This is a genomic window from Micromonospora sp. TSRI0369 (genome assembly GCF_001905625.1).
GTDB lineage: Bacteria > Actinomycetota > Actinomycetes > Mycobacteriales > Micromonosporaceae > Micromonospora > Micromonospora echinospora_A.
In genome coordinates this window covers 168,518-224,404 of record NZ_LIVU01000007.1, presented here as the reverse complement: position 1 = coordinate 224,404, position 55,887 = coordinate 168,518, and the positions used below count along the sequence as shown (strand labels likewise).

Sequence of the window (55,887 nt, the reverse complement as noted above, 5' to 3'; positions counted from 1 at the left end):
TATCGCGGCCTCCCACGTCCTTCATCGGCTCCTGGTGCCAAGGCATCCACCGTTCGCCCTTGACAACTTGACCACAAAGATGCTCGCGTCCACTGTGCAATTCTCAACAAACAACCAACCCACAACCCACAAGCCCCACACCAGAAACCCAGCTAACCGCCGGCGGTATGCGAGACCAGGCCGCGCCTGGCGCCTTACGCCCCCCGGAACACAGTCCACACGGGGCATCTCAAGGCTCTGAAAGACAACCACCCGGGTTGTTCTTTCAGGACCCAACAGGGTGCTTACATCCGTCACCAGCCGCACCACGGTCTCGTTCCCACCACCCCGAAGAGCAGCTGTACTAGAAAAACCGCGGCCGTTGCCGACGACCGACTTGCCAGTGTCTCCGCCATCTGAGCACCCCACCACCACATTCGGGCGGTGCGGGCTCCATGCCACCTTTCGGTGGATGGTGCTCCTTAGAAAGGAGGTGATCCAGCCGCACCTTCCGGTACGGCTACCTTGTTACGACTTCGTCCCAATCGCCAGCCCCACCTTCGACGGCTCCCTCCACAAGGGTTGGGCCACCGGCTTCGGGTGTTGCCGACTTTCGTGACGTGACGGGCGGTGTGTACAAGGCCCGGGAACGTATTCACCGCAGCGTTGCTGATCTGCGATTACTAGCGACTCCGACTTCACGGGGTCGAGTTGCAGACCCCGATCCGAACTGAGACCGGCTTTTTGGGATTCGCTCCACCTCACGGTATCGCAGCCCATTGTACCGGCCATTGTAGCATGCGTGAAGCCCTGGACATAAGGGGCATGATGACTTGACGTCATCCCCACCTTCCTCCGAGTTGACCCCGGCAGTCTTCGATGAGTCCCCGCCATAACGCGCTGGCAACATCGAACGAGGGTTGCGCTCGTTGCGGGACTTAACCCAACATCTCACGACACGAGCTGACGACAGCCATGCACCACCTGTGACCGCCCCCGAAGGACCTGCCATCTCTGACAGTTTTGCGGCCATGTCAAACCCAGGTAAGGTTCTTCGCGTTGCATCGAATTAATCCGCATGCTCCGCCGCTTGTGCGGGCCCCCGTCAATTCCTTTGAGTTTTAGCCTTGCGGCCGTACTCCCCAGGCGGGGCGCTTAATGCGTTAGCTGCGGCACAGGGAACCGGAGAGGCCCCCCACACCTAGCGCCCAACGTTTACAGCGTGGACTACCAGGGTATCTAATCCTGTTCGCTCCCCACGCTTTCGCTCCTCAGCGTCAGTATCGGCCCAGAGACCCGCCTTCGCCACCGGTGTTCCTCCTGATATCTGCGCATTTCACCGCTACACCAGGAATTCCAGTCTCCCCTACCGAACTCTAGCCTGCCCGTATCGACCGCAGGCCTGGGGTTGAGCCCCAGGTTTTCACGGTCGACGCGACAAGCCGCCTACGAGCTCTTTACGCCCAATAAATCCGGACAACGCTCGCGCCCTACGTCTTACCGCGGCTGCTGGCACGTAGTTGGCCGGCGCTTCTTCTGCAGGTACCGTCACTTACGCTTCGTCCCTGCTGAAAGAGGTTTACAACCCGAAGGCCGTCATCCCTCACGCGGCGTCGCTGCATCAGGCTTCCGCCCATTGTGCAATATTCCCCACTGCTGCCTCCCGTAGGAGTCTGGGCCGTGTCTCAGTCCCAGTGTGGCCGGTCGCCCTCTCAGGCCGGCTACCCGTCGTCGCCTTGGTAGGCCATCACCCCACCAACAAGCTGATAGGCCGCGAGCCCATCCCAAGCCGAAAAACTTTCCACCAAACACCATGCGGTGCAAGGTCATATCCGGTATTAGCCCCGGTTTCCCGGGGTTATCCCAAAGCCTGGGGCAGGTTGCTCACGTGTTACTCACCCGTTCGCCGCTCGAGTACCCCGAAGGGCCTTTCCGCTCGACTTGCATGTGTTAAGCACGCCGCCAGCGTTCGTCCTGAGCCAGGATCAAACTCTCCAACAAAAACTTGTCGAACAGCAATCAACCTGGCAACAAAAGTGTTGCCAAAGGAATCCCAACCAGNGCTGATAGGCCGCGAGCCCATCCCAAGCCGAAAAACTTTCCACCAAACACCATGCGGTGCAAGGTCATATCCGGTATTAGCCCCGGTTTCCCGGGGTTATCCCAAAGCCTGGGGCAGGTTGCTCACGTGTTACTCACCCGTTCGCCGCTCGAGTACCCCGAAGGGCCTTTCCGCTCGACTTGCATGTGTTAAGCACGCCGCCAGCGTTCGTCCTGAGCCAGGATCAAACTCTCCAACAAAAACTTGTCGAACAGCAATCAACCTGGCAACAAAAGTGTTGCCAAAGGAATCCCAACCAGCCAGACAACAGCCTGACCAGTCCGGGGTATAAAACAATTGGCACTGGCTTTACAAGCACCCTGTTGAGTTCTCAAAGAACAACCACACACCAACCAGAAACCCCGCGCTGCGGAGCCCCCGTTTGGGGCAACCTCTCCAACCTACTCGGTCTCACTGTCGTCGTCAACCTCATGTTTGAGGTGATCAACTTGGTTCGACCAGACCCACGCTGACGCTCGCCGTTTCCGGCGTTCGTGGCTCTCGTGGGTTTCGGCGGACCGGCCGGCGTCGCTCTCGCGACCACCCGCCCGGCTCCCTGCCGGCTTTCGCACTCTACCCGGTGGGCTTCGCCTTCGCAACTCCGTGTCCCGGAGTGTCGAGCACCGCCCGAATCTCAGTCTGGCTCGGCGTTGCCGCCACCAGCCTGGCGCCCGTTCTCGGCCGGTTTGCCCGGCCTCCCGCGTGCAGAGAGAAAGTTACGCGGACCGGCCGTGGAAGGCAAATCAATGATCGTCATTTGGCCGACCGGAGCGGGCGGAGCCGGTAGCGGCCGGAAAGCACCCGGGGAAGGGATCCCCCGCCGGCGGTCCCGTGTCAGAGTGGTCCGCATGGATCATCCGTCCCGGTTCCCGGCACTCGCCGAGGAGGCTGTGCTCGGCCTCCTGCTGCCGTTCTGGCAGTTGGTGATCGGGGCCTGTGTGCTCGCCGTACTCCTGCTGTCGGTGAAGCGCCTGGCCCGGCGCGGTCCCTCCCGGATGACCACCGCCCTGCTGGTCACGGCGGCGGCGATCGCCGGAATCGCTGCGCTGGGCCTGCTCTTCGGGAGCTGACCGCGGTCAGAGCCGGCGGTTGGCCAGGCTGGGCAGCTCGGCGCGGATGGTCCGCAGCCGCTCCAGGTCGATGTCGCTGACCGCCAGTCCCGGGCCGTCGGCGACCTGGCTCAGCACCGTCCCCCACGGATCCACCACCATGCTCCGGCCGAAGCACGTCCGGCCCGGATCGTGGTCGCCGGTCTGACCCGCCGCCGCCACGAAGCACTGGTTCTCGATCGCCCGCGCCCGCAGCAGCACCTCCCAGTGGTCCCGCCCGGTGTGCATCATGAAGGCCGCCGGCACGACAAGCAGTTCGGCGCCGCCGTCGGTCGCGAGCTGCCGGTACAACTCGGGGAACCGCAGGTCGTAACAGATGGACAGGCCCACCCGGAGTCCTTCGACGTCGACCACCACCGGCTTCTCCCCGGGCGCGACGGTTGCCGACTCCCGGTAGGAGACGCGACCGGGGATCTCCACGTCGTACAGATGGATCTTCCGGTAAGCGGCGGCGAGCGCGCCCTCGCGGTCGAAGACCAGCGAGGTGTTCCAGGTGTGCGCGGCGTCCGGCCCGGCCTCGTGGAACGAGCCGGCGATCACCCACATGCCCAGCCGCCGGGCGGCCTCGGCGAAGAACCGCCCCACCTCGCCGTCGACCGGCTCCGCCGGCGGCATCCGGTCGGCGGGGCCGAGGTAGTCGACGTACTCCGGGAGGAGGGCGAGGTCGGCGCCGGCCGCCGCGGCCCTGACCAGCAGGGCCTCGGCGGCGGCGAGGTTCACCGCCCGGTCGTCGCGGGCGTTGAGCTGGCAGACGGCGACGCGCATGACCCGAGGGTACGGGCGGAAGCGGGCGGACGACAGGGCTCAGACGCTGGACAGCACGAGCGCGGCGGCGGCGAAGCCGAGTCCGGCCAGTTGCACCGGCCGGAGCCGTTCCCGGTCGACGGCGAGCGCGAGCAGGACGGTGCTCGCCGGGTAGAGCGAGGCGATGGCGGCGACCACGCTCAGGTGACCGCGTCCGGCGGCGGCGAGGAAGAGCGCGTTCGCTGCCGAGTCGAGCAGGCCGGCGGCCGCGGCCCAGCCGAGCACCCGCCGCCCGAGGCGCAGGCGTGTGCCGGTGCGCGCGGCGAGCGCGAGGCCGAACGCGACGGAGCTGACGCGTACCGCCAGCACGGGCCACATGCCGGCGCTCTCGTCGGCCTGGCCGAGCAGGGCGAAGAAGACGCCGAAGAGCAGTCCCGCGGCGAGTGCCATGGCCAGGACGCGGCCGGAGACGCGGCGCGCGGCGCCGCGCTCCCCCAGGCTGACCAGCGCGATGGCGACCACGGCGAGCCCGGCGCCGCCCAGCGCCACGGCGCCGGGGGAATGGGCGAGGACCAGGCCGGCGACGATCGGCACGATCGCCGCGGTGATCGCGGTGACCGGCGCGACGACGGCCATGACGCCGGTGGACAGCGCGCGGTAGAGCAGCATGACCCCGCCCGCGCCCGCCACCCCGGCCAGCAGTCCCCAGCCCAGGTCGAGCGCGCTCGGGGTGCCGGGCACGACGAGGACGAGCACGACCAACAGCGGAAGGCTGAGCATCTGCGACACGACGGTGACCGCGATCGGGTCGGCCCACCGGGACGCCTTGCCGCCGGAGAAGTCGGCCGTGCCGAAGGCGAGCGCCGAGACGGCGGCGAGGACAATGGGGAGCACCCCGCAGTCGTACCACAATAGTGACCGTGAAGGACAGTGTGATGACCGACGCAAGCGGACGGGTCGGCGCGGTGACCTCGGCGGTCGCCCGCCAGGTACGTGAGTTGCGAGCCGCCCGCGGCTGGTCCTTCGAGGAACTGGCCGGCCGGTCCGGAGTCAGCAAGGGCATGCTCGTGCAGATCGAGGGCGCCCGCACCAACCCGAGCATCGGGACGCTCTGCCGGGTCGCCGACGCGTTCGGCGTCAGCATCGCCCGGCTGCTGGAGCCGGCCGAGGAGAGCACGGTACGGATCAGCGCGGCCGATGACGCGCCGGTGCTGTGGCGCGGCCCGCACGGCGGCCTGGCGCGGCTGCTCAGTGGTCTCGGCGAACCCGACCTGGTCGAGCTGTGGGACTGGCGGATGGAACCCGGCGAGGTGCTGCGCTCCCCCGACCACGCCCACGGCACCCGGGAGATCCTGCACGTGCTCGACGGCGCCGCCACAGTCACCGTCGACGGCGTCGACCACGAGGTGCGCGCTGGCGAGACTGTCGAGTTCCACGCCGACCGGGAGCACGGCTACCGCACTGCAGGCGACGAGCCGGTACGCCTGATGATGGTGGTGGTCACCCCGTCGGGCGAGTGGGACCGGCGGACCCGCTCACGCGGACCGCGCCCGAGCTGACCCGGGCGCGGTCGCGACGGCGGTCAGGCCGACTTCTCCTCGCGGTCCCGCCGGCGCCGGCCGGTGAACTCGCGGGGCACGATCGTCGGGTTGACGTTCTCCAGCACGACCTCGCGGGTGATCAGCACCCGTGCGGCGTCGGGGTTGCTCGGCACCTCGTACATCACGGAGAGGAGAACCTCTTCCATGATCGCCCGCAAGCCACGGGCGCCGGTGCCGCGGAGCATGGCCTGATCGGCGATGGCCTCCAGCGCGGGCTGCTCGAACTCCAGCTCCACGCCGTCCAGCTCGAACAGGCGCTGGTACTGCCGGACCAGCGCGTTGCGCGGCTCGGTGAGGATCCGCACCAGGGCCGACCGGTCCAGGCTGCGCACGTTGGTGATCACCGGAAGCCGGCCGATGAACTCGGGGATCAGCCCGAACTTCAGCATGTCCTCCGGCATGACCTGGCTGAAGATGTCGTCGGTCGACCGCTCGGAGACCGACCGGAGCCGGGCGCCGAAGCCGGTGCCGCCGGAGCCGGTGCGGGCCTCGATGATCTGATCCAGCCCGGCGAACGCGCCACCGCAGATGAACAGCACGTTCGTGGTGTCGATCTGGATGAACTCCTGGTGCGGGTGCTTGCGCCCGCCCTGCGGCGGCACGTTGGCGACAGTGCCTTCGAGCATCTTCAGCAGCGCCTGCTGCACGCCCTCCCCGGAGACGTCACGGGTGATCGAGGGGTTCTCCGACTTACGGGCGATCTTGTCGACCTCGTCGATGTAGATGATGCCCGTCTCGGCGCGCTTGATGTCGTAGTCGGCGGCCTGGATCAGCTTCAGCAGGATGTTCTCGACGTCCTCGCCGACGTAGCCCGCCTCGGTGAGCGCGGTGGCGTCCGCGATCGCGAACGGGACGTTGAGCATCCGGGCGAGCGTCTGCGCCAGGTGGGTCTTGCCGCAGCCGGTCGGGCCGAGCAGCAGGATGTTGGACTTGGCCAGCTCCACCCCGTCGGTGCCGGAGCCCGGGGCGCCGGCGGCCTCGGCCTGGATCCGCTTGTAGTGGTTGTAGACCGCGACGGCGAGCGCCTTCTTGGCCTGCTCCTGACCGACCACGTAGTTGTCGAGGAACTGGCAGATCTCCATCGGCTTGGGAAGCTCTTCCCACTTCACCTCGCCGGACTCGGCCAGCTCCTCTTCGATGATCTCGTTGCAGAGATCGATGCACTCGTCGCAGATGTAGACGCCAGGGCCCGCGATGAGCTTCTTGACCTGCTTCTGCGACTTGCCGCAGAACGAGCATTTCAGTAGGTCGCCGCCGTCACCGATCCGTGCCACCTACGTTCTCCCTGCACTCATCGGCCGGAAGCCGGCCCTGACCTGCGAACGCCGGAGCGCCCGTCCGTCCTGTCGTTCCACCATGCTGTCGGATCCACCCGATCCGACCGGCGGAGCGGTACAGACCCGACGTTACCCGGTGGCCGGGTTTTCTCCGACCCCCAAAACCGGTGTGTCAGAGGTCGACCGGGAACGATACCCCGACCGACCTCCGACCACACGCGGCTCAGCCCGCGGCGTGCGACGCCAGCAGACCCTTCTTGCGGCTGGTCAGGATGGTGTCTACCAGCCCGTACTCCTTGGACTCCTCGGCCGTCATGATCTTGTCACGGTCGATGTCCTTGCGGACCTGCTCGATCGGGCGGTTGCAGTGCCGGGACAGCATGTCCTCCAGCTGCGTCCGCATCCGCAGGATCTCCCGCGCCTGGATCTCGATGTCCGAGCCCTGGCCGTAGCCGCCCTCGGTGGCCGGCTGGTGGATGATGATCCGGGAGTTGGGCAGCGCCATCCGCTTACCCGGCGTGCCCGCGGAGAGCAGCACCGCCGCCGCGCTCGCCGCCTGCCCGAGGCAGACGGTCTGGATATCCGGGCGGACGTACTGCATGGTGTCGTAGATCGCCGTCATGGCGGTGAAGGAGCCACCGGGCGAGTTGATGTACATGATGATGTCGCGGTCCGGGTCGGTGCCCTCCAGCGTCAGCAGCTGGGCCATCACGTCGTTGGCCGACGCGTCGTCCACCTGGACGCCGAGGAAGATGATCCGGTCCTCGAAGAGCTTGTTGTACGGGTTGGACTCCTTCATCCCGTACGACGTGCGCTCGACGAACGACGGCAGGACGTAGCGGTTGTGCACGGCCGCGAACTGGGGCGGCAGGCTCAGGTCGGTCATCGTCAGCTCCTCGGTCAGCTCAGGGTCCCGGCGCCATCCGGAACCTGGGCGGCCCCGATGATCACCTTGTCGATGAAGCCGTAGTCCATGGCCTCCTGGGCGGTGAACCAGCGGTCACGGTCCGAGTCCGCCTCGATCTGTGCCTGGGCCTGGCCGGTGTGGAACGCGACCCGCTCCTGGAACATCCGCTTGGTGTAGAGCATCTGCTCGGCCTGGATCGCGATGTCCGACGCGGTGCCGCCGAGGCCACCCGACGGCTGGTGCATCATGATCCGCGCGTGCGGCAGGGCGTACCGCTTGCCCTTGGTGCCGGCACAGAGCAGCAGCTGGCCCATGGAGGCCGCCATGCCCATCGCCACGGTCGAGACGTCGTTGTCGATGTACTGCATCGTGTCGTAGATCGCCATGCCGGAGTAGACCGAGCCACCCGGCGAGTTGATCCAGAGGAAGATGTCGCGGTCCGGGTCCTCCGCCGCGAGCAGCAGCAGCTGCGCGCAGATGCGGTTGGCCACCTGGTCGTTCACCTCACTGCCCAGGAAGATGATCCGCTCCTTGAGCAACCGGTTGTAGACCGAGTCGTCGAGGTTGCCAATGGAGTCGCCACCGCGGGCCTCGTTCACCCGGAGCGACTTCTTGGGGATGTGCATGTCGGTCATGGCAGCCCTTCGCTCTCCGTACCGTCCTACCCGACACTAACCGCTCACCCGGGAGGCGTACTCCCGGTCGGGGCACTGTTCGCTCTCAGCGCAGTCACCCGCACGGCGTACCCCGGAAAGGGTTTCGGCCGCCTCCCGGCGCGCAGCGCGGGACGGCGGCCGACACCCCCGACGATCAGTGCTGGTGGTCGTGCTCGGCCTCGTTCTGGGCCCGCAGCGCGTCGAGGGAGACCTCGTTGCCCGCCGAGTCCTTGATCTTGATCTTCTCCATCACCGCGGCGAGCGCCTTGCCCCGGCGGACGTCGCCGAAGACGGCCGCGGCGGCGCCGGAGCGGACCAGCTGGTCGTAGTACTGCTGCGGGGCCATGCCGGCGCGCTGCGCGCGGTGCACGATCTCGTGCCCGAACTCGTCGTCGGAGACCTGCACGTCCTCGGCGTCGGCGAGGGTGTCCAGCAGGAGCTGGATCTTGACGCCGTCGGTGGCCGCCTCGGTCAGCTCGGTGTCGATCTGCTCCTCGGTCTTCTCCTCCGCCGCGAGGTATTCCTCCAGGGAGGCGCCGATGCGCTCAAGCTGGTCGACCATCGCGGCCTTGCGGCTCTCGACCTCCTCCTTGACGACGCCCTCGGGCGCCGGCACCTCGGCGGCGGCCACCATCTGCTCCAGGGCCTTGTCGCGGGCGGCGTAGATCTGCTCGACCTGCTTGTTCCGGGTCACCCGCTCACGCAGGTCGGCGCGCAGCTCGTCGATGGTGTCGAACTCGCTGGCCATCTGCGCGAAGTCGTCGTTGAGCTCGGGGAGCTCCTTCTCCTTGACCGTGCGGACGGTCACCGCCACGTCGGCGTCGCGGCCGGCGTAGTCGCCGCCGACGAGCTGCGTGGTGAAGGTGGTGTCGTCGCCGGCGGCCAGGCCGACGAGCGCCTCGTCCAGACCCGGCAGGAGCTGCTTGCTGCCCACCTCGTGCGAGATGTTGCTCGCCGAGCCGCCCGGGACCTCCTCGCCGTCGACAGTGGCGTTCAGGTCGATCTGCACGAAGTCGCCCTCCTGGGCGGCCCGCTCGACGGTCTTCAGCGTGGCGAACCGCTCGCGCAGGCTGTTGATCTGCTCGTCGATCTCGCTGTCGGCGATCTCGATCTCGTCGACGGTCACCTCGATGGTGGCCGGGTCCGGCAGGGTGATCTCCGGCCGGACGTCCACCTCGGCGGTGAAGTTCAGCGAGTCGCCGTCGGCGAACTCGGTGATCTCGACCTCGGGACGGCCGAGCGTCTTCAGGTCGTGCTCCCGGACCGCGGCGAGGATGTTCTGCGGGATGGCCTCCTGCACCGCCTCGTTGAGCACGGTGCCCCGGCCGACCCGCTGGTCGATGACGGCAGCGGGGATCTTGCCCCGGCGGAAGCCGGGAACCTGGACCTGCTGGCCGATCTCCCGGTACGCCTTCTTGAGGCTCGGCTCGAGCTCGACGAACGGCACCTCGATGGCGAGCCGCACGCGCGTCGGGCTCAGAGTCTCGACGGTGCTCTTCACAGGCGTACTCCTTGACGGATCTGGGTGTTGGTTCTGGGGCGTGATTGCGCGCATCGAGTGTAGGCGAGCCGGCCGACGGCATCGGCAGGGCCCGGGCACCGCGCGGAAAAACCGGCGGTTCCCGGGACGACCCGGTCGCGAACGACAGTCGGGGTGGCGGGATTTGAACCCACGGCCCCTCGCTCCCAAAGCGAGTGCGCTACCAAGCTGCGCCACACCCCGTGGCGACGAAGAGTGTATGCCGTCCGGTCCCCCGCGCGGGTGACCGGGGCGCGGCGCGGCGGTCTCGGGCGGTGCCGGGCGGTGTCGGGCGCCAGTTCGGGGAAGTGGCTGGGTCCGAGGGCCCGGGAAGGCGCCACCTCGCCGAAGTGGTGGCGATCTTGACGGTCGGCGGCGACCGCGGGGTATGCGCTTCGCGACGTCTACCGGGATTGGGTACGCTGTCGGCGCGCCCTGCCGTGGTGGGGCGCACGCGGGCGTAGCTCAATGGTAGAGCTTCAGTCTTCCAAACTGACGGTGCGGGTTCGATTCCCGTCGCCCGCTCCAACAGCCTCCGGCCCAGGTCAGAGGCTGCTTCCCCTGATCCTGGGCCGGTCACTCACCCGGGCCATTAGCTGCTCTGGCCGCATGGGCGTCAGGCGCGGCAGAGGATCTCGCCGTGCAGGATGACGAACCAGCCGTCGTCCGCCGCGGCCCACTCCTGCCAGCCCAGGGAGACGCGGCGCAGATCCTCCTCGGTGGCCATGTCCGAGCTCACGAGCTGCCGGGCCAGGTCTGAGTGCAGGATCCGCTCTGCCCACATTCCGCCCCACCATTGGCGGTCCTCGGGGGTGGCGAAGCACCAGGTACTCGCGGTGGCGGTGACGTGGTCGAAGCCGGCGGCGCGGGCCCAGGAGAGCAGGCGCCGGCCGGCGTCCGGCTCGCCGCGGTTGGCGCGGGCGGCGCGTTGGTACAGGGCCAGCCATTCGTCGAGCGCGGGGAGGCTCGGGAACCAGGTGAACGCCGAGTAGTCGCTGTCCCGGGCGGCTACGAGGCCGCCGGGGCGGCAGACCCGCCGCATCTCGCGCAGCGCCTGCACCGGATCGGCCACGTGTTGGAGTACCTGGTGGGCGTGGACGATGTCGAAGGTGTCGTCGTCGAAGTCGAGGGAGTGCACGTCGGCGACCGCGAAGTCGATGTTGTCCTGGCCGCGTGCAACGGCCTCGGCCTGGGCGAGCTGCAGCGCCTCGGCGCTCATCTCGACGGCGGTGACACGGCCGGGCGTCACCCGGGCGGCGAGGTCGGCGGTGATGGTGCCCGGACCGCAGCCGACGTCGAGCAGTGACGCGCCCGGGGCGAGGTGGGGCAAAAGGTAGGCGGCCGAGTTCTCCGCGGTCCGCCAGCGATGCGACCGCAGCACCGACTCGTGATGCCCGTGTGTGTAGACGTTTTCGGCACTCACCATTGCAGCCCAGCCTCCCGGACGAATTCCTGACGACCCGTTGAGCATAGCTCCAGCGTCTCGCAATATAGGACGACTATCTTGGATAGCGGGATTGGCCGCATCCACTAGCCTGTCGCCGTGGGAACCGACATCTATGGCTTCGTCGAGGTCCGGCACCCCTTCGCGGATGAGGACTGGTACGAGTGGGAGCCGTGGGTGTGCCTGATGCCGATCGCCCCGCTCTACCTGAACGACGACGACGATGCCTTCGCCTGCCTTTTCGGCGTACGGAACTGGCTCCGCTGGGAGCCGGTCGCGGCTGAGCGTGGCCTCCCGGCGGACGTGTCGAGCGCGGTACGTGGCAGCCATGAGAAGGACAGGCAACTGGACTCGGCCGTTCATGGTGCGAGCTGGGTGTCCTGGGCCGAGTTGCGCGACCTCGACATGTCGGTCGTGCCCCTTGCTCGCGGGCTCCTGCGAGTGGAAGATCCGCCGCTGCTGCGCAGGTTCCGGGTGGACGACGAATGGCCCGGCGCGTTCGTCGACAAGTACGGCGTTCCCCCGGCCGGCGCGTCGCCCGTCGAGGCGGCGCCGGGTCGCTGGGACGCGGGCGGGGTCACCGTCGAGTACGGACCGGTGACGACCCGGCACGACGTGCTCGGGCCGGGCACCGGATGGGAGCACGTGTTCGCCGTCATGCGCGCGCTCGGGCAGCGTTTCGGCGATGACGGCGTGCGCCTGGTGGTGTGGTTCGACTAGAGCCACAGTGGTTCGACTAATGCCACCCTGACTGAGCGACCTGACCCTCTGCCTGCTCCAGCCATCGCCGGTACCAGCGGGCGAAGCCGAGCGGCGTGCCGTCGTGGTCGTCGAGCGGCTGGAAACCGCCGTCCGCGGCGGTGTCGTCCGCCCACATCCGGCCGCGCGCGGGACCGGTCACGACAAGCGCCTCCCGCAGCGCGCAGCCGACGTGACACAGGTACAGCAGGCCGACCGAGTGTTCCGGCGCGAAGACGACGGCCTCGTGCTGTTCCCAGTAGGCGTCCTCGGCCGCGTTGAACTCCTCCTCCGAGGAGTAGTCGTCCTCGACCGGCGGGCCGGGCAGACCGTCGGCCGGGTTGAACGGCTCGACATGCGCAAAGGGCCGGCCGAGCGTGCCGCGGTCGGTGAGGTCGGCGCCGTCGCCCTCCCACTGCCACAGTCCGTCGAGCCGGCGCATCGGGAAGAGCCCGTAGGCGGGCCCCGCGCCGCCTCGCCCCGCCTCCAGCAGGAAGGACCGGTACTCGCCGGGCAGCTCCACTCCGAGTTGGGCCTCCGCTTCGGCCAGTTCCCCGGCGCGCAGCGGCGGTTCGAGCCGCCAACCGTGACTCGCGGCACCGAACACCTCACGAGCGCCGGGCGCGGCGGCCAGTCGTGCCAGCCGCTCGCGTACGTCGGGCCAGTCGGCGCTCGTCACGCGCGGCACGATACCGGCCCCGCGGTGCCGTCAGCCGGCACCCGGGCTGCCCGCCCGCACGGCAGGCTTCGCATCGGCGGCGGGCACGGCCGGCTTCTGTCGCTTCGCGAGAACGATCACGAGCACCAGAAGGAGCACGAGCGAGGCCGGCACCAGCACGGGCGCCAGCGACTGCCAGAGCGGCCACACCGGCTCGGCGAGCCCGTCCGTGGCCAGGTCCGTCCATGTCATCGCGGCGCCCGGGAGCAGGGCGACAGTCACCAGCACACCCACCAGCCGGGGTACGCGCGGCCGTCGCCGCGCCAGCAGCCAGAACAGGGCCGCGCCGGCGGCGGCGCCGAGCAGGGTGCCGGTGATCGTGGCGGCGAGGAACCCGCGGGGAGCGGCCGGTTCCATGCTCAGCCTCGGCCCGTACGCCAGATGGGTGAGCGTGAGCGACATTCTGTCTCTCTCGGCCCGCCAGCCGTCACACCGGGAACCCGGCACGTCGCGGAACTCCCGCCACCCCCGCGTCTCGGCGGCGACCCGCAGCCGCTCGGACAGCGCGCAGTCCGCACCGCCGCCGTACTGGAGTTCGACCTCGCTGCTGCCGAGGTCGTCGGTAGCCAGCGCGACGCCGTACCGGTAGCCGAGCGCGGTGATCGAGCCGATCGGCTCGGTCCCGGGGAGCAGTTCCTGGGCCGCGCTCAGCGCCTTGTCGAGGCTGACCGGTACGGCACCCCGGCCGCCGTACCAGGACCCGGCGGCCAGACCGACAGTGCCGAGCAGCAGGGCGCCGAGCAGGACCACCGCGACGTGCCGCAGCCGATGCCGCACCGGCCCACCCCCTGAAGTAGTGCGGCTCAGCGTAGCCATCACGCGCCATCCCCGGTGCCCGGCGCGGGGGCCGGACCCGCCTCCTAGTAGTGGTCCTCGATCGGCCAGCGCGCCTCGTCGAACAGCGCCGGTCCGTCGTACCGCACCGGGCGCGGCGCCGGGGTGGCCGGCTTGACCTGCTCGAACTGCTCGGTGGACAGCGCGTACACGACCCGGCCGAGGCCGGACGCGTTGATCGCGACTGTGCACATCGGGCAGGGCTGGCAGCTGGTGTACATGGTGGTGGCGACCGCGGCCTCGGGGGCGAGCTGCCGGGCGGCCCAGCGGGCCAGCTTCAGCTCCGGGTGCGCTGTGACGTCCCGTTCGGAGACCACCGTGTTGTGGTCCTCGATCAGGACGGTGCCGTCCGCGCCGACCAGCAGCGACGCGAACGGCCGCTCGCCGGACGCGCCGGCCCGGTCGGCGAGTTCCACGGCGCGGCGCAGGAACGCTTCGTCGTCGGGGGTCATCGGCTCTCCAGGTGGTCAGTCGGCGGCGATCTGCTCGACGGATCGGGCGGCGACGGCGAGCAGGACCGGGTCGCCGCCGCGGGCGTACGCATCGCTCAGGGTGTCGGTGAATTTGATCGCGTGCGCGTCCCCGGTGTCCAGCGCCCGCGCCACGACCTCGCCGAGTTCCGGCCCGGCGGCCGGCGGGAGGGCACGAGCCTCGGCCGGTGCGTAGGCGGCGGTGACGGCGGCGGTCGCCGCCCAGGCGGCGGACAGGCTCGGCTGCCACAGCGTCGGCGGCAGGGCCGGCAGGGCACGCAGCACGGCGTTCGGCGCGGTCGCCGCGTGCACGAGCATGACCGGGGCGGCGTACCCGTGCGTGCCGTGCCGGAGCACGGCGGCGTCGACGACCGCCGCGAGCCGGGTGGACGCGCCGTCGGCCGCGTCGCCGGGCACCGCCGCCGCCACGGCCGGCCACCGGGTCAGGTCGGCCAGTTGCGCCAGGCGGGACCGGATGCCGAACCGCTGATCGGGTACGCGGGGCACCGCGTCGAGCGCGGACCGCGCGTCGGTCGCGGGGTACGGCCCGGCGCCCGGCGGCGCGAGCGGCTGCCAGCGGGCGGCCCAGTAGGCGAGCCCGTGGCCGAGTTCGGTGACCCGCGGTCCGGTCTCGGCGTCCAGCAGGGCGCGTACGACGTGGCCGACCCGGATGACGCCGTGGGTGGCGCCGGCGGCGATGCCCGGCAGCAGTCGTGGCCACCACCGGGCCAGCACGTCGCGCCACGGTTCGCCGGCCAGCTCGCGGTCGAAGAAGTCGAGCCAGTCGCCGGTACGCACCGGGTCGCCGAGCGGGTCGCGCCACTCGTCGGCGGCGATGCGCCGGATGCCACGTGGACGTTCCTCCAGCCGGTCGGCGTACGCGTCGATCCAGCGGTGCACCGCCCGCCCGTGACCGTGGCGGACCAGCGCCTCCGCGGCCATCGGCACGTGGTTGGACAGCCACCCGTCGCGCTCGGGACCGGTGTGGCGCACGCGCTCGTACGCCTCGTCGAGAACAGAGTTCGGCACACCCGGTAGCGTCCGACCTGAAGTCCGGTTGACGTCAAGCGGCGCGGAACCCGAGCGGATCGGACGACGTCGAAGCGGTCATGAGACTTCGTGCCCTGCTTGTCGTCGCACTGGCAGCTCTCGGCCTCGTCGTGGTCATGTCACCGGCCGAACCCGCCTGGGCGTGCTCGTGCGTCGGGTCCACCACCGAACAGGACGACCGCGCCGACAGCATCGTCGTCGGCACCGTCTCGCAGGTGACCGACCGCGGGGTCGGGCTCACCGTCGAGTCCGTCGAGAAGGGCGGCGCCCAGGTCGGGAACAGCCTCACGCTGCGCGTCTCGCCCGGCGAGGCCGCCTGCGGCTACGCCTTCCGCCTCGGCACCCGGTACCGGGTGAACTCGTCCGGTGGCGCCACCGGCGTGTGCGCCGGAATCCGCGAGCTGTCGGGCCCGGCGGAGGCCACCACGCCGTCCGTAGCCACGGCTGAGCGGACGCGGGCCGCGGGACCGCCTGCCTGGTGGATCGTCGGCGGCGTGACGGTGGCGGCGCTCGCCGCCGCCGGGCTGGTGGTGGCGGCCAGGCGGCGGACCGGACGCGGACACCCTTGACGGGCGCGGTCAGGACAGGCGGCGGCGGATCCGCGCCATGTCCTCCTCGGGCAGCGCGTCGGCCACCAGCAGCCGGGGCAGCAGCTCCGTCTCCAGCGTCGTGGCCCGGAACACCAGCGCCACCGTCACGTCGTGGTCGGGCCGGTGCACGACCTCGACCGGGTCTCCGGCCCCGACGCTGCCGGGCGTGACCACCCGCAGGTACGCCCCGGGCCGTACCTCCTCGGTGAACCGCTTCATCCAGCCGCGCTCGCCCAGCCACCCCTGGAACGTGCCGCACGGGATGCGCGGGCAGGTGACCTCCAGCACCAGGTCCGGGCCGATCCGCCACCGCTCGCCGATCAGCGCGCCGTTGACGTCCAGCCCGGTGGTCGTCAGGTTCTCCCCGAAGCAGCCGTCGGCGAGCGGGCGGCCCAGCTCGGCCTCCCAGTGGTCGAGGTCCTCCCGCGCGTACGCATAGACCGCCTGGTCGGCGCCGCCGTGGTGGGCCACGTCGTAGACCCGGTCGCCGGCGAGCCCGACGGCGCCGGTGCCCTTCGGTCCGGGCGCGGTGACGGCGACCAGGCCGTCCACGGGCCGCTTGTCGATGCCGGTGGCCCCGATGCCCTTCCACGGGTTCGGTTGCGGTCGGCCCACGTTGACGGAGATCACCCTCATGACGGCGACGGTATGCGGCGCAGGGCCGGACCGGCCAGTCCATTCCCCCGGGCCGGGTGAACAGCGAGGCGGCGCGGCCTGCGTACGATGCGGGCCGGACATCCTCGTCGGGTGGTGGAGGTAGCCGCGGATGGCAGGCCAGCAGGACGGTTTCGCCCTCGGCGTGGACCTCGGCACCTCGAACACGGTGGCGGTGCTGCGCTGGCCGGACGGGCGGACCCGGCCGGTGCTCGTCGACGGCCATCCGATCCTGCCCTCCGGCGTGTACGCCGACGCGGACGGTCACCTGCACGTCGGGCGGGACGCGCAGCGCCTGGCCCAGGCCGACCCGGCCGCCTACGAGCCGAACCCGAAGCGCCGGGTCGACGAGGAGACCGTCGAGCTGGGCGGGCGGGCGTACCGGCCGGCGGAGCTGCTGGCCGCGACGTTGCGCGCGGTCGCGGACGCGGCGGTAGCGGCGGTCGGGATGCTGCCCCCGGCGGTGGTCACGCACCCGGCGGCCTGGACGCCGGCCCGCCGTCAGGTGCTGCACGACGCGCTGGAACTCGCCGGCTGGCCGGCCGCGGCCGAGCACACGCTCGCCGGGCCGATCGCGCCCGGCACCCGCCTGCTGCGCGAGCCGGTGGCCGCGGCGCGTTACTTCACGCAGGTGCTGCGCCGGCCGGTGCCGGTGGGCGGTTCGGTGGCGGTGTTCGACTTCGGCGGCGGCACGCTCGACGTGGCGGTGCTGCGCAACGAGGGCGCCGACCCGTGGGGCGACTCCGGCTTCCAGTTGATCGCCACCGGCGGGATCCCCGACCTCGGCGGGCTCGACCTGGACGCGGCCCTGCTCGGACGGCTCGGCGAGCTGGTCGGCCCGGTCCATCCGGGCGAGTGGGCCCGGCTGGCCGATCCGACGACCACCGCCGAGCGGCGGGACCGCCAGCAGCTCTGGGACAACGTGCGCGGCGCGAAGGAGATGCTGTCCCGGGCCTTGGTGGCGCCGGTGGCCGTACCGGGGGTGGAGGCGGCGGTGCCGCTGACCCGGGAGGACTTCGAACGCCTGGCCGCGCCGCTGCTGGCCCGGGCGGTGACGGAGACCCGCGAGGTGACCGCCGCCGCCGGGTTGCGCCCGGAACAGCTCAGCGGCCTGTTCCTGGTCGGCGGGTCGACCCGGGTGCCGCTGGTGGCCCGGCTGCTGCACGCCGAGCTGGGCATCGCGCCGACGGTGCTGGAGCAGCCGGAGATGCCGGTCGCCGAGGGCGCGCTCACCGACCTGCCGCTGCCCCGGCGGTCCGGGCGCCCCGCCGTGCCGGCCCAGCTCGCGTCGGCCCAGCCCGCGCCCACGCAGCCCGAACCGACAGGGCCCGCGCCGGCCCCGGGCGGGGCCGGCACCGACACGGCGAGCGCCGCCACGGTCGCCGCCGGTGCGACGAGGACGAACCCGACCGCGCCCCTCGGCGGTCCGGACGCGGCGTCCGCCGGCCCGCACGGCACGCTGGTCGCCGACGGGCCCGTCCCGCAGACCCCCGCCACCAGGTACGACGGCACGCCGCTCGCCGGCCCGGTTCCGCCCCAGCCCACGAGGTACGACCACATGCCGGCCGCCCACGGTCCGGTTCCGCCGTACCCGGGTTACGGCGTACCCGGACCGTCCGCGCCCCCGCCCGGCGGCCGGCCGTCCGGCGTACCCGGAACGCCCTTCTCCCCCGCGCCGAACGGTGTCCGGCCCGGCGGCCGCCGGCCACGGCGCGGCCGGTGGATCGCGCTCGGCGCGGGTCTCGTGGTCGTCGCCGTGGCGGCGGCGGTGCTGCTCTGGGTGTTCCGGGACCGGCACCCGGCGCTGGACTTCCACACCGCCGATCTGGTGAAGACGGTGCCCGCCGGTGACACGCGGACGGGCCAGATGTTCACCGCGACGCTCGGGAACCGCTCCTATCTGGTCCGGTCGCTGCCCGACGGCCACCTCCACGTGAGCGCCGTCGAGGCGGCCACCGGCACGACGGTCTGGGAGAAGCGGACCGACGCGGCCACGCAGCGGTGGGCGGGGATCCGGGCGCTGCCCGACGGGCTGCTCGTCCTCGGCGAGGGCACCGGCAGCACCCCGCGCGTGCTCGCGGTGCTCGACGGCGATTCCGGCATGCAGCGCTGGCGGACCGACGTGGGTCGCGACGACGCGCTGTTCTTCGGGCCCGACACGGTGGTCCGGGTCGACCGCGCCGGCGAGCGCCTGGTCGGGCTGCGGCTGGACGACGGCCGGCAGCGGTGGGAGCGGCGCAACCCGCGCACCGAGTACGGCGACGCGCGCACGAAGGTGCTGCCGGTCGGCACCGGCGCGGCGCTGGACGGGCCCGGGAACGCCGAGGGCTCACCGCTCGTCCCGTGGGCGGGGAAGGCGGACCGGCTCGTGCAGGTCGGCGCGGACCGCTCGGTCCGGGTCCTGGAGCTGCGCAGCGGGAAGATCGTCAAGGACCGGGGCAACGTAGCAGGCCTCGACGATCCGATGGCCGCCCGCGACGACCGGCTGTACGTGGCGGAGGACGATCGTGGCCTGCGGCTGCTCTCCTACGACCTGGGCAGTCTCGGTACGCCCAGCGTGCTGTACGAGGCGCCGGAGCAGGGCGGCCGGGTGAAGGATCTGGTCACCTGCGGGGAACGTCGCGTGTGCCTGCTGGAGACGCCCGCCGGCGGCGCCGACGGCACCCGGGTGGTGGCGGCGACCGAGGGTGAGGGCACCCGGCAGTGGGCGGCGCCGCGCGCCGAGTCGCTGGTGCCGGTCGGTGAGCACGTGCTGGCCGTGCAGGGCTCGCCGGACGCGGTGACGCTGTTCGCGCCGGACGGCACGGCGAAGGTGCTGCGGGACCGGGACGGGTTCGCGGTCCGGCTGGATGCCGGCAACCTGCTGATCTTCTCCGAGGCGCCGAGCGCGTACGAGGACGACCGGGTCCTCGCCGGGACGGCTGTGGACGGCAAGCCGGTCGAGATGGGGCAGTTGAAGCAGATCCGAAGCGAGTCCTGCTCGTGGAACACGGAGATGCTGGTGTGCGGCGCGGACAAGGAGTTCCGGTTGTACCGGTTCGCCGGCTGACCGGAAGTGAGCTTGACAGCGATCGATGCCTCGACTGGTGTGAACGGCAGAGAGATCGACGTTCGTCAGGAGGCCCCGTGTTCGTCCGACGACGGTGGACCGCGCTCGCCACCACAAGCATCCTGATCGCCGCTGTCCTGTCCCATCCCGGCCCCGGCGCCGCCGCGCCGGCCGCCCCCGCGATCACGCTCTCCCCCGCCGAGACCGCCCTGGTACGCGTCCAGCTGGCCGACCGGGCCCAACTCGACCGCCTCGTCGCCGGCCGCGCGGACCTGGCCAACCGTCCCCGCTCCCGCGACGGCGAGTGGATCGCCGACCTGGTCCTCACCGGCCGGCAGCTCGCCGACCTCACCCGGCAGGGCGCCACCGCCCTGCAGGTGGTGCAGCGGGCCGACGACGGCACCCGGCGGATCGCCGAGAGCCGCCGCGCCGCCCAGGAGCGCACCCGCGCCGGGCTGCGGACGAGCGGCGCCGCCACCGCTGTCGACACGCTCCAGTTCCTCCAGGCGTACTGGTGGACCACCGGCGGGCGGACGTTCGTCCAGGCCCAGGTCGCCACCACCGCCACCGACGACCCGGACGTGGAGATCACCGTCACCTGGCGTACGGCCGACGGCGCCACCGGCTCGTTCCCGCTGTACCGCTTCGAGGACTCGGGCGAGTACCAGTACCACTACGCGCTGCCGCAGCCGGTGCCCAGCCGGCCGGTGCAGTTCACCGCCACCTCCAGCCTGGGCGGGACGAGCCGGCCGGTGACGCCGTCGCTGTGGCCGAACGCGACCCCGCCGCCGCAGCCGGCCGGCTACCAGAAGGACTTCATCGACGCGTACCTGACGCCGGTGGACATCAAGGCGCGCATCGCCCGGCTCGGCCGCCAGTACCGCGACCTGGTCGACGTCATCGACCTGCCGAACAAGACCCAGGGGTACCGCCGCAACGCGGCCGCGTACCTGGGCGACCCGGCGGCCGCCGCCGTCGTGGTGGAGTCGGTCCGCTTCGGTGACCAGGGCATGAACGGCGTGCAGGTACGCACCGTCGACCCGGGCCGGCCGAACCGGCCGCTGAGCATGCGCTACCGGGACCGGGTACTCACGATTTCGCTGGCCACCGACCGGGCGGGCACTGTGACGAGCACCACCGACGACGTCGCCGCCCTGATCAACGCGCCGCGCGGCGCCCGCTTCCGGGCCACAGTGGAGGAAGGCTCGGCCGGGCTGCCGATGCCGGTCGCCGGGCCGGTACGCCTCGACGACGGGCTGCAGGGCACCGAGGTGCCGGCCCGGCCGTGGACGGTGCAGGCGCTGCGCATCGGCAAGCACCGTGACGGCTCCCGGATCGGCGTGCTCGCGTACTCGCAGGAGCACGCCCGCGAGTGGGCCACCCCGCTCGTCACGCTGGAGTTCGCCGAGCGGCTGCTCGCCAACGCCCGGACCGACGCGGCGACCCGCAAGCTGCTGGAGCAGGTGGACGTGTTCGTCATCCCGACGGTCAACCCGGACGGCGCGAACTACTCGTTCCACGACTACAACTTCCAGCGCAAGAACCTGGTCAACCACTGCGCCGGCGAGGCACGGGACCCGAAGTACCGGAACATGTGGGGCGTCGACGTCAACCGCAACTACACCGTCGGATCCCTGTTCGACGGGTACGTGGGCGCGAGCACGAACTGCCTGGCCGGCAACTACGCGGGCACGGCGGAGTTGTCCGAGCCGGAGAGCCGCAACGTGATCGACCTGGCCAAGGCGCACCCGAACATCAGGTTCGCGATGAACGTGCACTCCTACGGCGGCTACTTCATGTGGCCGCCCGGGGCGTACAGGGCCGACGGGCGGGTCACGCTGCCGCGCCCGTCGATCGACGAGTCGACGCTGTTCCTGGACAGCGCCCGGCGCATCGTCGGGGCCATCGCGGCCGAGCGCGGCACCGTCACCTGGCCGTCGCAGACCGGCCCGGTCGCCGACGTGCTCTACTCGGCGGCCGGCAACTCGGCCGACCAGCTCTACTACGAGCTGGGCATCTTCGCCTGGGACTTCGAGGTCGGCAACGACAGGTGGAACGAGGCCACCGGCCAGTGGGAGGGCGTCGGCTTCCAGCCGCCGTTCGACGAGGCGCACGGCGAGGCGCAGGAGTACGCCGGCGGCCTGGTGGAGCTGGTCCGGGTGGCCCGCGACTACGCGGCGAGCAACCCGGTCCGGCGCTGAGGGCAGGCGGTCCCCGGCCGGTGGAAGTCCGGCCGGGGACCGCGTCAGCCCTGCCCGTCTCGGTCCGCGGTGCCGAGGTCGCGGAAGACGGCGAGCGCGCCCGGGTCGTCGATGGTCGCCGGGACCGGCTCGTCGCGCCCCTCGACCAGGCCCCGCATGGTGCGGCGCAGGATCTTCCCGGAACGGGTCTTGGGCAGCGCCGGCACCACAGTCACCCGGCGGAACGCGGCCACCGGGCCGATCCGCTGCCGGACCAGCGCGACCAGTTCGGCGGCGAGCGCGTCCGGGTCCACGTCGGCGCCGGCCTTGAGCACCACGTACCCGCTGGGCACCTGCCCCTTCAGCGCGTCGGCCACGCCGATCACCGCGCACTCGGCCACCGCCGGGTGCGTCGCCAGGACCTCCTCCATCGCGCCGGTGGACAGGCGGTGCCCGGCCACGTTGATGACGTCGTCGGTGCGGCCCATCACGTACAGGTAGCCGTCCTCGTCGAACCGGCCGCCGTCGCCGGTCAGGTAGTGACCGGGGAACGTGGACAGGTAGGAGCGGACGAACCGCTCGTCGTCACCCCAGAGCGTGGGCAGGCAGCCGGGCGGCAGCGGCAGCCGGATGACGATCGAGCCGTCCGTGCCGGGCGGCACGTCCCGGCCCGCGCCGTCGACCACGCGCACGTCGTAGCCGGGCACCGGCACCGTCGGCGACCCCGGCTTGATCGGCAGCGGCTCCAGGCCGCGCGGGTTGGCCGCCACCGGCCAGCCGGTCTCCGTCTGCCACCAGTTGTCGACAACGGGTACGCCGAGCCGCTGCCCCGCCCAGGCCCAGGTGTCCGGGTCCAGCCGTTCACCGGCGAGGAAGAGGGTACGCAGCGCGCTCAGGTCGTACCGGTCGATGTGCGCGCCGTCCGGGTCCTGGCGGCGGATCGCCCGGATCGCGGTGGGCGCGGTGAACAGGGCGGCCACCCGGTGCTCGGCGGCGACCCGCCAGAACGCACCGGCGTCGGGGGTGCCGACCGGCTTGCCCTCGTAGAGCACAGTGGTCGCGCCGGTGAGCAGCGGCGCGTACACGATGTAGGAGTGGCCGACCACCCAGCCCACGTCGGAGGCGGCCCAGAAGACGTCGCCCGGCTCGATGCCGTAGACGTTGCGCATCGACCAGCGCAACGCCACCGCGTGCCCGCCGTTGTCCCGCACCACGCCCTTGGGCCGGCCCGTGGTGCCGGAGGTGTAGAGGACGTAGAGCGGATCCGTGGCGGCCACCGGCTCGCACGGCGCCGGTTCCGCGTCCGCCATCACCTCGGCCCAGGTCAGGTCGCGGCCCGGCACCAGCGGGGCGGGCTCCTGCGGGCGCTGCACCACCACGCAGCGCTCCGGCGAGTGTGCGGCCTCGTCCAGCGCGGCGGCCAGGATCGGGTGGTACGGCACCACCCGGTCGGCCTCGATGCCGCAGGAGGTGGCCACCACCACCTTCGGCCGCGCGTCGTCGATCCGGACGGCCAGCTCGTGCGCGGCGAAGCCGCCGAAGACCACCGAGTGCACCGCGCCGATCCGGGCGCACGCCAGCATGGCGATCACCGCCTCCGGGACCATCGCCAGGTAGAGCAGCACCCGGTCGCCCCGGCCGACGCCGAGCCGGCGCAGCGCACCGGCGAACCGGGCCGTCTCGGCGAGCAGTTCGGCGTAGGTGAGCGTGCGGACCGTGCCGGTCACCGGGCTGTCGTGGATCAGCGCGGGCTGGTCGCCCCGCCCGGCGGCGACGTGCCGGTCGAGCGCGTTGTGGCAGGTGTTCAGCACCCCGTCGGGGAACCAGCGGTACAGCGGCGCTGCCTCCTCGTCGAGGATGCGCTCCGGCGGGATGACCCAGTCGATGTCGGCCGCCGCGTCCCGCCAGAAGCCGGCCGGGTCGGCGATGCTCCGCTCGTACGCTGATCGATACGCGCCCATGCCGTCATGCTGCGCGGCGGCGGCGCGGCGGCACGACGGCCGGACGGGTCCGGTGCGCCGGAAGCACGCCCCGGCTCGCTGAACGGCCGCCCACGGCGGTGGGCGGCGGCCGCTCAGCCCAACGGGCGACGGATGAAGCCCGTGGGGCGGGGTAAGGCAACACGGTCCTGGTGGAGAGACGACCGGTGCCGCGGCGTACCGCGGCCGGGCACGCGGGCGGGCGGCGAGATGCCGTCCCGCCCGCGCATCCCAGGACCGACCCGGGCAAACCGACTTTGATCAATGACGGCCGTCGACTAGCGTGCGCAGGCGTGAAATCGAACCGGATCTTCCCGATCCTCCTGACCTGTGCCGTGCTGACCCTCGCCGGGTGCGGCGACGAGAAGCCCTCGACCACGGCCGGGCCGGCGGCCACGTCGGCCTCCGCGGTCCCCTCCACGGCGGCACCCTCGCCGTCGTCGGCCGCCGTGAGCGACAAGGACCTCTGCACCGCCGCAGAAAAGATCAACAAGGACATGCGGACGAAGCTCATGGCCGTCGTGCAGGGAGGCGGCGACCTGACGAAGGAGACCGGCGCGATCCTGACCGAACTCGGCGACCGGGTGACCAAGCTGGCCGGAACCGCCGGCGACGGCGAGGCGGCCACCGCCCTGAAGGAGTTCGGCGCGGAGGCCGGCAAGGCGGGCTCGGCGCCCGACCCGGGCACCGCCGCCGACAACCCCGCCATGGAGAAGGCCAGCAAGGACATCAACGCCGCCTGCAAGACGGCCGGCGCAACGACCACCTTCTGACGCCGACGTCCCCTGTCGTCCGTCCGGCGTGCGCCGGACGGACGACAGTCACCTAGACGCCTGTCACCCAGTTCCAGGCGGAGACCACCCACTCGGTCTGCTGCAGGTACGCCACCCCCACGCCGACCAGGAACAACGCGGTGACCAGGTGAGCGCCCTTGGCGCTGCGGCGCACCCGGCCCAACTGCCGCTCCAGGATCAGCCGCCCGAGCAGCCGGGCCAGCGCGAACAGGCCGGCCGCGGTGAGCAGGCTGAGCACGAACGTGAGCAGCGGGGCGATCAGGTTGCCCCGCCCGGAGATCGCCCAGATGCCCCAGCAGACGAACGCGAACAGGGCCCCGGCGGCGCTCAGCTCCCCGCCCTTGCGAGCCTGGGCGAGATGCCAGCTCATCGGCCGGCGCGGCGCCGGCTCACCGGCCCAGTCGCCGTGCTGCTCGACGGTGGGGAACTGCTCGGTGCGGGGCGTACGCGGCGTGCGCGGCTGACCGACCGCCGCCACCCCGCGCTGGAACGCGTCCCGCTGCGGGGGCACCACCCCCGGCTGGGGCGGCACCTCCACGGTGCGCTCGGCCCACGGCTGTGTCTGGTCCGCCATCTTCGTCCTCCCCCTCGACCGATTCCGGCCTCGGTTCCGAGGGTAGCCAGCCCGCAAATAGGGTGCCGACCCCCGTCACGGTGCGATACACACGTGCCGTGAACGACGTGCTGGTATCCCGGGCTGAGGACTTCGACGACATCGCGGCGCTGCTGGCGCTGGCCTTCCACGGCGATCTCGACCCCGACGTGCAGGCGCTCGAACGCCCGATCTTCGAGCCGGACCGGTCGTTACTGGTCCGCGACGGCGGGACGGTCGTGGCAAACGCCGCCGCGTTCAGCCGCGAGCTCGCGGTACCCGGCGCGCACGTGCCGGCCGCGCACGTGACCATGGTCGCTGTCGCACCCACGCACCGGCGGCGCGGCCTGCTCACCACGCTGATGCGCCGCCAGCTGCGGGACGTCCGCGACGCCGGCCGGGAACCGATCGCGGTGCTCTGGGCCAGCGAGAGCCGCATCTACCCCCGCTTCGGCTACGGGTCGGCGGCCCCGCGGTACGTGCTGTCCGTGGACACCACCGGGCTGCGCCTGCCCGCCCCGACGTCCGCCGAGGGCACGCTGCGACTGGACCGCCCGGACGCGCACCGGGACGAGCTGGCCCGGCTGTACGAGCAGGCACGCGCCGACCGTCCCGGCTGGTCCCGCCGCGACGAGCGCTGGTGGTCGTACCTGCTGGCGGACATCAAGGCCCACCGGGGCGGCGCCACCGAACGCCGGGTGCTGCTGCACGAGGGCCCCGGCGGGCTCGACGGGTACGCGCTCTACCGGACGAAGGACAGCTCCTCGGCCACCGGCCCGCAGGCCGAGACGCATGTCGGCGAAGTGGTGGCGCTGACACCGGAGGCGTACACGGCGCTGTGGCGGCTGCTGCTCTCGGTCGACCTGACCCGCCGGCTGTCGTTCCCGATCGCGGCAGTGGACGAGCCGCTGCTGCGGCTGGTGGACGAGCCCCGCCAGCTCTCCCCGCAGCTCGCCGACGCGCTCTGGGTACGGGTGGTGGACGTGCCGGCCGCGCTCGCCGCCCGGCGCTACGCCACCGACGTCGACGTGGTGATCGAGGTAACCGACGAACTGCTGAAGGAGAACACCGGCCGCTGGCGGCTGGTCGGCGGGCCCGACGGCGCGCAGTGCACGCCCACCACCGCCCCCGCGGCGCTGGCCTGCGACGTACGCGCTCTCGGCGAGCTGTACCTCGGCGGCGCGAACCCGTCCGCGCTGGCCGCCGCCGGGCACGTCCGGGAGCTGGTCCCGCACACCCTGACCGCGCTCACCCCCGCGTTCAGCTGGCACCGCGCCCCCTCCCCCATGGAGGTCTTCTGACCGCCCGCGCGCGAGGGCGCGCGCCCCGCCCCGGCCCGCCGATCATGAAGTTAGCGGCGCAAACCGTCCGGTTTGTTCCGGCCAACTTCATGATCGTGCTGGCGCGAGCAGGGAGCACTGGCAGCAGCGGGGCCTTCGGGAGACCGTCTGTGATCGTCGGCGCGCGCCTCGTCGACCTTGGAGTTGTGGCACCTCACATACCTCGCTCAGGGGGCACTCCGGGCACCACAACTCCATGATCGGCGGAGGGCTGGCTCGGTCGGGTGCGCCGGGGAGCGTGTGTGGGGCAGCGCGGGGTGCGAGCGGCGCGCGGGTGGCCGTGGGGAGGGTACGGTCGGGGAATGGGTGAGGCGGAGCGACGGCGACGGCGGCTGCGGCATCACGGCGAGAGCGGCACCCCGGTCGACACCCCCGGCACCGGCGACACAGCCGGGGCGACCACCGCCAGCACCGCCCCCGTACACGACGACGTGACGCCCCGGTCCCCGCGCGTCGGCCGGCCGGGCGAGCCGGAGCCCCGCGCGCGCCGCGCCGCGCCCGCCGAGGAGGGCGAGCGCGGGCTGCGCGGGCTGGTCGGCTCCGGCTCGTCGCAGGTGAGCGTCACCGCCGCGCTGCGGGCACGGGACGCCGCCCGCCCCACCGACGACGATCTCGCCGCGGCCGAGGAGCGGGTGGTGCTGATCCGGCGCAACTGGGTGCCCCGCGAGGAGCTGCCCCGCAACGGGCGGTGAGCCCGGCGGCGTCCGGTCAGGCGGGCAGCTCGGGCAGCTTGCGGCTCTGCTCGTAGGCGGCCACCTGCTCGATGCGCCGGCTGTGCCGGGGGTTGCCGGAGAACGGCGTGGTCAGGAACGCCTCGACCAGCGCGGTCGCCTCGTCCAGCGTGTGCTGGCGGGCGCCGATCGCGACGACGTTGGCGTCGTTGTGCTCGCGGGCCAGCTGGGCGGTCTCCACGTTCCACGCCAGCGCCGCCCGGACGCCGGAGACCTTGTTCGCGGCGATCTGCTCGCCGTTGCCGGAGCCGCCGATGACCACGCCGAGGCTGCCCGGGTCACCGACCACCCGGTCGCCGGTGTGCAGGCAGAACGCCGGGTAGTCGTCGTCCGGGTCGAAGGCGTGCGGACCCACGTCCACCACCTCGTAGCCCTGCTTGGCCAGGTGGTTGGCGAGGTGCACCTTCAACTCGAAACCGGCGTGGTCGGATCCCAGGTAGACGCGCATACCGCGCAGTCTGACAGGCCCGCCTCCGGGTCGGCGCACCGGCGGCGGCCCGGAGGCGGTACGTCACACGGTCAGTGCGGCAGCTCGGCCACGACCAGGCCGGCCCGCGCCTTCGGGGTGAACCAGGTGCTCTTGCGGGGCATCTTCTCCCTGGCCAGGTTCACCGCGACGAAGTCGTCCACGGTCACCGGCGCGACGAGCACCGCCAGCTCGGCCCGGCCGGCGTCGACCTCGCCGACGAGCCAGCTCGCCGGGTAGTCGCCGCCCACGTACGTGATCCGCTTGTCGCCCGGGTCGAGACCCAGCGCGTCGCGCAGCAGCAGACGCTCGACGAGCGCGTGGTCGAGGTTCTCCAGCCGGCCGGCGCCGACGTGCGGCAGCGTCACCGCGTACCCCCGGTCGCCGAGGTAGAGGCGCACGACGCCGCCGGTCGCCGGCACGTCCACCGGCCCGTCCACCGGGGTGATCTCCGCGCCCGCGGCACGCAGCCGGTCGAGCAGCTCGTCCGGCGTGGTGGTCAGCTCGCTGACCAGCCGGTTGTAGGGCTGGATGGCGACCGACGCGGGCGTGGTGACCACCGCCAGGAAGCGCGGGAACCCGCCGGTCTGCGCGGCCAGGCTGCGGTGGTTGCCGTCCGCGACCACCAGGTCCCCGCCGCCTGCGAGCGCGGTCAGCTCGTCCTGCGCCGGGCCCGGGCCGAGCAGCCAGATGGCGTGCGTGCGACCGGACTGGTCGACGTCGGTCGCGGCGGGCGCCCCGGCCGCCTCGGTCGCCGCCGCGAGCGCGGCGTGCAGCTCGTCGCCCTTGCCGGTCTGGAGCAGCAGTACGGGCGAGAGCAGGTGACCGATCGCCTCGGCCAGGGCGACGCGCTCGCGCACCTTGGCGATGAACACGTCCTCGTTGCGGATCACCAGACCCGGCTCGTCGGCGCGGGTGGAGATCTGGTCGGTGTCGACCATCGCCCACAGCCCGTACGCGCTCTCCTCGCCCGGCGCGCTGATCCGGTAGAGCACCACGACCTGCTCGGCCGGGGTGTAGCTGCCGTCCGCCTTCGCCTCGGCCAGGCGGGCCACCGCGTCCGGCAGCGCGTCGAGGAAGGACTTCCCGAGGCTGCCCGGCGCCCGGTGGGGCATCTCGATGCCCAGAGCGCTGTGCGGATTCGCCTCGACGATGGAGGTGATCTCCGCGTCGTCGGCGAACTCGTCGTAGTTCTGCGCGCCGGTGCCGCCAGTGGTGATCCAGGCCCGGGTGATCGGATGCACGACCGTCATGTCCGCTGACGCTACCCGGGCCCCGATCGCCCCCGCCGCCGGACTCACCCGCTTACCACCAGGTGAAAGGAAGGGCCCCCTGTTAACGCCTCCGGTAGAGGAAGGGCCCCTTCTTAACACCGGGAAGGGCGACTCAGGCGGTGGGGTTACGGTGCCGGCCCGGGGTCGGACGGCGGGCCGGCGCGGCGGGGCGGGAGCCGGCGTTGAGGCGTACCGTCGTCGCACCCGCGGCGGCCGGGTGGGCCGCGGCGCCGGTCCGCGACGGCGCCCGCCCGGGCCGGACGGTTTCGGCCGGCGGCGTCATCCGCGAGGTGGCCACCACCCGGGCCACACCGACCACGATCGGCGGGGCCAGCAGGTCGGCCACCTCGGCCGGGCCGGCCGGCCAGTCGCTCTCGGTCACCGACCAGTACGTCGCACCGGAGTCCTCGGCCGCCTGCTGCGGCGCGTAGTCGGACATGCGGCGGTGCTTAGCCATGGGAACGCCTCCAGGAGCTGCCGTGGTGCGGCCCCGCGCGGGCCGTCGGCTGGGACACCCGGTGAAACGAGCCCCGCACCGGCCCGGTGACGGGCGGCGCGGGGGCTCGGGGCGCGGCGTCGCGAGGGCCCGGGGTGTTGAGAAGGGCCCCTTCCTCTACCGGAGGCGTTAAGAAGGGGCCCTTCCTTGCACCGCGTCAGTCGAAGATGGGGCCCTGCTCGCGGGTGCGCTTGAGCTCGTAGAACCCGGGGGTGGCGGAGACCAGCAGCACGCCGTCCCAGAGGCGGCCGGCGGCCTCGCCCTTCGGCGCCGGGGTGATCACCGGGCCGAAGAAGGCGACCTGCCCGCCGTCCGGGCCCGGGGCGTGGACCACCGGCGTGCCGACCTCGGTGCCGACCGGCCGCATGCCCGCCTCGTGGCTGGCCCGCAACGCGTCGTCGTACTGGGTGGACTCGGCGGCGTCGGCGAGCGCCGGGTCCAGACCGACGTCGGTGAGCGCGCCCACCAGCATGTCGCGGCCCAGCTCCTCCTTGCCGAGATGGATCCGGGTGCCCATCGCGGTGTAGAGCTTCGCCAGCGCCTCGGCGCCGTGCGCCTGCTCGACGGCGATGCACACCCGCACCGGACCCCAGCCCTTGACCATCAGGTCCTGGTACTCCTCCGGGAGGTCCCGGCCCTCGTTGAGCACGGACAGGCTCATCACGTGGAACCGGATGTCCACGTCCCGGACCTGCTCGACCTCGAGCAGCCAACGGGAGGTGATCCAGGCCCACGGGCACAGCGGGTCGAACCACATGTCCGCGGTGACACGTTCGGTCACGGTGTCATCCCTTCACGACTTCGTCCGCGCCGGGGACCCGGCACGGTCACCCCCGATCCTCCACCCCCTGCCGTATCGACCGGTACCGGAATGAGAGCGTGACCTCGACCACCGAGAGCGGTCCGTGCATGGAAGACTCGGTTCTCAGCGGACCGTCACGAGCGGGCCGGGAAAGACCGGTGCCGCGGGGCGCGGCGAGACGAGTGGGATGGAGACGAACGTGCCGGGAGTGCGCAACCTGACCCAGGTCGAGGCGACCGAGCGGGCCCGCCTGCTCGAGGTGACCGGGTACGACATCAGCCTTGACCTGTCGACCGCGGTGCAGCCCACCGGTCGCACGTTCCGCTCGGTGACCGAGGTCCGGTTCCGCTGCGCCGAGCCGGGGGCCACCACCTTCATCGAGGCGGCCGCCGAGTCGGTGCGCTCCGCCACGCTCAACGGCGAGCCGGTCGACCTGTCCGGCTGGTCCGCCGAGAAGGGCCTCACGCTGACCGGTCTGGCCGCCGAGAACGTGCTCGTGGTCGACGCCGACTTCGGCTACTCCAACAGCGGGCAGGGTCTGCACCGCACCGTCGACCCGGTGGACGGCGAGACCTACCTCTACAGCCAGTTCGAGACCGCCGACGCGCAGAAGGTCTACGCCTGCTTCGACCAGCCCGACCTGAAGAGCGTCTACACCTGGCACGCCACGGTGCCGGACCACTGGCGGGTCGTGTCGAACATGCCGGTGGCCCGTGAGGAGGCGGCCGGCGAAGGGCTGAAGACGGTGCACTTCACCGTCTCGGAGCGGATGAGCACGTACATCACCGCGCTCTGCGCCGGGCCGTACCACGAGGTGCGCCGCAGCCACGACGGCATCGACATGGGCTACTTCTGCCGGGCCAGCATGGCCCCGCACATGGACGCCGACGACCTGCACCTGATCACCACGCAGGGCTTCGACTTCTTCCACGAGAAGTTCGGCGTGCGTTACCCGCTGCCCAAGTACGACCAGCTCTGGGTGCCGGACTTCAACGCCGGCGCGATGGAGAACTTCGGCTGCGTCACGCACGCCGAGTCGCACTACATCTTCCGCTCGCAGGTCACCGACTTCGAGTACGAGCAGCGCGCCAACACGATCCTGCACGAGCTGGCGCACATGTGGTTCGGTGACCTGGTCACCATGCGCTGGTGGAACGACCTGTGGCTCAACGAGTCGTTCGCCGAGTGGGCGAGCCACTGGTGCAACACGCACGCCACCCGCTTCACCGACGCGTGGACCACGTTCCTGTCGATCCGCAAGAACTGGGGTTACCGGCAGGACCAGCTCTCCTCCACCCACCCGGTCTACTGCGAGATGCCGGACCTGGAGGCGGTCGAGGTCAACTTCGACGGCATCACGTACGCCAAGGGCGCGAGCGTGCTCAAGCAGCTCGTCGCGTACGTCGGCGAGGAGCCGTTCCTGGCCGGCCTGCGCGCCTACTTCGGCAAGTACGCCTGGGGCAACGCCACCTTCGACGACCTGCTCTCCGAGCTGGAGACGGCCTCGGGCCGGGAGCTGCGCAAGTTCGCCGCCCAGTGGCTGGAGACCGCGCAGGTCAACACGCTGCGCCCGGAGGTGACCATCGGCGCCGACGGCACGTACGAGCGGGTGGTGGTCCGGCAGGAGGCGCCGTCGGGCTACCCGACGCTGCGTACCCACCGCATCGGCGTGGGCCTGTACGACCTGACCGACGGCCGGTTGGTGCGCCGGGAGCTGATCGAGACCGACGTGACCGGCGAGCTGACCGAGCTGTCCGCGCTGCACGGCAAGCCGGCCGCGGATGTGCTGCTGCTCAACGACGAGGACCTCACGTACGCCAAGCTGCGGCTGGACGAGCGGTCGATGGCCACCGTGGTGCAGCACATCGCCGGCTTCGACTCGTCGCTGGCCCGGGCGCTGTGCTGGACGGCCGCCTGGGACATGACCCGCGACGCCGAGCTGTCGGCCCGCGACTACGTGGCGCTGGTGCTGGCCGGGCTGACCGCCGAGACCGACATCAATCTGGTCACGGCCACGCTGCGGCAGGCGACCACCGCGCTCACCTTCTACGCCGACCCGGCGTGGGCGCCGACCGGCTGGGCGGACCTGGCCCGTACCGCCCGGACCGCGCTGGCCGCCGCCGAGCCGGGCAGCGGTTTCCAGCTCGCCTGGGCCCGCTCGTACGCCTCGTCGGCCCGCTCCGGCGAGGATCTGGCGACGCTGCGCGGCTGGCTGGAGGGCAACGGGGTGCCGGAGGGGCTGACCGTCGACACCGAGCTGCGCTGGACCGTGCTGCAGTCGCTCGTGGCCAACGGCGCGGCCGGTGCCGCCGACGTGGACGCGGAACTGGCCGCCGACCGTACCGCCAGCGGCGAGCGGGAGGCCGCGTACGCGCACGCGCTGGTGCCGACCGAGGAGAACAAGGCGGCGGTGTGGGCGCTGCTCACCGGCCCGGACGCACTGCCCAACTGGCGCAACCGGGCGCTGCTGCAGGGCTTCACCCACTCGGCGCAGGTCGAGCTGACCGCGCCGTACCGGGAGCGGTACTTCGCCACCGTGGACCAGGTGTGGGCGCAGCGTGACAGCGAGCCGGCGCAGGAGTTCGTCCAGCTCGCCTACCCGGCGCACCTGGTCGAGGAGGACACGGTCGCGGCCACCGACGCGTGGCTGGCCCAGGACGGGCGGCCGGCGTCGCTGCGGCGGCTGGTGGCCGAGGGCCGCGACGGCGTGGTCCGCGCGCTGAAGGCCCGCGAGCGCGACGCCCGCACCGCCTGAACAGAGGTACGGGGGCCGGCGTGGGTGGGAGCCCACGCCGGCCCCCGGCCGAGAACACGGAAAAGCTTGGCTCCCGCCGAGAACACGGAAAAGCCCGGCCCGCGCGGTGCGCGGGCCGGGCTTCGTCGTGTGCGGGGCGGGTCAGCCCTTGCCGGCGTGACTGGCGAGCTGGTCGAGGCCCTGGATGATACCGCCGGCCAGGTCGCCGCCGCCGAAGGCGGCCACCATGGAGAGCGCGGCCAGCTTCGCGTACGTGTCCGGGATGCGCTTGCGCGCGTACCGGCCGGTGACGACCTCCAGCTGCCGCTGGTTGGGCGACACCGCGATCAGCACCGAGCGGTCGGGCTCGGCGAGCTGGCGGTGCAGCCGCTCGGCGTGCTCCCGGATCGGCTCGTCGAGCCCGCCGACGTAGACCGAGAAGACCAGGCCGGTGCCCTGGTCGGCGAGGCGCAGCGCCTCGTCGATGCGGAGCAGCTGACGGGTCGAGAACGGTCCGTCCAGCACGTCGGGCGGAGTGTCCGTCCCCGTCGTGGGCCGCGCTTCACCAACGGTCACTTGCGCCTCCGGTTCCACCGGCCGGCGCCTCCCGGCCGGCCTGCTCCTGCTTGCGGCTGGTCAACGCCGGCGCCTGCGCCCCGGCGGCCAGCGCCGTGCCGGCCGAGTCGGCCAGCTGCTCCGGACGGCCCAGGAACCAGACCGGAGTGAAGTCGAAGGGCCGGCCCGGCCGGTAGCGCTTGGCGCCGCCACCGTTGCCACGGCTGCCGACGGCCGCGAGGCCGGCGATCAGCAGCACCGCGGCGGCCGGGATGCCGACGAAGACCACCAACGTCTCGGTAACAGACAATCCCAACGCCCCCAGGCGGAAAGAGAGACCAGGAATGGTTCGGGTCGGGTGACCGGTCAGGACCGGCCGCGCCCCACCTCACTTGTGATGTTCACGTTAGCGGAGTCGGTGGCCAGCCAGATTGCGGGGTGCTGATCCCATCCGCCACTCGAGTGCTCAAGCTGCGCGGCAGTGGCGACCAATGTCGCGTCGTCGCCGTACCGGCCGGTGAGCAGCACCCCGACCGGCAGGCCGTCGGCGGTCCGTCCGACCGGCAGCGAAACGGACGGATCGCCTGTGACGTTGAAGACCGCGCAGTACGGCGAGAAGCGCCGCTGCCTGTCGAAATCCTCCGCCGGTTCGAGGGCGGCGAGCGCGCCCACCGGCATCCGCGGGGCCGCGAGCGTCGGGCAGAGCAGCAGGTCACAGCCGGCGGTACGGCGCACGCCGAGGCGTACCTGCGCCTGCAGCTCGCCGAGCGCGGCCATCAGCGCGGGGACGCCCAGCGCCGCGCCGCGGCCACGCAGGAACCGGGTCAGCGGCAGCAGCTCGCTCTCCCGGTCGGGCGGGACCGGCGTGACCGCCAGCGCGTACCAGAGGGTCTCGAACAGCGGCCACGCCTCGGGGCCGAGCGGCGCGGGAACGTCGACCACCTCGTGCCCGGCGTCGGCGAGCAGCGCGGCGGCCCGGTCGACGGCGGCGACGCAGTCCGGGTGGACCGGCTCGTCGGCGAGCATCGGCGTGGTGAAGCGGCCGACGCGCAGCCGGCCGGGCCCGGTGGCGCGGGCGGACCGGGCGACGCCGAGGTAGCCGCCGGCGGGCGCGGCCGGCGGCAGGTACGGCTCGCCGGGCACCGGCCGGGCCAGCACGTCGAGCATCGCGGCCACGTCGGCGACGGTACGGCCGATCGGCCCGTTCACCGGCAGCCCGAAGCCGCCGAAGCCGAGTGGCCCACCGGAGACCATGCCCCGGCTCGGTTTGTAGCCGATCAGGCCGCAGAGCGCGGCCGGGATGCGCAGCGAGCCGCCGCCGTCGGAGCCCTGGGCCACCGGCACCAGCCCGGCGGCGACCGCCGCGGCCGCGCCCCCGCTGGAGCCGCCCGCGGTGTACGCGAGGTCCCACGGGTTGCGGGCGGGCGGCGCGACCCGCCCCTCTGAGTAGAGCGAGCAGCCCAGTTCGGAGGTGGTGGTCTTGCCGACGCTGACCAGTCCGGCTTCGGCCAGGAGGCGGACCACGTCGGCGTCGACCGGCGGGACGAAGTCGGCGAAGGCGGCCGAGCCGAAGGTGGTGCGTACCCCGGCGGTGAGCGTCAGGTCCTTGATCGCGGTCGGCACCCCGTGCAGGGGATGCCGGTCCGCCGCCGGGACCGCGTCGGCCGCCCGGGCCGCCGCCCGCGCGTGCCCGGCGGTGACAGTGACGAACGCGCCGACGGTGTCGCCGAGCGCCTCGACCCGGCGCAGGTGGTGCTCGACCAGCTCCAGGCTGGACAGCTCGCCCCGGCGGATCGCGGCGGCCTGCTCCAGCGCGGTCAGGTCGTGCGGCTCGGCCATGCCGTCCATCCTGCCGGGCCGGTGGCCGGGAGGCCGGGCGACACGTCCGGCCTGCCCTGAACAGCGCCGGGTGCGTCCGTCGACTCTAGGGCGACGACGGACGCACCCGCGCCGGCCTCAGCGGCCGAGGAACCGCAGCGCGTTGCCGCCGAGCAGCGCGGCCCGCTGCTCGTCGGTGAGGAAGTCCGCCCGGTGCACCACCTGGCCCACCGGCCGCTCTCCCAGCGGGTACGGGTAGTCGCTGCCGAGCAGCACCCGCTCGGCGCCCATGGTGTCCACGAGCAGCCGCAGCGCGGCCGGCTCGAAGACCACCGAGTCGACGTGGAACCGGTCCACGTACGAGCTGGGCGGCGCGCTCGACGCGCCGCGTACCAGGTCGCCGCGGCGGTGCCAGGCGTTGTCGGCGCGACCCAGCCAGAACGGGAAGCTGCCGCCGCCGTGCGCGAAGCAGATCCGCAGCGTCTCCGGCACCCTGTCGAACACGCCGCCGAGGATCAGCGCCAGCACCGACAGGTGCGTCTCGGCCGGCATCCCGGTCAGCCACCGGGCCATCCACCGGTCCAGGCGGGGGCCGCCGGGCATGTCCCACGGGTGCACGAAGACCGGCGCGCCGACCTCGGCGCAGTGGGTGAGGAACTGCACGATGCCCGCGTCGTCCAGGTCGCGGTCGCCGACGTGGTTGCCGATCTCCACCCCGGCGTGCCCGGCCGCCAGGCAGCGGTCCAGCTCGGCGCAGGCCGCGTCCGCGTCCTGCAACGGCACCTGGCAGAACGGCACCAGCCGGTCGCCGCCGGCCGCGGTGACCTCGAGTGTGAGGTCGTTGAAGATCCGGGCCACCTTGACCGCCTGGTCGGCCGGGCGGTCGTAGCTGAAGAAGACCGGGGTGGGCGAGACGACCTGCACGTCCACGCCGTCGGCGGACATGTCGGCGAGCCGGGTCGGCGCGTCCCAGCACTGGGCGCCGATCGGCCGGAACTCCGTCTCCCCCACCATGATCATGGCGGCGCGTTCGGAGTCCACTCGCAGCCAGGGCCAGCCGGACCCGCCGCACGCCGCGGCGAGGTCCGGCCACCCCTTCGGTACGACGTGCGTGTGCACGTCCACGACCGGCACGCGTCAGCCCTTGCCCGGGTGCAGCGCGCCGCAGTTGTCGCAGGTGCGGGCCTTCTCGTCGGCGTAGAACGCGGCGAAGACCGGGGGCAGGTCGGCGGCGATGTCGCGGACCTGCAACTCGACCTCGTGCACCTTGTGGTGGCACTCGAGGCAGTACCACTGGAACTTCTCCAGCGTGCCCTCCTCGCGGACCCGCTCGATCACCATGCCGATCGAGCCGGCCTCGGGACGCTGCGGCGAGTGCGGGGTGTTGCGCGGCAGCATCCACATCTGCCCCTCGCGCACGTGCACCGTACGCGGCCCCTCGGGGAGCATCAGGTTGACGTGCATGTTGCCCTTGACCTGGTAGAAGAACTCCTCGTACGGGTCGACGTGGAAGTCCGTGCGCTGGTTCGGGCCGCCCACCACCATGACGATGAAGTCGTCGCTGCCGGGCAGCATCTCCTTGTTGCCCACCGGGGGCTTGAGCAGGTGCTGGTTGTCACCGATCCAGCCGGAGAAGCTGAACGGCTCGGCGATCTCACTCATGGGAACCTCCCGACGGAAGTAGGGCGACGGCCTGCATCTCGATCAGCAGATGCGGGTGCGGAAGCTGGTGTACGGCCACCGTGGTCCGGGTCGGGCCGGTGGCGTCGAAGAACTCGGCCCACACCTGGTTGTAGCCACCGAAGTCGTTCATGTTGACCAGGTAGCTGGTGACCTGCACCAGGTCGGTCAGGTCGGCGCCGACCGTGCGCAGCAGGTCCCGGATGTTCTCGATCACGGCCCGGGTCTGCTCCCGGATGTCGAGGTCGGTGGTGCCGAGCTCGTCCACTGCGACGCCGGCGAACGTGTTGTCCGGCCGGCGCGACGACGTGCCGGACACGTAGACGAATCCGCCGGCAATCTTGACGTGCGGGAACGCGCCCCGCGGCACGGCCTTCCCGGCCACCACGCGGGCGGTCATGGGAGAGCCTTCAGGGAGGCGGAACCGAGCTTCTCCACAGTGGCGCGCACGTGTGCGCCCGGTCGCAACGGCACCGCTGCGGTGGCCGCGCCGGCCAGGAACACCCAGCCCTTGCGCAGCCGGACGCCGTGCCGGCCGGCCAGCCGCAGGCCCTCGTCCAGGGCGCGACGCGGGTCGCCGAGGATGGCGGCGGTCGAGCCGACCTGCGCCACCCGCCCGTCGATCTCCAGCAGCACGCCGAGGTTGTCCAGCCCGTCCGGCACCGGCGACCACGGCCCGACCACGAAGGCGGCGGCCGAGGTGTTGTCGGCGATCACGTCCGGCAGGGAGAAGGTGAAGTTCGCGTACCGGGAGTCGATCAGCTCGATCGCCGGGGCGACCGCGCGTACCGCCCGGGTGAACGAGCCGACCGGTTCGCCCGGGTCGGGCAGCCGGTCCAGCAGGAACGCCACCTCCGGCTCGACGCGCGGGTGGATGAAGTCGCCGACGTCGACGGCGCCGCCGTCGGGCACCCGCATCACGTCGGTCAGCCGGCCCCAGATCACCTCGTCCACGCCGACCTGGGCCATCTTGGCCTTGCTGGTGAGGCCCATCTTCAGGCCGACCAGCCGCTCGCCCCGGTCGAGGCGGCGCTTCACCAGCGCGGTCTGCACCGCGTACGCGGCGTCCACGTCGAGGCCCGTCTCGGCGGCGAGCTGCGGGATCGCGGTGGCGGTGTCGGCCGCCGCGCCCAGCTTCTCCGCGATGCCGGCGGTGTCCGGCCCGATCATGCTGCGCCACCTTTCGTTCGCGACTGCGGGGCTCGCAAACCCGGCTCACTCCTCGCGCTCACGGCCTCCTTACCGGCCAGGTCCAGTGCCACGTCCACGATCATGTCCTCCTGGCCGCCGACCATCCGGCGACGGCCCAGCTCGACCAGGATCGAGCGGACGTCCACGCCGTACTTGGCCGAGGCACGCTCGGCGTGACGCAGGAAGCTTGAGTAGACGCCCGCGTACCCCAGGGAGAGCGTCTCCCGGTCCACCTGGACCGGCCGGTCCTGCAAAGGGCGGACGAGGTCGTCGGCGGCGTCCATCAGCGCGAACACGTCGCAGCCGTGCTTCCAGCCGTGCAGCTCGGCGACCGCGACGAAGACCTCCAGCGGCGCGTTGCCCGCGCCCGCGCCCATGCCGGCGAGCGACGCGTCCACCCGGACCGTCCGCCCGGACGGCGAACCGAGCGGGCCGTCGCCGAGGATCCGGCCGTGCTCGACCGCCAGCACGCTGTTCGCCACGCCCAGGGACAGGTTGTGGTGCGCGTGGATGCCGATCTGCGTCTCCGGCTCCAGCACCTGCCGGTACGCGTCGACGCGCTGCGCCACGTCCGACATCAGCAGCCGCCCGCCGGAGTCGGTGACGTAGACGCAGTGCGCGCCGTACGACTCCATGAGCTTGGCCTGCGCGGCCAGCCCGGCCGGGTCGTTGAGGTGCGACATCATCAGGAACCCGGAGACGTCCATGTCGTTCTCCCGGGCCCAGGCGATGTGCTGGGCCGAGATGTCCGCCTCGGTGCAGTGCGTGGCGATCCGGACGCTTGTCACGCCCAGCGCCTTCGCCGCCTTCAGGTCGGCGATGGTGCCGATGCCCGGCAGCAGCAGCGTGGTGAGCCGGGCGGTGGTGAGCACCTCGGCGGCGGCGGCGATCCAGTCCGCGTCGGCGGCGGCGCCGTGCCCGTAGTTGACGCTGGAGCCGGCCAGGCCGTCGCCGTGCGCCACCTCGACAGCTGCCACACCGGCCGCGTCGAGCGCGGCGGCGATGGTACGCACCTGGTCGACCGTGTAGCGGTGCCCGATGGCGTGCATGCCGTCGCGCAGCGTCACGTCCTGGATGTAGAGGTCGGTCATCGCGCACTCACCTCCGTCGCGCGCAGCGCCACCAGCCGCTCCGCGGTGCGCAGCGCGGCCGACGTCATGATGTCGAGGTTCCCGGCGTACGCGGGCAGGTAGTGCCCGGCGCCGGAGACCTCCAGGAACACCGACACCTGCAGGCCGGTGAAGTGCCGGCCGAGCACCGGCGCGTACGTGTCGACAGGGTCGAACTGCACGTCCTGCTTGAGCCGGTAGCCGGGCACGTACTCCTGCACGGCCTTGACCATGTCGGCCACCGAGGCGGCGATCGCGCCCCGGTCGGCGTCGGCGTCCGGGCACAGGCAGTAGACCGTGTCGCGCATCAGCAGCGGCGGGTCGGCCGGGTTCAGCACGATGATGGCCTTGCCGCGTTCGGCGCCGCCGACCACCTCGATCGCCCGGGCGGTGGTCTCGGTGAACTCGTCGATGTTGGCCCGGGTGCCCGGACCGGCCGACTTCGAGGCGATCGAGGCGACGATCTCCCCGTACGCGACGGGGGTGACCCGGCCGACCGCGTGCACGATCGGCACCGTGGCCTGCCCGCCGCAGGTCACCATGTTGACGTTCGGCTCGCCCAGGTGCTCGTCGAGGTTCACCGGCGGCACCACGTACGGGCCGATCGCGGCCGGCGTCAGGTCGACAACGGTGCGCCCGTGCGCCCGCAGCACCTCGTCGTGGCGCTTGTGCGCGCCCGCCGAGGTGGCGTCGAAGACGAGCTGGACGTCCGCGAACTCGGGCAGCGCGACCAGCCCGTCGACGCCCTCGGCGGTGGTGGTCACGCCGAGCCGGCGGGCCCGGGCCAGACCGTCCGAGGCCGGGTCGATGCCGGCCATCGCCACCATGTGCAGGCTCTCACTGAGCCGCAGCACCTTGATCATCAGGTCGGTGCCGATGTTGCCCGACCCGAGCACCGCCACTCCGACAGTCATGACGTTCCCTCCGTCGAGAAACAGGTACGCACCGAGCCGAGCCCGGAGATGCGCGCCTCGTACGCGGCGCCGGGCGTGACCGGCACCATCGGCCCGAGCGCGCCGGAGAGCACCACGTCGCCCGCGCGCAGCGGGTCACCGGCGCGGGCCATCGTGCCGACCAGCCACTGCAACGCGTGCAGCGGATTGCCGAGGCAGGCCGCGCCCGCGCCGACCGAGACCGGCTCACCGGCGTGCTCCAGCACCATGCCGCACAGCCGCAGGTCCACGTCGGCGAGCCGCCGGGGCGCGGTGCCGAGCACGAACAGCCCGCTGGAGGCGTTGTCCGCCACCGTGTCGACGATGGAGATGTCCCAGTCGGCGATCCGCGAGTCGACGATCTCGATGGCCGGCAGCACGTGGTCCACCGCCCGGATCAGGTCGACTGTGGTGACCCGCTCGTCCGGCAGGTCCGCGCCGAGCACGAAGGCGATCTCCGCCTCCACCCGCGGCTGGAGCAGCCGCCCGATCGGCACCTCGACGCCGTCGCCGACAGCCATGTCGTCGAAGAGCACCCCGAAGTCGGGCTGGAAGACGCCGAAGCTCTCCTGCACGGTCCGCGACGTCAGGCCGATCTTCGCGCCGACGCGGCGGTGCCCCTTGCCCAGCCGCTGCCGGGTGTAGACCTGCTGCACCTGGTACGCGGCCTCGACGTCGCCCTCGGGCAGCAGCCGGCCGCGCAGGGGCGGGCAGGGTTTGCCCTCCTGCCGGGCCACTGCGAGTTCCCGGTTGGCGGCCTCGATGTCCACGGTCATGGCGGTTCCTCGCTTACGTCGCTGGGGATTCCGGCCATTCTGCCCACCACGCGCGCCCGCGCCGGTCTTCGCGCTCATGTGAGATCCACGCAGACGTTTGTGAGTTCGGAGTAAAAGTCGAGCGAGTGCACGCCGCCCTCGCGGCCGACACCCGACGCCTTCACCCCGCCGAACGGGGTCCGCAGGTCGCGCAGGAACCAGGTGTTCACCCAGACGATGCCCGCGTCGAGCCGGGCGCCGGCCCGGTGCGCCCGGCCCACGTCCCGCGTCCACACCGTCGCGGCCAGGCCGTAGTCGGTGCCGTTCGCCAGCGCGAACGCCTCGTCCTCGTCGTCGAACGGCGCGACGTGCACCACCGGGCCGAAGATCTCCTCCTGGTTGGTGCGGGCGTCCGCGCCGAGCCCGGTGAGCACCGTCGGCTGCACGTACGCCCCGCCGTCGCGGCCGTCGCCGAAGCGCGGCGTCCCGCCGCCCGCGCGGACCTCGGCGCCCTCGGTGCGGGCCAGCGCGTAGTGGCCGAGCACCTTGTCCCGGTGCCCGTGCGAGATGAGCGGCATGTTCGCCGTCGCCTCGTCGTGCGGCCAGCCGTACGCCAGTTCGTCGGCGCGCTTGGCCAGCCGCGCGGTGAACTCCTCGAACACCGGCCGCTGCACGTAGATGCGCTCGGTGCACAGGCACACCTGGCCGCCGTTGGTGAAGCTGGACCGCACCGAGCCGGCGACCGCCGCGTCCAGGTCGGCGTCGGCGAAGACCAGGCCGGCGTTCTTGCCGCCCAGCTCGAAGCTGACCGCCTTCACCCCGTCGGCGGCGGCCCGCATGATCGCGCTGCCGGTGGCCGACTCGCCGGTGAACGTGATCGCGTCCACGCCCGGGTGGCGGGTCAGGTGCTCGCCGGCCGAGCCCGGGCCGAAGCCGTGCACCAGGTTGAACACGCCGTCGGGCACGCCGGCCGCGGCCATCACCTCGGCCAGCAGCGTGGCCGACGCGGGGGTCTCCTCGCTGGGCTTGACCACCACGGCGTTGCCGCAGGCCAGGGCCGGGGCGACCTTCCAGGTGAGCAGCAGCAGCGGAAGGTTCCACGGCACGATCACGGCGACCACGCCGACCGGCTTACGGACCGCGTAGTTGAGCGCCCGGCCGCCGGTCGGGGTGACTGTGGTGAACGACTCGGTGGGCGCGGTCGCGACGATCTCGGCGAACGCGCGGAAGTTCGCAGCGCCGCGCGGGATGTCGAGCGTCCGGGCCTGCGAGATGGCCTTGCCGGTGTCCGCCACCTCGGCGGCCACCAGGTCGTCGAAGCGCCGTTCCAGCTCGTCGGCGACCCGGCGCAGCACCTCGGCCCGTTCCCGCTCCCCCATCCGGCCCCACGGGCCGCGCAGCGCCGCCCGGGCGGCCGCCACCGCGTCGTCCACCGTGGACTGCGACGCCTCGACCACCTCGAACACCGGCTCGCCGGTGACCGGGCTGCGCTTGGTGAACCGGGAGCCGGCGTCGACGAACTCGCCGCCGACGAAGTTGCGCAGCAGGCCGGGGCCGTCCGGCGCGTGCCCGGCCATCAGCCGGGGATCCCAGAGCGTCATCGCCGCCGCCCCAGCGCCGCGCGGACCCCACCGGCGAGCAGCGCCACCGCGCCGGCCGCGACCGCGCCGACGACCGCGTACTGCGCGCGCACCCGGCGGCGCACCTGCGCGTACGGGGTGGTGGAGAAGGAGACCAGCTCGTACTGGGAGACGTAGCGGCCGGGCAGGACGCGCTCCAGCGCGTGCTCGACCTGCTTGCGGGTGCGGAACACCGGTGAGGCGACCTTGTCCCGCATCTCCACGAAGTTCGCCAGCGCCATCCGGGCGATCGCCTCCGCGTTGTCCTGCCGGCGGTGCTGGTAGAGCGGCAGCGCGGCGGCCCACTCGTCGTCGCACTCGTCCAGGCAGCGGTCCAGCTCGACCACGTCCTCGAACGCGCAGTTCGCGCCCTGGCCGTAGAACGGCACGATGGCGTGCGCGGCGTCGCCGATCAGGCCGACCTTCCCGGCCACCTGCCACGGCGTGCAGCGCACCGTGCCGAGCAGGCCGACCGGGTTGTGCTGGTAGTCGTCGACCAGGTTGGGGGCCAGCGGGACCAGGTCCGGGTAGTGGGTGGCGAAGAACCCCTCGATCGCCGCCGGGCTGCTCAGCGACGCGAAGCTGCGCGTGCCGTGGGTGGGCCAGAACAGCGTGCAGGTGAAGGAACGGTCCGGGTTCGGCAGCGCGATCATCATCGAGGTGCCGCGCGGCCAGATGTGCAGCGCGCCCGGGTCGAGCGCGAACTCCCCGCCCAGCGGCGGGATGGTCAGCTCCTTGTAGCCGTAGTCGAGGAAGTCGAGGCTCTCGGTAACTCCCCCGTACGCGAGCAGCTGCCCGCGCACCGCGGAGCCGGCGCCGTCGGCGCCGAGGATGACCGAGGCGGCGGCGGTGACCTTGCCCTGCGGGGTCTCGAACGTCATCTCGCCGCCGAGCGGGTCGAGGCCGACCAGCCGGTGGTCGAACGCGACCCGCACGTTCGGCAACGCGGCGGCGGCGTCGAGCAGCGCGTTGTTCAGCGCGCCCCGGCTGATCGAGTTGATCGCCCGGTCCCCGGAGCCGCTGTAGGACTGGAACTCCGACTCACCCTCGACCGGGTGGATCATGCGGCCGCGCATCGGCAGCGCGTCCGCCATCACCTCGTCCTCCAGGCCGATGTGGCGCAGCGCGTCCAGGCCGCGCTCAGACAGCGCCAGGTTGATCGAGCGGCCCCGCTCGGCGGTGCCGGCACGCGGGTCGGGCCGCCGCTCGTAGAGGGCCACCGGGTAGCCGCGCCGCGCCAGGTAGCAGGCCAGCAGGCAGCCGGCCAGTCCGGCGCCGACCACAGCGATCTCGTCGCGCTCCGTCATGACCCCTCCTTCTCAAACGTCGCCGCCAGCGCCTCGGCGACCCGCCAGCAGTCGTGGTACGTCGAGTAGAGCGGCACCGGGGCGAACCGGACGATGTCCGGCTCCCGGGCGTCGGCGACGACGCCGTGCTCGTGCCGCAGCCGCTTGGTCAGCTCGTTGGCGCTACCGACGCCGATCCGCACCGAAAGCTGGCAGCCGCGCCGCGCCGGGTCGCGCGGGGTGACCACTGTGAGCGGGCGCCCCGGCGTGACCTCGTCGAGCAGCTGCTCCAGGAAGGCGGTGAGCCGCAGGCTGCGCTCGCGCAGCGCCGGCATGCCGACGGAGTCGAACAGCTCCAGCGAGGTACGCACCGGGCCCATCGCGAAGATCGGCGGGTTGGAGATCTGCCACGCCTCGACGGTGGCCGGCGGCCGGGACACCGCTGTCATCTCGAACCGGGTGGCCGCCTCGGTGCTCCACCAGCCCTCGAAGCGCTGGATCGACGGGTCGCCGAGGTGCCGCTCGTGGACGAAGACGCCGCCCAGCGCGCCCGGGCCGGAGTTGAGGTACTTGTAGGAGCACCAGGCGGCGAAGTCGACGTCCCAGTCGTGCAGCGCCAGCGGGACGTTGCCGGCGGCGTGCGCCAGGTCCCAGCCGACCTCCGCGCCCGCGGCCCGCCCGGCGGCGGTGATGGTGGGGATGTCCATCAGCTCGCCGGTCAGGTAGTTCACGCCGCCGAGCATCAGCAGCGCCACGGTGTGGCCCTCGCGGGACAGGAAGTCCAGCACGTCCTCGGTGCCGAGCGTGTCGGAGCCGGGACGCGGCTTGAGGCGCACGACAGTGGTGTCCGGGTCCAGGCCGTGGAAGCGGGCCTGGCTGCGCACGGCGTAGCTGTCCGAGGGGAACGCGCTGTCCTCGATGACGATGCGGGTGCGCTCGCCCGCCGGCCGGTAGAAGCTCACCATCAGCAGGTGCAGGTTGACGGTGAGGGAGTTCATCACCACGGTCTCGGCGGGCAGCGCGCCGACCAGGCGGGCGGCCGGCGCGGTCAGCAGCTCGTGGTACGGCAGCCAGGGCCGCTCCGACTCCAGGTGCCCCTCCACGCCCAGGCGCTGCCAGGCGTCCAGGTCGGCGAGGAGCTCGTCCCGGGTGGCCCGGGGCTGCAGGCCGAGCGAGTTGCCGGCCAGGTACGCCGTGTCGGGGTAGCGCCCGCCGTCGGCGGGCGGGATGTGGAACAGGTGCCGGTGTCCGGGGTCGGCGGCGTCGCGGCGGAGGGCTTCGTTCTCGGGGGTGTGCATGCTGTTCTCTCTCGTCACATCGCGGTGCGGGCCGACCACAGCTCCGGGAAGACCACCCGGGCCATGCTGCGCTGCAACCATGCCAGTCCGGCGGAACCGCCGCTGCCGACCTTGGCGCCCATGGTGCGCTGCACGGCCTTGACGTGGTTCCAGCGCCAGTCGCCGAACTCCTCGGCGATCTCGGTCAGCGCGTCGCCGAGCAGGCGCAGGTGGTTGTCCGGGCCGCTGTCGCCGTAGATCTGGACCCAGGCCGCCTCGATCGCCGGGTGCGCCTCGTGCTCGGCGTTCACGTCCCGCTCCAGCAGCTCGGCCGGCACGTCGAAGCCCTTGCGGGCCAGCAGCGCCACCACCTCGTCCCAGAGGCTCGGCGTCGCCAGCGCGGCGGTCAGCTCGTCGTACACGTCGGTCTGCCGGCGGAACGGGCGGATCAGCGCCCGGTCGCGCAGGCCGAGCAGGAACTCCAGCTGCCGGTACATCGCGGACTGGAAGCCGGAGCCCTCACCGAGCCGGTCGCGGAAGCGGTTGAAGTCGGCCGGGCTCATCCAGCGCAGGCCGTGCCAGGCGGCGTTGAGGCCCTCCAGGTGCAGGGCGGCCCGGCGCAGCGGGGCCAGCGCCTCCCAGATCCGGTCCTCGCGCAGCTCGCGCTTGGCGTGCCGCAGCTCGTGGCAGGTCAGCCCGAAGTACAGCTCCATGATCTGGCTGACCATCAGGAAGGACATCTCGCCCGGGTCGTCGCTGAGCGGCTCCTGGAGCCGGTGCAGGGTGCTGGCCCGTACGTAGGCGTCGTACGGCACGCGCTCGGCGAATTCCAGCGTCGGCTCGCCGCCGTTGCGTGCCGCCCGAGCCGCCCGTTCCTGGGGGGTTACCGGGCGCACCGCCGTCGTCTGTTCCACAGTCGTTCTCCGTCCGTGCGCGGGGTAGACGTCATGATCCCGCTGGTGGGCGGCCGAATGGAATGCCTGTTCAACGGCGGTATGGTGGTCTCACCTCGCGAACTGAAACCATCTCGCGTCGCTCCCTTTACGGAAGGAAGGTCCCCGCGTGGACGACATGGACTGGGCGTTGCTGCGTGAGCTCCAGGCCGACGCCCGGCTCTCGTACAGCGAGTTGTCCCGCCGGGTCCACCTGTCCCCGCCCGCTGTGGCCGAACGGGTGCGGCGGCTGGAGGAGTCCGGCGTGATCACCGGCTACCACGCCCACGTCGACCTCACCCGGGCCGGACGCACAGTGCTCGCCCTGATCCGGATGTCCTGCTACGGCGCGCGCTGCATCCTCAACGACCCCGATGTCTCCGGCTGGCCGGAGATCATGGAGATCCACCGGATCACCGGGGACGCGTGCAGCATGCTCAAGGTCGCGGCCACCAACATGGGCGAGTTCGAGGAGGTCATCGACCGGCTCGCCCCGTACGGCCAGCCGTCCAGCACGATGGTGCTCTCCACCCCGCTGGCCTGGCATCCCGTGGTGAAGGCGCCTCGTTAGCTTCCCCCGCCCTCCGGGAAAGCAGGCGCCGCTGCCCGTCAGTGGGTCCGGCGCACCGTCGCGCCGGGAGGGGGGAACCATGCGAGGGCTCCTGTCACACCGCGTGCTGTCGTCCGCACTGGGTCTGTTCGGCCTGGTCGCGGCGTTCGTCCTGACCACCGCGCCACCGGCGCGGGCCGGGGAGAGCGTGTTCATCGAGGTGACGCCGAACAGCGTCCAGGCCGGTTCCCGGGTGAACCTGCGGGCCGGCTGCGACAACAGCAACAACCGCCAGGCCCAGGTCACCTCGGACGCCTTCGGGCGGGTGATGCTGCGACCCGACAACGGCTTCCTCACCGGCTCGGTCACCGTGCCCGGCAACAAGGCGCCCGGCGACTACCCGGTGAACCTGGACTGCTCCAACGGCAACACCGCCTCGACCATGCTCACGGTGCTGAACATGGCGCAGCCGAGCAAGGGGCCGGCGACCGGCGGCGGGGGCGTCGCGGGCGGCCGGGGCGCGGGCTCGCTGCTGCTGGTCGGCGGTCTGGTGGCGGTAGCCGTGGTGGCCGGCGTGAGTGCCCGCCGCAAGACCGGTAACCGCGTCTGACGAGGCGCCGCAATGGCCCGCTCATCGCGCCGCCGGGACCGCGCCGGCCCGGCGGCGGACCGCACCCGCCGTCGCGCCGCCGGCCGCCGGTCGCCGGAGCGCGCGAAACGGCTCCGGGCCGCGCTGCGGCTGACGTCCCGGGCCGCGCGCCGGTTCGCCCACGTCGCCGGGCACGCCTTCACGGCCAGCGTCACCACCGCCGACCCGCGGTCCGGGCCGGTCCCGGCCCGCGCCGCCACGACCACCCGCCGGTACGCGCCGAGCCGCCACCCGGGCGTCCCGGTGCTCGTGGTGGCGAGCGTGATGGCGCTGATCGTGGCCATGCTCGGACTGGAACGGGTGACCGGGGTCAGCGTGCTGCCGGACCGGATCGTCGCCGGCCTGCGCCCGCCGCCGAAGAAGTTCCCGGTGCTGCCGGCCAGCCCACCGACGGACCTGAGCATCGGCAAGCTCGACCTGCGCGCGCCGGTGCACCGCGTCGGCATCGCGCCGGACGGCAGCATCGACGTGCCGGACGTGGACCGGGCCGGCGAGGTCGGCTGGTACGACCAGGGCCCCACCCCCGGCCAGTACGGCCCGGCCGTGCTCGTCGGGCACGTCGACACCACCACCGGTCCGGCCGTCTTCCACGGGCTGAAGAACCTCGACGACGGCGACCGGATCGAGGTGACCCGCGAGGACCGCTCGGTGGCGGTGTTCGAGGTGACCTCGATCGAGCGGTACGGCAAGGAGAAGCTGCCGGTGGAGGACGTCTACGGCGACTTCAGCCGGCCCAACCTGCGGTTGATCACCTGTGGTGGGCGCTGGGTGGGCGGGGAGACCGGGTACGCGGACAACCTGGTCGTCTACGCCTCGCTGGTCAAGGCGCGCTGAGCGCGCCGGTCAGGCCGCCTCGGACTCGGGCTCGCGCAGGTCGAGCCAGTCCGCCCAGCGCGGGTCGGGCGCGCGGTGCCCGAGGACCCGCCAGGCCGCCCCTTTCGGCGGGGCCGGCAGGCGGTGCAGCCGCCAGCCCAGCTCGGCCGGCGTCTTGTCGCCTTTGGTGTGGTTGCACCGCGCGCAGGCGGCGACCACGTTCTCCCAGGCGTGCCGGCCGCCCCGGCTGCGCGGGAAGACGTGGTCGATGGTCTCCGCCGGCCCCCGGCAGTACGCGCACCGCCACCCGTCGCGGGCGAACACGGCCCGCCGGGACAGCCCGACGTGGGTGCGGTAGGGCACCCGGACGTAGCGGGTCAGGCGTACCACCGAGGGCACCGGTAACGCGTTGCGCGCGCTGTGCAGGACGCCCTCGCCGTCGGCCACGCAGATCGCCTTGGCGGAGAGGACGAGGATCGCGGCACGACGCACCGACACGACGCACAGGGGTTCGTAGGTGGCGTTGAGAACGAGCGCACCGGAGCCCGCCGTGGGTCGTATGTCAGGCATCGCGCTCACCCTCCCGGTCCAGCCGCTCCCGCCGCCTGCGCGCCGGAACCGCCCGCGAACAGCGCGGAACGACTCCGACGCCGGCCGGATCACCGACGTCCGTTGCGCCAATAGTCCCTGATCGCGCCCTCGATTGCACGCACGAATCTGCAAGCGGCCCGCCGGATCACCCGCATCGGGGCGGTTCGCGCCCCTCGCTCTACGCCGTGCCGACGCCACGCAGGGTGTCGAGCCGGACCCACTGGCCGGCGTGGGCGCCGGAGTCCAGACGGTAGTGCTGGACGCCGTCGAGGGCGGCGCGCAGATTCACAGTCACGGTGTCGCCGACGGCGAGGCCGGCGGTCACCGCCGTCACCTTCCCGGCGTCGTCCAGGGAGTACGCCCTGCCGGGCGCGGCGACGACCACTGCCGAGCGCGGGATGCGGTAGCCGATCGGGGCCGCTCTCCCGGCCTGGTACGACCGGCCGGGGATCTCCTTGACCAGGTAACCGCTCAGGCTCCCCTCGCTGATGTCGTACCAGATGCCGGTCTGCCGCATCACCTTGTGCCGTTCCGTGGAGGCCGTTTCGGCGGGCCTGGTCAGGGAGATCCGCTTGCGGTCCAGGACCGTGCCGGCCGCGTCGAACTTGTAGCCGACGTGGTCGCCGGGGGCGAGCCGGATCGTTCCGGACACCCCGTACGTGGGGTGGTCGGAGTAGAACAGGTCCATGATCCCGGCGAAGGTCGGGTCGCCGGTGATCGCGTGCAGCACGGCGTGCTGGATGATGTGCGTCGAGTGGTACATGCCCGCGTCCTTGCGGTGGGTGAGGCAGTACCTGCTCCGCCACTGGCGGGTGCGGACGAGCCGGTGGGCGTCCCGGGCGGTGGTGATCGCCCCCTGGAGCATCTGCCTGGCCCGGGCGTCGCGGCTCAGGCTCCAGTAGTCCCAGAGTCCGAAGGCCGAGAAGATGTGCCCGTTGTAGGTCTGGTCGCCGCGCACCCGGGTCGGGTGGGCGTACTCCTCCAGCCAGAGCAGCCCGTCCTTGACGTACACCCCCCACGGTTGGCCGGCCACCGGCGGGAGCAGGTAGGACGCGAACGTCGCGTCGGCCGCCTGACGCCAGTGGGTGCGGTCGCCGACGATCTGCGCCAGCCGGACGAACAGGCTCATCGCCTGGCCCTGGGCCATCATCGAGTACCACGGCGTCTCGTAGACGTCGGTGCCGCGGTGCATGGCGTGCCGGAACCGGTACGGGTAGAACCAGCCGTCCCGGCGGACGACCCGCCTGTCGATCAGGCGCTGCGCCTGCGTCATCGCCCGCTTGAGGTACACCTGCTCGCCGGTGACCCGGTAACTCTCCAGCAGGTTGATGCCGTACTGGGCCTGGGCGACGGGATGGTCGTAGAGCTTCCCGGTGAGCAGCGCCATGCGTACGCCGTGCTCGTCGTGCGTGCCCGTGTCGACGATCGGCAGCCGGACGCCGCTGTAGTAGGGCCGCTGCCCCTGCGGCAGGTCGCGGATCTCGAACGGGTCGCTGCGGAACCTGACAGGCGATTCGGCCGACCACCTCGCCGTGCCGGTCGCCACCAGCGGCGCGGCGCCGGCCGCCGCCGCCACCACCGTCAGCACCTGACGACGGGACCAGGATCGGCGCGCGCCTAAGAGCTCCTCCGTCATGTCGCTTTTCCCCTTGCTCCGCCCAACTGCGAGCTGGACGGCCAGTCGCGGGGCCCCCGTGCGGGCCGGGGCGTTTTTGCCGCCCCCCGGTACAACGGAGCAGGAAGGAAGGCGGGTTGCCCGGCCGACGGTGGGTCCGCGCCGGACGGGCGCGGCGCGTGCGGTACGAAAGCACTGTGAATCTCTCCGACCTGATCTCCGCCCTGCTGTCCGCCGTCTCCGACCGGCGGCCGGACTGCCAGGGCAGCAGCTCCTGCGAGTGGGTGTACCGGGTCACCGACTCCGCCTGGTTCGCCGAGAGCAGCTACTGGATCCTGTTCAAGCCGCTGCGGGTAGCGCTGATCCTGCTGCTCGCGGTGGCCGCCCGCTGGGCGCTGCACCGGACCATCAACCGGCTGGTGCGGACCACCACCGACGGCGCGGTGCCGACGATGCTCCGCCCGCTGCGGGAGCGGATTCCCAGCGCCACGCCGGACCCGGACCAGTTCGTGCCGGAGCGGCGGCGGCAGCGGGCCGAGGCGATCGGGTCGGTGCTGCGCAGCATGGTCACCGCGTTCGTCTTCGGGATAGCGCTGCTGATGGTGCTCAAGGAGTTCAGCTTCGACCTGGCCCCGCTGCTGGCCAGCGCGGGCATCGCCGGTGTGGCGCTCGGTTTCGGCGCGCAGAGCCTGGTCAAGGACCTGATCGCCGGCCTGTTCATGCTGATCGAGGACCAGTACGGCGTCGGTGACACGGTAGACCTCGGCGAGGCGACGGGCGTGGTGGAGGCGGTGGGACTGCGGGTGACCACGGTCCGTGACGGCCGCGGGGTGCTCTGGTACATCCGCAACGGGGAGATCGTCCGCGTCGGCAACAAGAGCCAGGGCTGGGCCCTGGTCGTGGTAGACCTGCCGATCGGCTTCGCCGGCACCGAGGACGCCACAGCTGTGCTGCGTACCGCGGCGGCGTCGGTGGCGCTGGACCCGGAGCTGGCGCCGAAGATCGTCGAGGCGCCGGAGGTCCTCGGCGTCGAGCAGATCACCGTGGACGGCGCGGTGATCCGTACCGTCGTCAAGACCACCGCGGACGGGCAGTTCGCGGTGGGCCGGGAGCTGCGCCGCCGCCTCGCCGAGGCGCTGGAGAACTCCGGTATCACCGCGCGGATCGCGGCGGCCCGGCTCTTCCCCGGGCTGCCGCCGCAGACGCCGACGCAGCCCGCGACCGAGGGCACGGGTACCAGCGGACCCACCTGAGTCGCCGGACAAGCCGGACTATTTTCCGGGGGTCGCGCTCCGCGCGGCCCCTCGGGTATCGTCCGTTCGGTTCAGTCGGAGATGCGACGATCAATCCGTTCGCCCTAGCCAGTTGTCAGACGATCGGGCAGAATCCGGTGAACACGCTCCACCGGGGAGCGTGCTCGTGTCCTCGCTGATCGGTTGATCTGACGACGGTTCCCGGTCGGGCCATCACAAGTGGTCGACCAGGAACGATGGAGGCGACGGTGTCCGACGAGCGACCCGCACAGGAGGGCCCGGCCACCTTCCGCGACGTGTTCGGTCAGCCGGAGTTCCGGGCGCTGTTCGCCGCCAACATCCTCTCCTGGGTCGGCGACTATCTCGCCAAGGCCGCGGTCACCGTGCTCGTGCTGCGCGAGACCGAATCGGTAGCGCTCTCCGCCGCCGCCTTCGCGGTCAGCTATCTGCCCTGGCTGCTCGGTGGCCCGTTGCTCTCCGCGCTCGCCGAGCGGCACCGCTACCGCCGGGTCATGGTGATCTGCGACCTGATCCGGATGGCGCTGATGCTGCTCGTCGCCATGCCGTTCATGCCGGCCTGGTCGATCCTCGCGCTGATCTTCCTGGCCACGCTCGCCAATCCACCGAGCCAGGCGGCGCGCTCGGCGGTGATGCCGCAGATCCTCACCGGCGACCGGCTGGTGGTGGGCCTGTCCGCGTTCACCAGCGCGTCCCAGGCCGCCCAGGTGGTCGGCTACCTGATCGGCGCGACCATCGCCGCGCTGAATCCGAACGCCGCGCTGCTCGTCAACGCGGCGACCTTCGCCCTGTCGGCCCTGCTGGTCCGCGTCGGCGTACGCGACCGGCCGTCGACGATGACCGCGCAGCACCGCAGCCACCTGCTGCGGGAGACCGGCCAGGGCTTCCGGATCGTCTTCGAACGGCCGGTGCTGCGGGCCATCGCGATGCTGGTGTTCAGCGCGATGCTGTTCTCGATCGTCCCGGAAGGGCTGGCCGCCGGCTGGGCCGCCGAACGCACCGACGGCACGATGGACGCCGGTACCGCCCAGGCGGTCATCATGGCCGCCGGTCCGGTCGGGTACGTCCTCGGCGGGCTGATCATCGGGCGGCTGATCGCCCCGGCGCGCCGACTGGCGCTGATGCGGCCGCTGATGGTCATCGCGCCCGCGGTGCTCGTGCCCGCGCTCCTCGACCCGACCCCGTCGGTGGTGGCGTTGCTCGCCGCCGCGTGCGGCTTCGCGGTCGCCGGGCTGGTGCCGGTCGCCAACGGGCTGTTCGTGCAGGCCCTACCGGACGGCTACCGGGCCCGGGCGTTCGGGGTGATGGCCACCGGCACCCAGGTCATCCAGGGCGCCGCGGTGCTCGCCACCGGCGCCCTCGCCGAACGGTTCTCCGTCCCGTCGGTGGTCGGCACGTGGAGCGCGGCGGGCGTGCTGCTCATGCTCGTCGCGGCGTTCGCCTGGCCCCGGCCGCGCACCATCGACGCGGCGATCGCGGCCGCCCGCGCCGAGTCGTCAGCGGACCCCCTCGCGCCCACGCACACCGCGCGGGGCCCGGCGGCGGGCGACCGGGGCCGCGAGCACGGGCGGCGCCGGCACGCGGTGACGTGATCCGCGCCGCCCTGCGGGCGGGCGCGGCTGCGGGGCCGTACCTGGCAGGATGGAAGCGTGACTTCCCCAGGCGAGTCGATGACCCTCTTCGAGGCGATCGGTGGTGAACCGGCCTTCCGTAAGCTGGTGGACGAGTTCTACGCCGGCGTCGCCGAGGACCCGGTGCTGCGGCCGATGTACCCGGAGGAGGACCTGGGCCCGGCGGCGGACCGGCTGACCCTCTTCCTCATCCAGTACTGGGGTGGCCCGCACACCTATTCCGAGCAGCGCGGGCACCCCCGGCTGCGGATGCGGCACGCCCCGTTCCGGATCGGCGCCGTCGAGCGGGACGCCTGGCTGCTGCACATGCGCCGGGCGGTGGACGCGCTGGACCTGCCGCCGCAGCTCGCCGCCGCGCTCTGGGACTACCTGGAGCGGGCCGCCTACTTCATGGTGAACGTGATGGAGGACCCGGCCGCCGGCTGAGCCGCCCGGCTCTCAGAGCAGCGCGCCCTCGTCGTGCAGCCAGTCGACGAACGTGGTGGCGACCGCGGCGCCGCAGTCGAGCATCTCGACGAGCAGCGCGTCGTGGGCCCCGGCGCCGAGCGGGACCTGGAGTTCGGCGTAGATCGGGAGCTGGCCGCGCTCGGTCGGGTCGCCGATGTACGCCTTGCAGAAGCGGCGGGTGTGGTTCCACTCGTTCACCACCCGGTACGCCCGGTCGGCCCAGTCCGGCGGGACGGTCGCGTGCGGGCGGGCCCGCATCACCAGGATCTCGTCCTCCGGGCCCTCCAGCGCGACGAGCACGGCGTGCCGCTCCCACATGGCCAGCAGGTTGCCGTCGCCGTCGGCCAGGTAGCGCACGTCCAGCAGGTCGAGCGCGTCGCAGACCCGGCTCAGGGTGACCGGGGCGACAGTGGCCGGCATGTCGGCCAGAGCCGGGCGCTCGGGTGCCGGCGCGTCGTCTCCCGGTTGGCGCGGGGTCGGTGGTCCGACCCGGATGGTGTCATCCACTGTGACTCCGCTTCGAGTCTCCGGTTCGCCGCCAGCGGCGGGACCAGGGCGCCATGACCACCACGGCATCGCTCGCGCACCTCACTCCCCAGCGGATCCAATCGCCTACGGTGCGTTGGATCCGAGGAAGGACGGTACCCGGACAGACGGCATGAGGCATCCCCCCAACGACCGCCCCAAACCGGAAGGACGATGACGGGTCATACGTTCGGACGACCCGGTGTCGGCCTGAGTGCAAGATCGGCGACAGTACGCGACCAGACCGCGCCGAACGGACCGACGAGCCCGACCCACCGGCCCGCGGCCCGCACCTGAACGTCGTCCTCGCCGCTGCCGGCGAAACCCATCCGGACCAGGCCCTGCACCAGCCGCTGCGACACCTCCACCGGCGTCCGCGGGTCCTCGTCCGGCGTTACCACCACCGCCACGTGGTCCAGCAGCGCGTCCCGCAGCACCCGCTGGCCGACCGCCCGGCCGGCCACCCCGTGCGTGGCCGCCTCGCGCAGCGTCCCGGCCGCCGCCTCCGCGATCCGGCGCAGCTCCGAGCCGGGCAGCGACTCCACCGCCCGGCTCGCGCCCGGCGGCAACTGCCAGCGCCAGCCGTCGTCCCGGCGTACCGGCAGCGCCGCGCCCCCGGCGGTGAGTTCGGCGAGCAACTCCGCCGCCCCGACTGTGACGTCCCCGGGGGCGTCGCCGGGCACGGTACGGACCACGAGCACCCCCCAGGGCAACCGCGCCCAGAGGGCCGTACGTCCGGCGCCGGGCACCGGCCGCAGGCGGACCAGTGTGGCCGGGTCGAGCCGGACCAGCCGGGCCAGGAAGGCGCCCGCGTCGGCCACCCCGGTCAGCCCGTGCCCGGTCGTCATCCGGTCAGCCCCGGCGCGTAGCGGAGCAGGAACGCGCGCTCGTCCGGCGAGATCCGGCGTGGCCGCTGGGCGGCGAGGTCGAACGGCACCAGCACCGACCGGGCGGTGCTGGCCAGCGTGTCGCCGTCGTACAGCTCGTAGGCGACCGAGAACGAGGCGTTGCGGATCTGGTCCACCCACAGCTCGATCCGCACGGTCGGGGCCGCCTCCGCGCTGGCCCGGCCGAGCGCGTAGTCGACCGGGCGCAGGTAGTCGACCTCGTGCCGCCGGATGACCACCCCGTCGGCGAACGAGCCCACTCCCCACGCCCGGCCGCCGGCGAACATCATCGCCACCCGGGCCTCCTCGTAGAGCGTGAGGAAGCGGGCGTTGTTGATGTGGCCGTACGCGTCCAGGTCGGACCAGCGCAGCGCGCAGTGGTAGACGAAGCGGTCAGTCACGGGTGAGCTTGCGGTAGGTCACCCGGTGCGGCCGGGCGGCCTCGGCGCCGAGGCGGTCGATCTTGTTCTTCTCGTACGCCTCGAAGTTGCCCTCGAACCAGAACCACTTCGCCGGGTTCTGGTCGTCGCCCTCCCAGGCCAGGATGTGCGTGGCGACCCGGTCCAGGAACATCCGGTCGTGGGAGATGACCACGGCGCAGCCGGGGAACTCCAGCAGCGCGTTCTCCAGGCTGGACAGCGTCTCCACGTCCAGGTCGTTCGTCGGCTCGTCGAGCAGGATCACGTTGCCGCCGATCTTGAGCGTCAGCGCCAGGTTGAGCCGGTTGCGCTCGCCGCCGGAGAGCACCTTCGTCGGCTTCTGCTGGTCCGGCCCCTTGAAGCCGAACGCCGCGATGTACGCGCGGGACGGCATCTCGACCTTGCCCACCATGAGGTGGTCCAGCCCGTCGGAGACGACCTCCCAGACCGTCTTGTCGCCGTCCAGGCCCTGCCGGTTCTGGTCGACGTACGACAGCGAGACGGTCT

54 protein-coding genes, 2 tRNA genes and 2 rRNA genes (2 of these 58 only partly in view) are annotated in these 55,887 nt (G+C 72.3%); 17 read left to right on the top strand and 41 right to left on the bottom strand.

Annotation, left to right across the window (positions count from 1 at the left end; all coding sequences use genetic code 11):
- A 23S ribosomal RNA gene (locus AMK25_RS24295) occupies window positions 1-73 on the bottom strand (it extends 3,036 nt beyond the left edge of the window).
- A 392-nt stretch (window positions 74-465) separates the two neighbouring features.
- A 16S ribosomal RNA gene (locus AMK25_RS24290) occupies window positions 466-1,980 on the bottom strand.
- The 16S and 23S rRNA genes sit together here, the layout of an rRNA operon.
- A gap of 948 nt (window positions 1,981-2,928) precedes the next feature.
- Between AMK25_RS24290 and AMK25_RS24285 the strand changes: the two genes are divergently transcribed.
- Window positions 2,929-3,150: a hypothetical protein gene (locus AMK25_RS24285; RefSeq protein WP_073830697.1), complete on the top strand. Its 222-nt coding sequence runs from the start codon at window positions 2,929-2,931 to the stop codon at window positions 3,148-3,150.
- 6 nt (window positions 3,151-3,156) lie between these two features.
- Here AMK25_RS24285 and AMK25_RS24280 read toward each other — a convergent pair whose 3' ends face one another.
- Window positions 3,157-3,954 (bottom strand): carbon-nitrogen hydrolase family protein, encoded by a 798-nt coding sequence (locus AMK25_RS24280; RefSeq protein ID WP_073830696.1) that lies wholly within the window; start codon window positions 3,952-3,954, stop codon window positions 3,157-3,159.
- A gap of 39 nt (window positions 3,955-3,993) precedes the next feature.
- Complete coding sequence (locus tag AMK25_RS24275; protein ID WP_073830712.1) at window positions 3,994-4,827, bottom strand: EamA family transporter; 834 nt, start codon at window positions 4,825-4,827, stop codon at window positions 3,994-3,996.
- Window positions 4,828-4,868: 41 nt separating this feature from the next.
- On the opposite strand from AMK25_RS24275, the gene AMK25_RS24270 reads away from it, so the two are divergent.
- Window positions 4,869-5,492 carry a helix-turn-helix domain-containing protein gene (locus AMK25_RS24270; protein ID WP_073830711.1) on the top strand — a complete coding sequence of 208 codons (624 nt, stop codon included), beginning with the start codon at window positions 4,869-4,871 and terminating at the stop codon, window positions 5,490-5,492.
- A gap of 23 nt (window positions 5,493-5,515) precedes the next feature.
- On the opposite strand, the gene clpX is transcribed toward AMK25_RS24270, so the two are convergent.
- From clpX to AMK25_RS24245, 5 genes are all read right to left on the bottom strand, one after another.
- Window positions 5,516-6,808 carry an ATP-dependent Clp protease ATP-binding subunit ClpX gene (gene clpX, locus AMK25_RS24265; protein WP_013288033.1) on the bottom strand — a complete coding sequence of 431 codons (1,293 nt, stop codon included), beginning with the start codon at window positions 6,806-6,808 and terminating at the stop codon, window positions 5,516-5,518.
- Window positions 6,809-7,034: 226 nt separating this feature from the next.
- The gene (locus AMK25_RS24260) at window positions 7,035-7,697 is read right to left on the bottom strand and encodes an ATP-dependent Clp protease proteolytic subunit (RefSeq protein WP_013288034.1); all 663 of its coding nucleotides are present in this window, start codon (window positions 7,695-7,697) and stop codon (window positions 7,035-7,037) included.
- A gap of 14 nt (window positions 7,698-7,711) precedes the next feature.
- Window positions 7,712-8,353, bottom strand: coding sequence for an ATP-dependent Clp protease proteolytic subunit (locus tag AMK25_RS24255; protein ID WP_073830695.1), 642 nt, complete (start codon window positions 8,351-8,353; stop codon window positions 7,712-7,714).
- A gap of 175 nt (window positions 8,354-8,528) precedes the next feature.
- Window positions 8,529-9,875, bottom strand: a complete 1,347-nt coding sequence (tig, locus tag AMK25_RS24250; RefSeq protein WP_073830694.1) for a trigger factor — start codon at window positions 9,873-9,875, stop codon at window positions 8,529-8,531.
- Between the two features lie 148 nt (window positions 9,876-10,023).
- Window positions 10,024-10,097, bottom strand: a tRNA-Pro gene (locus AMK25_RS24245).
- A gap of 250 nt (window positions 10,098-10,347) precedes the next feature.
- On the opposite strand from AMK25_RS24245, the gene AMK25_RS24240 reads away from it, so the two are divergent.
- Window positions 10,348-10,421: transfer RNA gene (locus AMK25_RS24240), tRNA-Gly, on the top strand.
- A gap of 88 nt (window positions 10,422-10,509) precedes the next feature.
- Here AMK25_RS24240 and AMK25_RS24235 read toward each other — a convergent pair.
- Window positions 10,510-11,319: a class I SAM-dependent methyltransferase gene (locus AMK25_RS24235; protein ID WP_073830693.1), complete on the bottom strand. Its 810-nt coding sequence runs from the start codon at window positions 11,317-11,319 to the stop codon at window positions 10,510-10,512.
- 117 nt (window positions 11,320-11,436) lie between these two features.
- Here AMK25_RS24235 and AMK25_RS24230 point away from each other — a divergent pair, with 117 nt between their 5' ends.
- The gene (locus AMK25_RS24230) at window positions 11,437-12,057 is read left to right on the top strand and encodes a hypothetical protein (RefSeq protein ID WP_073830692.1); all 621 of its coding nucleotides are present in this window, start codon (window positions 11,437-11,439) and stop codon (window positions 12,055-12,057) included.
- A gap of 16 nt (window positions 12,058-12,073) precedes the next feature.
- On the opposite strand, the gene AMK25_RS24225 is transcribed toward AMK25_RS24230, so the two are convergent.
- From AMK25_RS24225 to AMK25_RS24210, 4 genes are all read right to left on the bottom strand, one after another.
- The gene (locus AMK25_RS24225) at window positions 12,074-12,754 is read right to left on the bottom strand and encodes an SMI1/KNR4 family protein (protein ID WP_073830691.1); all 681 of its coding nucleotides are present in this window, start codon (window positions 12,752-12,754) and stop codon (window positions 12,074-12,076) included.
- Window positions 12,755-12,784: 30 nt separating this feature from the next.
- On the bottom strand, window positions 12,785-13,570 hold the full coding sequence (locus tag AMK25_RS24220) for a hypothetical protein (protein ID WP_143194784.1): 786 nt from the start codon (window positions 13,568-13,570) through the stop codon (window positions 12,785-12,787).
- A gap of 83 nt (window positions 13,571-13,653) precedes the next feature.
- Window positions 13,654-14,079, bottom strand: a complete 426-nt coding sequence (locus AMK25_RS24215; RefSeq protein ID WP_073830689.1) for a nucleoside deaminase — start codon at window positions 14,077-14,079, stop codon at window positions 13,654-13,656.
- 15 nt (window positions 14,080-14,094) lie between these two features.
- Window positions 14,095-15,126 carry a questin oxidase family protein gene (locus AMK25_RS24210; RefSeq protein ID WP_073830688.1) on the bottom strand — a complete coding sequence of 344 codons (1,032 nt, stop codon included), beginning with the start codon at window positions 15,124-15,126 and terminating at the stop codon, window positions 14,095-14,097.
- Window positions 15,127-15,206: 80 nt separating this feature from the next.
- On the opposite strand from AMK25_RS24210, the gene AMK25_RS24205 reads away from it, so the two are divergent.
- Entirely contained in the window at window positions 15,207-15,716 is a 510-nt protein-coding gene (locus tag AMK25_RS24205; RefSeq protein WP_073830687.1) for a hypothetical protein, read from the top strand.
- Between the two features lie 9 nt (window positions 15,717-15,725).
- Here AMK25_RS24205 and AMK25_RS24200 read toward each other — a convergent pair whose 3' ends face one another.
- Window positions 15,726-16,373 carry an MOSC domain-containing protein gene (locus AMK25_RS24200; protein ID WP_073830686.1) on the bottom strand — a complete coding sequence of 216 codons (648 nt, stop codon included), beginning with the start codon at window positions 16,371-16,373 and terminating at the stop codon, window positions 15,726-15,728.
- 130 nt (window positions 16,374-16,503) lie between these two features.
- On the opposite strand from AMK25_RS24200, the gene AMK25_RS24195 reads away from it, so the two are divergent.
- Window positions 16,504-19,440 (top strand): Hsp70 family protein, encoded by a 2,937-nt coding sequence (locus AMK25_RS24195; protein ID WP_073830685.1) that lies wholly within the window; start codon window positions 16,504-16,506, stop codon window positions 19,438-19,440.
- A gap of 77 nt (window positions 19,441-19,517) precedes the next feature.
- Window positions 19,518-21,641 (top strand): M14 family zinc carboxypeptidase, encoded by a 2,124-nt coding sequence (locus tag AMK25_RS24190; protein WP_073830684.1) that lies wholly within the window; start codon window positions 19,518-19,520, stop codon window positions 21,639-21,641.
- Between the two features lie 44 nt (window positions 21,642-21,685).
- On the opposite strand, the gene AMK25_RS24185 is transcribed toward AMK25_RS24190, so the two are convergent.
- Entirely contained in the window at window positions 21,686-23,698 is a 2,013-nt protein-coding gene (locus tag AMK25_RS24185; protein WP_073830683.1) for a propionyl-CoA synthetase, read from the bottom strand.
- A gap of 194 nt (window positions 23,699-23,892) precedes the next feature.
- Here AMK25_RS24185 and AMK25_RS24180 point away from each other — a divergent pair, with 194 nt between their 5' ends.
- Complete coding sequence (locus AMK25_RS24180; protein WP_073830682.1) at window positions 23,893-24,372, top strand: hypothetical protein; 480 nt, start codon at window positions 23,893-23,895, stop codon at window positions 24,370-24,372.
- 52 nt (window positions 24,373-24,424) lie between these two features.
- On the opposite strand, the gene AMK25_RS24175 is transcribed toward AMK25_RS24180, so the two are convergent.
- A complete protein-coding gene (locus tag AMK25_RS24175) occupies window positions 24,425-24,967 on the bottom strand; it encodes a hypothetical protein (RefSeq protein ID WP_073830681.1) in 543 nt (180 codons plus the stop codon).
- 98 nt (window positions 24,968-25,065) lie between these two features.
- Between AMK25_RS24175 and AMK25_RS24170 the strand changes: the two genes are divergently transcribed.
- Both AMK25_RS24170 and AMK25_RS24165 read left to right on the top strand, forming a co-directional pair.
- Window positions 25,066-26,286 carry a GNAT family N-acetyltransferase gene (locus AMK25_RS24170; RefSeq protein WP_241826465.1) on the top strand — a complete coding sequence of 407 codons (1,221 nt, stop codon included), beginning with the start codon at window positions 25,066-25,068 and terminating at the stop codon, window positions 26,284-26,286.
- 341 nt (window positions 26,287-26,627) lie between these two features.
- Window positions 26,628-27,017 (top strand): hypothetical protein, encoded by a 390-nt coding sequence (locus AMK25_RS24165; RefSeq protein WP_073830679.1) that lies wholly within the window; start codon window positions 26,628-26,630, stop codon window positions 27,015-27,017.
- A 16-nt stretch (window positions 27,018-27,033) separates the two neighbouring features.
- On the opposite strand, the gene AMK25_RS24160 is transcribed toward AMK25_RS24165, so the two are convergent.
- The 4 genes from AMK25_RS24160 to AMK25_RS24145 all read right to left on the bottom strand — a co-directional run bounded on the left by AMK25_RS24160 (window position 27,034) and on the right by AMK25_RS24145 (window position 30,073).
- Window positions 27,034-27,504, bottom strand: a complete 471-nt coding sequence (locus tag AMK25_RS24160; protein WP_073830678.1) for a ribose-5-phosphate isomerase — start codon at window positions 27,502-27,504, stop codon at window positions 27,034-27,036.
- A gap of 71 nt (window positions 27,505-27,575) precedes the next feature.
- Entirely contained in the window at window positions 27,576-28,775 is a 1,200-nt protein-coding gene (locus AMK25_RS24155; protein WP_073830677.1) for a DUF1015 family protein, read from the bottom strand.
- A 133-nt stretch (window positions 28,776-28,908) separates the two neighbouring features.
- Window positions 28,909-29,253: a hypothetical protein gene (locus AMK25_RS24150; protein WP_073830676.1), complete on the bottom strand. Its 345-nt coding sequence runs from the start codon at window positions 29,251-29,253 to the stop codon at window positions 28,909-28,911.
- A 196-nt stretch (window positions 29,254-29,449) separates the two neighbouring features.
- Window positions 29,450-30,073, bottom strand: a complete 624-nt coding sequence (locus AMK25_RS24145) for a mycothiol-dependent nitroreductase Rv2466c family protein (RefSeq protein ID WP_073830675.1) — start codon at window positions 30,071-30,073, stop codon at window positions 29,450-29,452.
- Window positions 30,074-30,302: 229 nt separating this feature from the next.
- Between AMK25_RS24145 and pepN the strand changes: the two genes are divergently transcribed.
- Window positions 30,303-32,849 (top strand): aminopeptidase N, encoded by a 2,547-nt coding sequence (pepN, locus tag AMK25_RS24140; protein WP_073830710.1) that lies wholly within the window; start codon window positions 30,303-30,305, stop codon window positions 32,847-32,849.
- Between the two features lie 141 nt (window positions 32,850-32,990).
- On the opposite strand, the gene AMK25_RS24135 is transcribed toward pepN, so the two are convergent.
- The 14 genes from AMK25_RS24135 to AMK25_RS24070 form a co-directional block, all read right to left on the bottom strand.
- Window positions 32,991-33,404, bottom strand: a complete 414-nt coding sequence (locus AMK25_RS24135; RefSeq protein ID WP_030502180.1) for a DUF5130 family protein — start codon at window positions 33,402-33,404, stop codon at window positions 32,991-32,993.
- Window positions 33,391-33,693, bottom strand: coding sequence for an aa3-type cytochrome oxidase subunit CtaJ (gene ctaJ / locus AMK25_RS24130; RefSeq protein ID WP_443189924.1), 303 nt, complete (start codon window positions 33,691-33,693; stop codon window positions 33,391-33,393). The genes AMK25_RS24135 and ctaJ overlap by 14 nt, the downstream gene beginning before the upstream one ends.
- 56 nt (window positions 33,694-33,749) lie before the next feature.
- Window positions 33,750-35,222 carry an amidase gene (locus tag AMK25_RS24125; RefSeq protein WP_073830673.1) on the bottom strand — a complete coding sequence of 491 codons (1,473 nt, stop codon included), beginning with the start codon at window positions 35,220-35,222 and terminating at the stop codon, window positions 33,750-33,752.
- Between the two features lie 117 nt (window positions 35,223-35,339).
- Window positions 35,340-36,335 carry an amidohydrolase family protein gene (locus AMK25_RS24120; RefSeq protein WP_073830672.1) on the bottom strand — a complete coding sequence of 332 codons (996 nt, stop codon included), beginning with the start codon at window positions 36,333-36,335 and terminating at the stop codon, window positions 35,340-35,342.
- A 3-nt stretch (window positions 36,336-36,338) separates the two neighbouring features.
- On the bottom strand, window positions 36,339-36,863 hold the full coding sequence (locus AMK25_RS24115) for a 3-hydroxyanthranilate 3,4-dioxygenase (protein ID WP_073830671.1): 525 nt from the start codon (window positions 36,861-36,863) through the stop codon (window positions 36,339-36,341).
- A complete protein-coding gene (locus AMK25_RS24110) occupies window positions 36,856-37,281 on the bottom strand; it encodes a RidA family protein (protein ID WP_073830670.1) in 426 nt (141 codons plus the stop codon). Before AMK25_RS24110 ends, AMK25_RS24115 begins: the two co-directional genes overlap by 8 nt.
- A complete protein-coding gene (locus AMK25_RS24105; RefSeq protein WP_073830669.1) occupies window positions 37,278-38,051 on the bottom strand; it encodes a 2-keto-4-pentenoate hydratase in 774 nt (257 codons plus the stop codon). The genes AMK25_RS24110 and AMK25_RS24105 overlap by 4 nt, the downstream gene beginning before the upstream one ends.
- A complete protein-coding gene (gene dmpG / locus AMK25_RS24100; RefSeq protein WP_073830668.1) occupies window positions 38,048-39,163 on the bottom strand; it encodes a 4-hydroxy-2-oxovalerate aldolase in 1,116 nt (371 codons plus the stop codon). The genes AMK25_RS24105 and dmpG overlap by 4 nt, the downstream gene beginning before the upstream one ends.
- Window positions 39,160-40,095, bottom strand: coding sequence for an acetaldehyde dehydrogenase (acetylating) (locus AMK25_RS24095; RefSeq protein ID WP_073830667.1), 936 nt, complete (start codon window positions 40,093-40,095; stop codon window positions 39,160-39,162). The genes dmpG and AMK25_RS24095 overlap by 4 nt, the downstream gene beginning before the upstream one ends.
- Window positions 40,092-40,889, bottom strand: coding sequence for a 2-keto-4-pentenoate hydratase (locus AMK25_RS24090; protein WP_073830666.1), 798 nt, complete (start codon window positions 40,887-40,889; stop codon window positions 40,092-40,094). Before AMK25_RS24090 ends, AMK25_RS24095 begins: the two co-directional genes overlap by 4 nt.
- Window positions 40,890-40,963: 74 nt before the next feature.
- Entirely contained in the window at window positions 40,964-42,445 is a 1,482-nt protein-coding gene (locus AMK25_RS24085; protein ID WP_073830709.1) for a 2-hydroxymuconic semialdehyde dehydrogenase, read from the bottom strand.
- A 20-nt stretch (window positions 42,446-42,465) separates the two neighbouring features.
- Window positions 42,466-43,794 (bottom strand): FAD-dependent oxidoreductase, encoded by a 1,329-nt coding sequence (locus AMK25_RS24080; RefSeq protein ID WP_073830665.1) that lies wholly within the window; start codon window positions 43,792-43,794, stop codon window positions 42,466-42,468.
- Entirely contained in the window at window positions 43,791-45,071 is a 1,281-nt protein-coding gene (gene kynU, locus AMK25_RS24075; protein WP_073830664.1) for a kynureninase, read from the bottom strand. The genes AMK25_RS24080 and kynU overlap by 4 nt, the downstream gene beginning before the upstream one ends.
- A gap of 14 nt (window positions 45,072-45,085) precedes the next feature.
- The gene (locus AMK25_RS24070) at window positions 45,086-45,964 is read right to left on the bottom strand and encodes a tryptophan 2,3-dioxygenase (RefSeq protein ID WP_073830663.1); all 879 of its coding nucleotides are present in this window, start codon (window positions 45,962-45,964) and stop codon (window positions 45,086-45,088) included.
- A gap of 148 nt (window positions 45,965-46,112) precedes the next feature.
- Between AMK25_RS24070 and AMK25_RS24065 the strand changes: the two genes are divergently transcribed.
- The 3 genes from AMK25_RS24065 (at window position 46,113) to AMK25_RS24055 (ending at window position 48,015) form a co-directional block, all read left to right on the top strand.
- A complete protein-coding gene (locus tag AMK25_RS24065; protein ID WP_073830662.1) occupies window positions 46,113-46,553 on the top strand; it encodes an Lrp/AsnC family transcriptional regulator in 441 nt (146 codons plus the stop codon).
- 79 nt (window positions 46,554-46,632) lie between these two features.
- Complete coding sequence (locus AMK25_RS24060) at window positions 46,633-47,142, top strand: hypothetical protein (RefSeq protein WP_073830661.1); 510 nt, start codon at window positions 46,633-46,635, stop codon at window positions 47,140-47,142.
- A 12-nt stretch (window positions 47,143-47,154) separates the two neighbouring features.
- Window positions 47,155-48,015: a class F sortase gene (locus tag AMK25_RS24055; RefSeq protein WP_073830660.1), complete on the top strand. Its 861-nt coding sequence runs from the start codon at window positions 47,155-47,157 to the stop codon at window positions 48,013-48,015.
- Window positions 48,016-48,024: 9 nt separating this feature from the next.
- Here the strand turns inward: AMK25_RS24055 and AMK25_RS24050 are convergent, their stop codons facing one another.
- The gene (locus AMK25_RS24050) at window positions 48,025-48,564 is read right to left on the bottom strand and encodes an HNH endonuclease (RefSeq protein WP_073830659.1); all 540 of its coding nucleotides are present in this window, start codon (window positions 48,562-48,564) and stop codon (window positions 48,025-48,027) included.
- Between the two features lie 199 nt (window positions 48,565-48,763).
- Window positions 48,764-50,221, bottom strand: a complete 1,458-nt coding sequence (locus tag AMK25_RS24045) for a D-glucuronyl C5-epimerase family protein (protein ID WP_083664810.1) — start codon at window positions 50,219-50,221, stop codon at window positions 48,764-48,766.
- Window positions 50,222-50,397: 176 nt separating this feature from the next.
- On the opposite strand from AMK25_RS24045, the gene AMK25_RS24040 reads away from it, so the two are divergent.
- From AMK25_RS24040 to AMK25_RS24030, 3 genes are all read left to right on the top strand, one after another.
- The gene (locus AMK25_RS24040; protein WP_241826464.1) at window positions 50,398-51,453 is read left to right on the top strand and encodes a mechanosensitive ion channel family protein; all 1,056 of its coding nucleotides are present in this window, start codon (window positions 50,398-50,400) and stop codon (window positions 51,451-51,453) included.
- A gap of 236 nt (window positions 51,454-51,689) precedes the next feature.
- Complete coding sequence (locus AMK25_RS24035) at window positions 51,690-53,063, top strand: MFS transporter (RefSeq protein WP_073830656.1); 1,374 nt, start codon at window positions 51,690-51,692, stop codon at window positions 53,061-53,063.
- Window positions 53,064-53,141: 78 nt separating this feature from the next.
- A complete protein-coding gene (locus AMK25_RS24030) occupies window positions 53,142-53,528 on the top strand; it encodes a globin (protein ID WP_116508082.1) in 387 nt (128 codons plus the stop codon).
- Window positions 53,529-53,540: 12 nt separating this feature from the next.
- Here the strand turns inward: AMK25_RS24030 and AMK25_RS24025 are convergent, their stop codons facing one another.
- From AMK25_RS24025 to ettA, 4 genes are all read right to left on the bottom strand, one after another.
- The gene (locus AMK25_RS24025) at window positions 53,541-54,125 is read right to left on the bottom strand and encodes a YbjN domain-containing protein (protein WP_030502203.1); all 585 of its coding nucleotides are present in this window, start codon (window positions 54,123-54,125) and stop codon (window positions 53,541-53,543) included.
- 131 nt (window positions 54,126-54,256) lie between these two features.
- A complete protein-coding gene (locus AMK25_RS24020) occupies window positions 54,257-54,922 on the bottom strand; it encodes a hypothetical protein (RefSeq protein WP_073830654.1) in 666 nt (221 codons plus the stop codon).
- Window positions 54,919-55,362, bottom strand: a complete 444-nt coding sequence (locus AMK25_RS24015) for an acyl-CoA thioesterase (RefSeq protein WP_073830653.1) — start codon at window positions 55,360-55,362, stop codon at window positions 54,919-54,921. Before AMK25_RS24015 ends, AMK25_RS24020 begins: the two co-directional genes overlap by 4 nt.
- Window positions 55,355-55,887, bottom strand: the end of a protein-coding gene (gene ettA, locus AMK25_RS24010) for an energy-dependent translational throttle protein EttA (RefSeq protein WP_073830652.1). It continues 1,144 nt past the right edge of the window; only the last 533 of its 1,677 coding nucleotides appear in the window; its start codon lies off the right edge, out of view; the stop codon is at window positions 55,355-55,357. Before ettA ends, AMK25_RS24015 begins: the two co-directional genes overlap by 8 nt.

Excerpts from the sequence above, each read along its gene's own strand:
- AMK25_RS24155 (WP_073830677.1), bottom strand. The coding sequence starts at position 28,775 with ATGACGGTCGTGCATCCGATCACCCGGGCCTGGATCACCACTGGCGGC.
- AMK25_RS24125 (WP_073830673.1), bottom strand. The coding sequence starts at position 35,222 with ATGGCCGAGCCGCACGACCTGACCGCGCTGGAGCAGGCCGCCGCGATC.
- AMK25_RS24085 (WP_073830709.1), bottom strand. The coding sequence starts at position 42,445 with ATGGCCGGGCACGCGCCGGACGGCCCCGGCCTGCTGCGCAACTTCGTC.
- AMK25_RS24080 (WP_073830665.1), bottom strand. The coding sequence starts at position 43,794 with ATGACGGAGCGCGACGAGATCGCTGTGGTCGGCGCCGGACTGGCCGGC.
- AMK25_RS24200 (WP_073830686.1), bottom strand. The coding sequence starts at position 16,373 with ATGAGGGTGATCTCCGTCAACGTGGGCCGACCGCAACCGAACCCGTGG.
- AMK25_RS24035 (WP_073830656.1), top strand. The coding sequence starts at position 51,690 with ATGGAGGCGACGGTGTCCGACGAGCGACCCGCACAGGAGGGCCCGGCC.
- AMK25_RS24195 (WP_073830685.1), top strand. The coding sequence starts at position 16,504 with ATGGCAGGCCAGCAGGACGGTTTCGCCCTCGGCGTGGACCTCGGCACC.
- AMK25_RS24150 (WP_073830676.1), bottom strand. The coding sequence starts at position 29,253 with ATGGCTAAGCACCGCCGCATGTCCGACTACGCGCCGCAGCAGGCGGCC.
- AMK25_RS24235 (WP_073830693.1), bottom strand. The coding sequence starts at position 11,319 with ATGGTGAGTGCCGAAAACGTCTACACACACGGGCATCACGAGTCGGTG.
- AMK25_RS24030 (WP_116508082.1), top strand. The coding sequence starts at position 53,142 with ATGACCCTCTTCGAGGCGATCGGTGGTGAACCGGCCTTCCGTAAGCTG.
- AMK25_RS24285 (WP_073830697.1), top strand. The coding sequence starts at position 2,929 with ATGGATCATCCGTCCCGGTTCCCGGCACTCGCCGAGGAGGCTGTGCTC.
- AMK25_RS24260 (WP_013288034.1), bottom strand. The coding sequence starts at position 7,697 with ATGACCGACCTGAGCCTGCCGCCCCAGTTCGCGGCCGTGCACAACCGC.
- AMK25_RS24090 (WP_073830666.1), bottom strand. The coding sequence starts at position 40,889 with ATGACCGTGGACATCGAGGCCGCCAACCGGGAACTCGCAGTGGCCCGG.
- AMK25_RS24175 (WP_073830681.1), bottom strand. The coding sequence starts at position 24,967 with ATGGCGGACCAGACACAGCCGTGGGCCGAGCGCACCGTGGAGGTGCCG.
- AMK25_RS24205 (WP_073830687.1), top strand. The coding sequence starts at position 15,207 with ATGAGACTTCGTGCCCTGCTTGTCGTCGCACTGGCAGCTCTCGGCCTC.
- AMK25_RS24110 (WP_073830670.1), bottom strand. The coding sequence starts at position 37,281 with ATGACCGCCCGCGTGGTGGCCGGGAAGGCCGTGCCGCGGGGCGCGTTC.
- AMK25_RS24270 (WP_073830711.1), top strand. The coding sequence starts at position 4,869 with ATGACCGACGCAAGCGGACGGGTCGGCGCGGTGACCTCGGCGGTCGCC.
- AMK25_RS24050 (WP_073830659.1), bottom strand. The coding sequence starts at position 48,564 with ATGCCTGACATACGACCCACGGCGGGCTCCGGTGCGCTCGTTCTCAAC.
- AMK25_RS24215 (WP_073830689.1), bottom strand. The coding sequence starts at position 14,079 with ATGACCCCCGACGACGAAGCGTTCCTGCGCCGCGCCGTGGAACTCGCC.
- AMK25_RS24045 (WP_083664810.1), bottom strand. The coding sequence starts at position 50,221 with ATGACGGAGGAGCTCTTAGGCGCGCGCCGATCCTGGTCCCGTCGTCAG.
- AMK25_RS24025 (WP_030502203.1), bottom strand. The coding sequence starts at position 54,125 with ATGCCGTGGTGGTCATGGCGCCCTGGTCCCGCCGCTGGCGGCGAACCG.
- AMK25_RS24095 (WP_073830667.1), bottom strand. The coding sequence starts at position 40,095 with ATGACTGTCGGAGTGGCGGTGCTCGGGTCGGGCAACATCGGCACCGAC.
- AMK25_RS24165 (WP_073830679.1), top strand. The coding sequence starts at position 26,628 with ATGGGTGAGGCGGAGCGACGGCGACGGCGGCTGCGGCATCACGGCGAG.
- AMK25_RS24020 (WP_073830654.1), bottom strand. The coding sequence starts at position 54,922 with ATGACGACCGGGCACGGGCTGACCGGGGTGGCCGACGCGGGCGCCTTC.
- dmpG (WP_073830668.1), bottom strand. The coding sequence starts at position 39,163 with ATGACCGACCTCTACATCCAGGACGTGACGCTGCGCGACGGCATGCAC.
- kynU (WP_073830664.1), bottom strand. The coding sequence starts at position 45,071 with ATGCACACCCCCGAGAACGAAGCCCTCCGCCGCGACGCCGCCGACCCC.
- AMK25_RS24160 (WP_073830678.1), bottom strand. The coding sequence starts at position 27,504 with ATGCGCGTCTACCTGGGATCCGACCACGCCGGTTTCGAGTTGAAGGTG.
- AMK25_RS24280 (WP_073830696.1), bottom strand. The coding sequence starts at position 3,954 with ATGCGCGTCGCCGTCTGCCAGCTCAACGCCCGCGACGACCGGGCGGTG.
- AMK25_RS24060 (WP_073830661.1), top strand. The coding sequence starts at position 46,633 with ATGCGAGGGCTCCTGTCACACCGCGTGCTGTCGTCCGCACTGGGTCTG.
- AMK25_RS24115 (WP_073830671.1), bottom strand. The coding sequence starts at position 36,863 with ATGAGTGAGATCGCCGAGCCGTTCAGCTTCTCCGGCTGGATCGGTGAC.
- AMK25_RS24055 (WP_073830660.1), top strand. The coding sequence starts at position 47,155 with ATGGCCCGCTCATCGCGCCGCCGGGACCGCGCCGGCCCGGCGGCGGAC.
- AMK25_RS24105 (WP_073830669.1), bottom strand. The coding sequence starts at position 38,051 with ATGATCGGGCCGGACACCGCCGGCATCGCGGAGAAGCTGGGCGCGGCG.
- AMK25_RS24255 (WP_073830695.1), bottom strand. The coding sequence starts at position 8,353 with ATGACCGACATGCACATCCCCAAGAAGTCGCTCCGGGTGAACGAGGCC.